A 57671-nucleotide genomic window follows, 5' to 3' on the forward strand; every position below is an offset into this window, starting at 1 on the left:
GTCGGACCGCTCGCGGGCCAGACGTAGTGCTTCGTCTTCGACGATCGCCGCCTCGGCGTAACTGCTCAGCACTGCAGGGTCGATGACAGGCGGCGAGGATGCGGGATTCACGTGCTGGCTCTCATCGGACACAGAACTGAGGTTAGCGCCGCACGCGGAATCGGCCGTCTAGGCGCGCTGAGCAGCGGATCCGAGTCCGCCACCACCCGTCCGGACTCTCAGGTAACACTCAGGCCGCTCATAGTGAGTCCACACCCCCGTCGGACAAGGTCAGAAGGGAACAAACCGGGCACGCTCCGGCGTTGGTTTCTAAGACCAACCCCAAACGATGTAGTGCTGTGCCAAACGACCGGAGCGATGCGCCGGTCCTGGGGAGGAGAGTTGAGCAGATCGTGACAGAGGCCAACCGCGACGACGACGGTAACCGGGCTCTTGCTGTGTTCGACACCGACGATTCCACCGATTCCTCTGCAGAAGTGCAGGTCGGGACGGCTCGTTTCGACGCCACCGGCGACGCGGCCCTGATGCCCGCCTGGGATGAACTGGTCCGCGAACACGCTGATCGGGTCTACCGACTCGCCTATCGGCTCTCGGGCAACCAGCACGACGCCGAAGACCTGACACAGGAGACCTTCATCCGTGTCTTCCGGTCGCTCTCGAGCTACAAGGCCGGCACCTTCGAAGGCTGGCTGCACCGCATCACCACCAACCTGTTCCTCGACATGGTCCGCCGCCGGAACAAGATCCGGATGGAAGCGCTCCCGGAGGACTACGACCGGGTGCCGGGCAGCGATCCGAATCCCGAAGAGATCTACAACGACGCCAACCTCGACCCCGATCTGCAGCGGGCGCTGGATGCGTTGGCGCCGGAGTTTCGTGCCGCGGTCGTCCTGTGTGACATCGAAGGCTTGTCGTACGAGGAGATCGCCGCCACGCTGGGCGTCAAACTCGGAACCGTGCGCAGCCGTATTCATCGTGGGCGACAGGCGATCCGCGGTCATCTGGCGGCCAGCGGTCACCATTCCGGACGATCGGTGATGACGCCCGAGTTCTGACTCTCGGTTGTCACCACTGTCTGACTCCGGACGCGATGACGGCCGCCGGGAACCTGACGGGCCGTGCCCACGTTGGTGTTGTTGGACGTGGACGCGGCGAACCTGCGGCGAAGTCCGTAGAGTCGAGGCGAGTCGAGTTGTCGATAAGCCCCTAAGCCCGTCGGGCACGTGAGAGAAGGAGCGGACGAGGTGACTGAACGCACCCCCGAAGACTCCGGCCCCGCTGAATTGAACGGCGCCGAACAACCAGGCAACGATGATCGGCCGGCCGGTATGCGAAACCGGCGGCGGACACCGGGCTGGTTCCCGGCGTCGTCGATGGTCTCGGCAAACAAGGACTATCGTGCGCCGGGCAGTGCCGGCGGGCGTCGATTCCTGTCGACCGAACACCTCGCCACAGAAGCGGTGGCCGCGTACGTCGACGGCGAACTGCGAATGAATGCCTACATGCGCGCCTCGCAGCATCTGGAGATGTGTGCGCAATGCCGCGCGGAGGTCGACGCGCAGAGCTCGGCGCGCGCGGCTCTGCGACGTTCCGGTGCAATCGCGATGCCCGCAGGGCTGCTCGGTGCGCTCAACCAGATTCCCACCAGAGAGATCGACCTCCGTGCCACCGCGGGTAATCCGGCAGAGGTCTCACCCGAAGAGCCGCTACTCGGTGCACCCGGGTTTCCGGTCCACCGCCGGCGTAACCGCTGACGACCGCCAGCCTCGGGTCGTGCACGGGCAGGCAGGTAGCCTCGGTGAGGATTGATCGGCCGAGCCGGTGGATCTGCGACCGACTAGCCGCGAACGAGGGGTTCGAGTTTTTCATGAGACCGGATGACCGGGCGGGCCAGTGACCGACACTGACAAGTACGGCCCCGGCGCACCACCTCCCACCGCACCGAGCCGGCTCGATGAGGCCCCACGACTGGGGCCGCGGCCCAATGCACGCCCGCCTGTACCGCCGCAGACCGCGGCAGTATTCGGGCGCCCCGACGGTGTCGATGGTGCATTTGCGCCGTCCGACGCCGCGGCGTCGCGGACACAGCAGCCGGTGGTGTCGAATCCCGATCCGGTGTTGCGGGAAGCATTTTCCCGCCCCGAAGGCTCGGCGGACACCCTGCAACGAGACCCCGATGAACGTTCCGGTGACGTCGAGCAAACCCCCGCACCCGAGGACCCCTGGCGCGATCCCGATGCCGCGGCGAGTCTGAGTGCACCGGCCGTGGACACCGAGGTGCCCGCCGCGCCCACCACACCCGGCCCGAAGCTCGGCGTTCGCGAAGTGCTCTTCGACCGCAAGGTCAGCTGGCAGGCCCTGGCCGTACTGGCGGTGATCGCGGTGGTGATCGGGGTGCTCGGCGGACTGATCGGCCGGGTGACCGCGGAAGTCACCTCACCCCTGCACTCGGACACCGTGAGTCTGTCCGGCAGCGACGACGACAACGAGGCCGAACCGCGCAGTCAGGTTGCCCGTGTCGCAAAGGCCGTCGAGAAGTCGGTGGTCATGGTCGATGTGCGCCTGCCCAATGGTGGCGGCACCGGATCGGGTGTGGTCATCGACCAAGAGGGTTACATCGTCACCAACAACCACGTGATCTCGATGGCGGCCAACGACAGCAGCGCCAAACTCGAGGTGGTCTTCTCCGACGGCACCCGCGTGCCGGCGCGCATAGTGGGTCGCGACATCCGCACCGACCTGGCGGTCCTGAAGGTCGACGACGTCGACAATCTCACCGTCGCGCAACTGGGCGACTCGGACAAGCTCCAGATCGGCGAAGAAGTGGTTGCATTCGGAGCGCCACTGGGCCTTGATCGCACCGTCACGAGCGGGATCGTCAGCGCGATCGACCGTGCTGTGCCGCTGCGTCCGGACGAGACGTCCGATACGGACGCGGTCATCGACGCAATCCAGACCGACGCCGCGATCAACCCGGGCAACTCGGGTGGTCCGCTGGTCGACGACCAGGGTCGAGTCATCGGCATCAACACCGCCGGGCTGGCTCCGAACGGCGGTTCGATCGGCCTCGGGTTCGCGATCCCGGTCAACGAATTCCTGCCGATCGCGCAGTCCCTGATCAAGGATGGACGGGTGGTTCACGCCCAGATCGGCGTGAACGCCAGTTCTGTCCGCAACGACCAGGTGCTGGGAGCACAGATCCGCAACGTCGTCGAGGGTTCGCCGGCAGCGCAAGCAGGCATCCGCGAAGGTGACGTGATCACCAAGTTCAACGGCCGGGTCACCGATGACGCGGACGAATTGACGGTGGCTGTCCGCACGGCCGAGATCGGAAAGCCGGTGAAGTTCGAATACTGGCGGGATGGCCGGACATTCGAGGGCACCGTCACCCCTGCCTCCGACTGAGAGGTTCCTGCGAGATCGCTGTTCCCGATTCGACAGCAGCCGACTTACCAGTAATCTGGAGCGGTGTTCAGCAGCGTCGGATGGGGCGAGATCGTTATCTTGATGATCGCGGGTCTGGTGATCCTCGGTCCCGAGCGGCTCCCCGACGCGGTCAAATGGACGTTGAAGTCGGTACGGCAGGTTCGGGATTACGCCACCGGTGCCACGAGTCAGCTCAAGGACGACCTCGGCGCTGATTTCGAGGATCTGCGTAAACCACTCGCCGAACTCAACGAATTGCGGGGGATGAGCCCTCGCAAGGTCATCACCAAGCATCTGCTGGACGGTGACGACTCGTTCTTCTCGGGCAACTTCGATTCCGAGACCAAGATCAAGCCGGTATCCCAGCCGTTGCCGACCACCGACGAGAATTCCAAGGTGATCTCGGCTGCGGTGAACGACAAACCTGCGCCGCCGTCGCTGTCGAAGAGCACCCCGGTGCCACCGGCCCCTTCGTCGGCAACCGGCGTCACCGGTATCGATCGCTGGGACGCCACCTGAGGCGATGCCTCCCGGATCTTCCGATCACCGCCGCAAGGTGCGATAGACGCGTGCCGAAAGCACCATGAACACCAGACTGATGGCTGCCGGCCAGGCGATTGCCAGCAGCAGCGCCCAGTTGTCCAACGGTCCCTGGGTGACGCCGGTGGGGTTGCCGAACAGGTCCCGCACCGCGGACAGCGGATCGGAGTCGATGGTCCACCCGATCAGCAGGCCGCCGATGATCAGGACACCGAGTTCGACCACAGAATTGATCATGTCGGCGCCGACCCGGCCCAGCGACACCGCCGATGCGGGGATCGGCATCGACCGGAATCGGTCGGTGATCCCGCGTTTGGCATCGGTTGCCATGGCTGCCGTGGTCGCCTCGACGCCGAACATCATCGTGAGGCTCAGCATGCCGGGTACCAGATAGTCGATGTAGTCCGCGCGATCGGACTCGCCGACGCCGGGGATCTCGATCGCCCCGCCGAAGAGATAACCGAAGATCAGCAGCAACGTGACCGAGAACAGAAGGCCGAAGACGGGTGTCCAGGGATCTCGGGTCCAGTGCGCCAGGTCGCGCTGCGTGATGATAAATCCCGCTCGAATGCTGTTGTTACGCAATGGTTTCGATTTTCCTGCGGTGGTCAGATCAACGGTGTTCAGGGCATCGGTGTTCATGGTCGGGCTCCGGTATCTGTGAGTTGCAGGAACACCTCGTCCAGGGACGGCCGGCGCGGGATCAGGTCGTCGGGGACGATGTCGGCGGCGTCGAGGGCGCGCACGAGCGCCGTGAGGCCACCGGCGGTCCATGACGGAGATCCGGGATGCGAGTTGGTCGGCCTCGTCCAGATACTGGGTGGTGAGCAGGACGGTCGTCCCGGCGGCCGCGATGCCTCGGACGATGTCCCAGACATCGCCGCGGGCACGGGGGTCCAGACCCGTGGTGGGCTCGTCGAGAAACAGCACCGTGGGGGCGAGGATCAGCCCGACCGCAAGATCGAGCCGTCGTCGCATGCCGCCGGAATACGTCGACAGCGATCGATTCGCCGCCACAACCAGGTCGAATCCATCGAGTGCATCGGCGTCGCCGTACCGCTTGCGTAAGCCCTCTGCCGAGATGGCCGGAGCTGTCATCTCGATGCCCCTAACATCGTATGGTGTACGGAATTGTTGGGAGGCTTCGCCGTACACCACACGGGATAATGTGTGCACATGGATGATGCGCAGAGCCCGCCGCCGGTCGACCGGACATTGGAGTTGCTGTGGCGTCACCAGGTCGGGCATCCGCAGGGCTCCCGGGGCCCGAAACAAAGGGTCAGCGTGGACGAGGTGGTCGGTGCGGCGATCTCGCTGGCCGATTCCGAGGGGCTGGCCGCGCTGTCGATGCGCAAGGTCGCCCAGCGCTTGGGGCTCGGTGCGATGTCGATCTACACCTACGTGCCGGGCAGATCCGAACTCGTGGGACTGATGATCGACGAGGTCGCGGGTGAGGTCGACCATCCCGAGCACGCCGGCGGATTGCGGGACCGGATGACGGCGGTGGCCCGGCAATTGTGGGACGAATACCACCGGCACTCATGGCTTTTGCACGTCCAGAAGGCCAGGCCGTGGATCGGGCCCAACGTGTCGAAGCGCTACGAATGGCAACTCGAGGCGATCGACGGCGTGGGCCTCGACGACCTGGAGATGGATCACACGATCGCCGTGCTCACGGGATTCGCGGAGAGTTCGGCCCGGTCATCCATCGAAGCGGCCGGAGCCCGTGTCGACTCGGGCATGACTGATCTGCAGTGGTGGGAGATCAACGCGCCCGTGTTGGGACGCCTGATGGCCGGCGGCGACTACCCGATTTCCAACCGGGTCGGGCAGGCCGCGGGCCAGGCCTACGAATCGATGGGTGATTCCGCCCGGTCGTTTGAGTTCGGCTTGGCCCGGATCATCGACGGAACCGAGGCGTTGCTTCGCCGGTGATTGCCGGAAACGCCGATCAGAGCAGCGGCTTGCCGACGTTGCGGGTGGTGTCGATACCCAGGTTCATGCCGGCCAGGCCGCGTTTGCGGACCGCGAGCTTATCGGCCACCCGGCGCAGCGCGGCACCGGCCGCGGAATCGGGCGCGGAGAGCACCAGCGGCATACCTTCGTCGCCACCTTCGCGCAGCGCCGGGTCGAGTGGAATCTGACCCAGCAGCGGGACCTCGGCGCCGACGGCGATGGTGAGCCGCTCGGAGACCTTGGCGCCGCCACCGGAACCGAACGGTTCCATGCGGGTTCCGTCGGGAAGTTCCATCCACGACATGTTCTCGACCACGCCCATGATCTTCTGGCGGGTCTGCAGAGCGATCGCCCCGGCGCGCTCGGCCACTTCGGCGGCGGCCTGCTGCGGTGTGGTGACCACCAGGATCTCGGCGCCCGGGATGAGCTGCGCCACGGAGATCGCCACGTCGCCGGTGCCAGGGGGCAGATCGAGCAGGAGGATGTCCAGGTCGCCCCAGAACACATCGGCCAGGAACTGCTGCAACGCGCGGTGCAGCATCGGCCCACGCCAGACGACCGGGGTGTTGCCGCTGGTGAACTGAGCGATCGAGATGAACTTCACGTTGTGGCTGATCGGCGGCAGGATCATCTTCTCGACCTGCGTGGGCTTGGCGTCATTGCCCAGCATGCGGGGTACCGAGTGACCGTAGATGTCGGCGTCGAGCACCCCGACCTTCAACCCGCGTTCGGCCAGAGCCGCCGCCAGGTTGACGGTGATGCTGGATTTGCCGACACCGCCCTTACCGGATGCGACTGCGTAGACGCGCGTCAGCGATCCGGGCTGCGCGAACGGGATGACCGGCTCGGCGCGGTCGCCACGCAGGCTCTTGCGCAGTTCGGTGCGTTGCTCGTCGTTCATCACGTCGAGTTCGACGGAGATCGCGCCCACTCCGGCGACGTCGGCAGCAGCCGTGCTCACGCGCTGCGTGATCTCGGTGCGCAGCGGACAGGCAGCCGTCGTCAGGTAGATCTCGATCGCCACGCTCGCGTCGTCGGCGATGGAGATCGACTTGACCATGCCGAGGTCGGTGATGGGTTTACCGATCTCGGGGTCGTTCACTTTGGCCAGAGCTGCGCGAATGGCTGACTCGGTCGGCAATGTTGCTTGTGTCATCAGGTGATCAGTTTACGCGCGCACCGAAAGTCGCCCACTTCGGCAGGGGGTCGAGCGCGCCATGGGCTGTCGCCGGTGCCGGATCAAGGGGGCGGCGGCAGGGTCGGCAGCAGCGACTGCACTTCCGGTGGCAGACAGACGATCACGCAGGGTTGGGGATCCGGTGACGACGAGCTGGATGAGGAACTGCTGCTCGAACTGCCCGATGGACTGGTACTGCTGCTCGACGACGAGGAGCTCGAACTCGAACTCGACGACGTCGGGTTCGGGAGCGGCCCGGTGTCGGTGGGTGCGGCGTTGGTGGCGTAGCCGGTGGCCCACGACAGCACGTTGGCCGCGTACTCCGCCGAGTGGTTGTATCGCATCACCGCGCCGACCCTGGTCTCCTCCGACATGATGTCGACGACTCCCGAACAGAGATACCTGCCGGCGGAGTAGGTGGCGTCGAAGATGTTGTTCGGGTTGGCGTTTCCGTCGCCGTTGGCATCCGAACCCCACGCGGCCCAGGTGGACGGGATGAACTGCATCGGGCCCATCGCGCGGTCGTGTTTGGCGTCCCCGTCGACGCGGCCGCCGTCGGTATCTGTGATGACGGCGTTGCCGGCGAGCGTGCCGTCGAGCACCGGACCGGCAATCGTCGTCAGCGTGGTACCGGAACTGTCTACGTTGCCGCCGCCGGCGTGACCCGATTCGATCCGGCCGATACCGGCGAGCAGGTACCAGGGCAGCTTGCATTGCGGGGACTCGGCGCCGATGCGTTGTTCGGCGAGTTTGTAGGCGTGCAGAACGATGCCCGGGATTCCGAGCGGTCCGGCGGGGAGCAGGGCCGCGGGCAACCGCTGGGGCTCTGCGGCCGTGACCACCGGGTCGGTCGCGACCTCGCGGGGTGGCGGCGGTGTGAAGGTGAGGTCAGGACGCGCCGTTGCAGGCAACAGCAACGCGCCGGTCGTGAGATCGACCTCGGTGCTGGCGGTCAGTGCCGGCGCCGGGCCGATGTGTGCACTCGAGGTGACGGCGGCCAGCAACCCGACACCGATGACCGCACAACCGGTCAGCAATTGGACTCGACCCCACCGCACGCGATACCGCTCCTGTTTGATCTCCCCGACCCCGGGATCGACCCGGGGTGAATGTGACCCACGATACATATCTGTTGCCAGGGTGCGTGGAGAAATCGATTTGTCACAGAAATGCAATGATTGGTGATCCTGCAGCCGACTGCGTGGGCCCGGTTGTCAATCGACGTGCGGGGCACCCGGTTTCCCGGTCTCGCCGCTCTTGGCCTGATCGCCGAGGATCCGCTCGGACAGCTCGGTCAGCAGGTCGTCGAGTTCGCGCCGCAGATAGTCGCGGGTGACCGTGTCGCCGACGGCGAGCCGGACCGCGGCCAGCTCGCGGGCCAGGAACTCGGTGTCGGCCTTGGTCTGTTCGGCACGCATCCGGTCCTCTTCGAGCGAGACCTTGTCGCGGTTCTCCTGGCGGTTCTGAGCCAGCAGGATCAACGGCGCGGCATACGCGGCCTGGGTGGAAAACGCCAGGTTGAGCAAGATGAACGGGTACGGATCCCATTGCAGGGCGACGACCGCGAGGTTCAGGAAGATCCAGATGATGACAAAGATCGTCTGGATGGCCAGGTATCGGCCGGTGCCCAGGAACCGGGCGACCCGCTCGCTGTAGACACCGACCACGTCGGAATCGAGATTGAGGTTCCACCGACGACGTTGCCCGGGGGTGTCCAGACGGCGCGCGGACCGCGCGCTCTGCCGCTCGGCGCGGTCCTTCAGACGGGCGTCGGACGTATTCGGAGTCATCACCGCATCCCTTCGGTTGGGGCGTCGTCATCGTCACCGTCATCGTCACCGTCATCGTCGTCGTCATCGGCCTCGGTCTCGCGCCAGTCCTCGGGCAGGAGATGGTCGAGGAGGTCGTCCACGGTGACCGCGCCGATGAGATGCCCATCGTCGTCGAGAACCGGCCCGCAGACGAGGTTGTAAGTGGCGAAATACCGGGTCACGGTCTCCAGGGAATCTTCGGACCCCAGGCAGGGGAGCCGGTCGTCGAGGATCCCGCCGACCAGGTTGGCGGGCGGTTCCCGCAGCAGCGCCTGGATGTGGACGCACCCCAGGTATTTCCCGGTGGGTGTGGACGTCGGGGGGCGCACCACAAACGTCAGGGAGGCGGAAGCGGGGGTGAGGTCGGGATTGCGGGCTCGCGCAAGTGCCTCGGAGATGGTCGTGGACGCGGTGACCACCAGCGGTTCGGTGGTCATCATGCCGCCCGCGGTGTCGGGCGAGTGCAGCATCAGCCGGCGGACCGGTTCGGACTCCTGCGGGTCCATCAACTGCAGCAGGGCCTCGGCCTCGGTGTCGGGGAGGTCGCCGAGAAGATCGGCCGCGTCGTCGGGGTCCATGGCCTCGAGGACGTCGGCGGCCCGCTCGACTTTCATGTGGGTGAGCAGGTCGGTCTGGTCGTCGGAGGGGAGTTCCTGGACCACGTCGGCCAGCCGTTCGTCGTCGAGAGCCGAGGCGATCTCGAGGCGCCGTTTGGCGGGCAGTTCACGTAGCGCGTTGGCGACGTCGGCGGCACGCATGCCCTCGAACTGCGACAGGATCTGCGCCACACCCTGTCCCGGCAATGCCAGGGCGCTCTGGGTCAGGCCCAGCACGTGGTTCCACTCGACCACGTGGGTCTCACCTCGTCGGCCCAGGCGGGTGCGGGCGCCCCGGACCGCGACGCGGGAGATCACCCAGTCCCGGGTCCGGCGTCGCTCGATCGCCATGTCGACAACAGTCAGATCCTCGCCCTGAAGGTGCGGGAGGTCCGGATCGTTAACGCGCACACGGGATTCGACGATCTGGCCGAGGACAAGTGCTTCGCCCGGCCGGATGCTCAGCCGGCGCAGGCTCACCGTTCCGGTGTTGAGGGTCACGGAGTTCGGTTCGATGGCGGTGACACGTGGCATCGGTACGAAGATGCGGCGGCGGGTGGTCAATTCGACGGCGAGACCCAGTACTCGGGGTTGACCGGTCCCGAATCTGACCGAGACCACCACGTCCCGGACCCGGCCGATGGATTCTCCGTCCGGGCCGATCACCGCCAGACCGGCCAGCCTGGCCACGAATGCCTTGCTCACCGCTGCCATGGCTGTAAGGGTAGTGGGGCACCTTCGGCCCGCTGGGCAGCGCCGTCCGTACGGCCACGTCTACGCCAGATCTGCGGTGCGGGCAGAATCAGACATGGAAGAAGTCGAACGCACACCATCGTCACGAGGAGTCACATGTACGCCGCCGCCCGCCGGTCCATTCTCGCCGTACCCGCCAGCAGCTCGCGGATGCTCGAGAAGGCTCGTGGACTGCCTGCCGACGAGATCTTCCTCGACCTCGAGGACGCCGTGGCGCCCGGTGCGAAGGAGGCCGGTCGGGCTGCGGTGGTGACGGCACTCGCGGCACCGGACTGGGCGGCACAGGCTCGGGTGGTCCGGGTCAACGACTGGACAACACCGTGGACGCTCGACGATGTGGTGACGGTGGTCCGGGGTGCCGGCGGGCACCTGGATTCGATCCTGCTTCCGAAGGTGACATCGGCGGCCCAGGTGACCGCATTGGATCTGTTGCTGCGGCAATTGGAGATCAACGTCGGACTGCCGGTGGGCCAGATCGGGGTGCAGGCCCAGATCGAGAACGCGCAGGGTCTGGCCGCCATCAATGAAATCGCTTCGGCGAGTGGGCGACTGCGGTCGCTGGTGCTCGGTCCTGCCGACATGATGGCCAGTCTGGGTATGCGCGGCCTTGCTGTTGGGGAGCAACCGCAGGGCTACGTGACCGGCGACGCGCATCACCACGTGTTGATGACCATCCTGGTGGCGGCTCGCACACACGGCTTGCGGGCCATCGACGGGCCATACCTGAAAATCGATGACTCGCAAGGCTTCCGGGCGGTGGCCGAGGCCTCGGCGGCCCTCGGTTACGACGGCAAGTGGGTGGTCCATCCGAGCCAGATCGAGATCGCCAACGAGGTCTTCAGTCCTCGGCAGTCGGACTACGACACCGCCGAGAACCTCCTCGATGCCTACGCGCACGCGACGTCGGCTGCCGGTGGCGAGCGTGGTGCGGTGCGCTTCGAAGGTGAGATGATCGACGAGGCGAGCCGGAAGATGGCCGAGGTGATCGCCGCGAAAGGGCGGGCCGCGGGCATGACGCGGACTCCGGCCGACGCATCCGTGACGTCCTGAACGGCACCCCCGGACCGACCGGCATCTCTCGACCCCGAACAGTTTCTCCACAAAGGACACGGTGACGATGACCAATCCGATGCGACCGAACCCGCGACCAGGACTGCCGACCCCACCCAAAGGATGGCCGATCGGCTCGTACACGACGTATGCGGAAGCCCAACGCGCTGTTGACTTCCTCGCCGACGAGCATTTCGAGGTGCAGGACGTCACGATCGTCGGCGTCGATCTCATGCAGGTCGAACGGGTGCTCGGGCGGCTGACCTGGGGCAAGGTCATCGGCGGGGGCATCGTCTCGGGTGCCTGGCTGGGATTGTTCTTCGGGCTGCTCGTGGGAATCGTTGTCGAAGATCCGTTGATGCCGTTGATAATTGGACTGGTCGGCGGTGTCATCTTCGGGGTCGTGACGACGTCGATCCCGTATGCGGCCACCAGGGGTCAGCGGGACTTCGCGTCGACGATGCAATTGGTGGCGGGCCGCTACGACGTGCTCTGCGACCCGAAGAGCGCCGAACGGGCGCGCGACATGCTCACCCGCCTTCAGCCCTAGCAATCCGCCCGGGTTCGATGCGACACGCCTGGATCGGCGTTGCCTGCGCCACTTGGTCACTTCTTGGTGCCACTATGTCAATTGTGCTGCGCGTCACTATTTGGCGCCTATAACGTAAGTGACGGGCATTCAGGTGCGTGCTTGTGAGACCGCGCGCACCTCCAACGCATCGAGGAGGCTGCGTGAAGCGCAAAGGCGATCGCCCAGCGGACGCGAAATCGTCCGCAGGCGTTGATGGAGCGGGTTCCCAGGATTCGGGACCCAAGAAATACGGCAGTCTCAAGAAATTCGGATTGTCCTGCGCTGCAATTGCTGTGGCGCTCCCGGTGGTGAGTGCGTGCAGTTCCGGCTATTCCGCCGGAACGATCAACATCTACGCCCCCGCCGATGGCGCCTCGTTCATCGAAGAAGCGGCGAACACGTGCACCGCTGAATCGAACGGCGAATACAAGATCAAGACGTTTGCCCTTCCGAAGGCCGCAGACGACCAGCGATTGCAGTTGGCGCGCAGGCTTGCCGGCAACGACAAGGGCCTCGATCTGATGGGCATGGACGTCGTGTGGACCGCGGAGTTCGCCGACGCCGGCTGGATGGAACCGGTGCCGGACGATCTCGCCGCCAAGATCGTGGACACCACGCTCGGTGGACCCACGGAAACCGCCTTGTGGAAGACCGACGACGACGCTGAAAAGCGGCTCTACGCAATTCCGACCTGGACCAACACGCAGCTGCTCTGGTACCGGAAGGACGTGCTCCAGCAGTATCTGAACCGGACCACACCACCGGCCACATGGGACCAGATGCTGGTCGAGAACGAGGAGATCCGCAAAGCCGGCGGACCGAGCTACATCATGGTGCAGGGCAAGCAGTACGAGGGCCTGATGGTGTGGTTCAACTCCGTGCTCGTCAGTGCCGGCGGCCAGGTGCTCGACCCGGAGAACCCCGACAAGCAGACGCTCAACGACACGCCGGAACACCGTGCGGCAACGCTGAAGGCCTTGCAGACGCTGAAGGCCGTTGCGACCGCGCCAGGTCACGATCCCTCGATCACCAACAGTGACGAATCGTCCGCCCGCCTCGGGATGGAAAGCGGTCAGGCCACCTTCGAGGTCAACTGGCCGTTTGTGTTCCCGTCGATGCGGTCGAACTCGGCCGCCGGTGACGTGGCATTCCTCTCGGAGGTCAACGAGCAGTTCGGTCCGATGTTCGCCGATGCCGACAATCCGCCCGCCGATGCGGATCTCGCGCCGGTCAACGAAGTGGTGCAGACCAAGTTCGACTTCAGCCGGTACCCGGGTGTGCAGGAAGGTCAGCCGTCGCGGGTGACCCTCGGCGGCGTCAACATCGCGGTCGCCGACACCTCGCAGCAGAAAGACCTGGCGTTCAAGGCCGCTGAGTGCCTGACCAACGAGCAGTCGCAGAAGCTGTACTCGATCAGCGGTGGTACGCCTCCCACGATCGCGAAGATCTACGAAGACCCGGACTTCAAGGCCGCCTACCCGATGGGTGATGCCATCAAGGCCCAGTTGGAGACCGGTTCGGCCGCGTTGCGACCGGCATCGCCCGATTACCAGGCGATCTCGACATTGATCACAGCAAAGCTCAGTCCGGTCGGTTCCTGGGATCCGGAACCGATGGTCGACATACTCGCCGAGCAGGTCGACAAGGCCATCCAAGGGGAGGGACTGATCCCATGACCGCAACGCTGGACAAGGAATCCGCTCCGAGCAAGAAGAAGCCCGCACTGAGCGAAGGCAAACGGGCCGAACGGCGCCTCGGTCTGTGGCTGATCACGCCCGCGGTGATCATGATGATCCTGGTCACCGGCTACCCGATCGTGTACGCGTTCTGGTTGAGCCTGCAGAAGGCCAGCCTGTCCGCTCCGGGCGACGACGAGTTCATCTGGTTCGCCAACTACGGCACGGTCCTGACCGACAGCTATTGGTGGACAGCCCTGGCAATCACACTGTTCATCACCGTCGTGTCGGTGGCCATCGAGTTGGTGCTCGGTATGGCGATCGCACTTGTCATGCACCGCACGCTCTTTGCCAAGGGCGTCATCCGCACTGTGGTCCTGATCCCGTACGGCATCGTGACCGTGGTCGCGGCGTTCTCCTGGTACTACGCATGGACACCGGGCACCGGCTACCTGGCGAACCTGCTGCCGGAGGGGAGCGCCCCACTCACCGAGCAGTGGCCGTCGCTGGCGATCATCATCCTCGCCGAGGTCTGGAAGACAACACCATTCATGGCGTTGCTGCTCCTGGCCGGCCTGGCGTTGGTGCCCGACGATCTCCTCAAAGCGGCGCAGATGGACGGAGCCGGTGCATGGACCCGGCTGTGGCGGATCATCCTGCCGCTCATGAAGCCCGCGATCCTGGTGGCGCTGTTGTTCCGCACGCTCGATGCCTTCCGCGTGTTCGACAACATCTACATCCTGACCCGAGGCGCCAACAACACGTACTCGGTCTCGATGTTGGGTTACGACAACCTGTTCAAGGCCTTCAATCTCGGCGTCGGGTCCGCCATCAGCGTGGTCATCTTCTTGTGCGTGGCACTAATCGCGTTCATCTTCATCAAGTTGTTCGGGGCCTCGGCCCCCGGCTCTGACAACGAGGGGCGGTAGGCACCGATGAATAATCTGATGGGACGTCGAATCGGGTGGTCTGTTGTCAACCTGATCGTGTTGCTCTACGCGTTGATCCCGGTGCTATGGATCATGAGCCTGTCGTTCAAACCCCCGGGTTCGGTGAAGGACGGAAACTTCATCCCGTCCGAATGGACGTGGGACAACTACACCAGCATCTTCGAGACCAGTGCCTTCACCTCGGCGCTGCGCAATTCGATCGGAATCGGGTTGATCACCACGGTGATCGCCGTCTTGCTGGGCACGATGGCGGCCTATGCTATTGCGCGTCTGGACTTCCCGGGCAAGAAGGCTTTGGTGGGTGCAGCGCTCCTGATCGCGATGTTTCCCCAGATCTCGCTGGTGACACCGTTGTTCAACATCGAACGACGCCTCGGTCTCTTCGACACCTGGGCCGGGCTGATCCTGCCGTACATCACTTTCGCGTTGCCGCTGGCGATCTACACGTTGTCGGCGTTCTTCCGGGAGATCCCTTGGGAGCTCGAGAAGGCCGCGAAGATGGACGGCGCCACTCCGGCGCAGGCGTTCCGTAAGGTCATCGCGCCGCTGGCCGCGCCCGGCATCGTCACCGCGGCCATCCTCGTGTTCATCTTCGCCTGGAACGACCTGCTCCTGGCGATCTCGCTGACGTCGACGGAACGGTCGATCACCGCTCCGGTGGCGATCGCCAACTTCACCGGCAGCAGCCAATTCGAGGAACCCACGGGATCGATTGCGGCTGCGGCCGTGGTCATCACGATCCCGATCATCATCTTTGTCCTTTTGTTCCAACGTCGAATCGTTGCCGGTCTGACCTCCGGCGCTGTGAAGGGATAACCAATGGCCGAGATCGTTCTGGACCAGGTGAGCAAGAAGTACCCGGACGGTTCGCTGGCCGTCAGCGAGGTGAACATCAACATTGCCGACGGCGAGTTCATCATCCTGGTCGGCCCTTCCGGATGCGGAAAGTCGACAACCCTCAACATGATTGCGGGTCTGGAGGACATCTCCTCGGGGGAGCTCCGGATCGCCGGCGAACGGGTCAATGAGAAGGCGCCCAAGGACCGCGACATCGCCATGGTGTTCCAGTCCTATGCGCTGTACCCGCACATGACCGTTCGGGACAACATCGCGTTCCCGCTCACGCTGGCGAAGTTGTCGAAGCAGGAGATCGCGGACAAGGTCGACGAGGCCGCCCGAATCCTCGACCTCGGACAGTATCTGGACCGCAAACCGTCCAACCTGTCCGGGGGTCAACGCCAGCGGGTCGCGATGGGTCGCGCGATCGTCCGGTCTCCCAAGGCATTCCTGATGGACGAGCCGCTGTCGAACCTCGATGCCAAACTGCGTGTGCAGATGCGTACCGAGATCGCAGTGCTGCAGCAGCGTCTGGGCACCACGACGGTGTACGTGACCCACGACCAGACCGAGGCGATGACCCTCGGCGACCGGGTGGTGGTGCTGCGTGCGGGACTTGTTCAGCAGGTCGGTACGCCGGCGGAGCTCTACAACACCCCGGCCAACCTGTTCGTCGCCGGGTTCATCGGATCACCGGCGATGAACTTCCTTCCGGGCCGGTTGACGCAGAACGGTATCGAGACCGCCATCGGTGAGGTGGTGCCCGTCGACATGGGCAAGGTCATCGAGAATGCCAAACAGGCGAAGAGCAACGGTGAGGTGCTGATCGGTATCCGGCCCGAACATTTCGAGGACGTGAATCTGGTTGACACGACCACACGTTCGCGGGGTGCAACCTTCAACGCGAAGATCACGGTCCTCGAATCGATGGGTTCGGACAACTTCGCGTACTTCAACGTGGAGGGTGGTCAGGCCTCGGCTGCAGCCCTCGCCGAGATTGCAGCCGACGCCGGTCAGGAGATGGGCAGCGGTCAGCTGATCGCGAGACTTTCCCCCGAGTCGCCGATCGCCAAGGGCCAGCAGGCCGAACTGTTCTACGACACGTCGAAAGTGCTTGTCTTCGACCAGGACAGCGGCGCCAACCTGAGCCTGTAACCCCTCACCCCGCCCCCCGTCGACCGGGCCCTACCACGCGTCGACCGGGCTCTTGGCGAGTGCGAACGTGCTCTTATCAGGGTTCATCGGCGGATAGTTGAGTTCTCCAGCGCAACAACCGGATATTCTGCGAGCAGTGACGGCCCGGTCGGCAGCTCAAGAGGCCGCTCGACGGTAACAGAGGCCCGGTCGACGGTCGTAAAGGCACGCTCAGCGGATGGGGTGGGAAGTCAGGGGAGCTTTCGCCGGCGCCGGGAGCGGACGAGGAGTTCATCGATGATCTCCTCATCCCAGATGTGCCTGCGCACCAGCCGATAACGTTCGCAGGCCAGCCACAGGTAGAGTTCGGCGTCGCTCTCGATATCGGGGAGGATCTCTGCCCGCCGGGCCATCCGGACCACGGGCAGGAACTCCTCGCCGAACCATCGGCGAGCGACCTCGACCCGGCTCAGGAACGTCCCGGTTTCCTGGCTCAGCCGAAATCCCCAGGCTTCGACGTTCTCGGCGAGCTCGGCGTAGTCGAAAGGGTCCTCGAACCGGATCGCCTCGCGTTGTTTGCCTTCCAGCGGGACGCGGGACGCGAACAGCCGGCGGTGATCCTTCATGACCAGATCAGATCGGGCATTGATGCCCTCGGGGGAGATCCGCGTGTGGATCTCGGTGACGTAGGCGTCGATCTTGGTGAATCGCCGGGCGATGGCAATCGACACCCGATGGTGGCCGTCATTCACAAAGTGCATGTCCCCGATCCGGAACAGCTGTACCGGTGGCACCGATTCGCCGCGTCGCTGAGCGGTCGCGAGCCGTTGCCATCGTTCCCGGATACGCGCGGATGTCGGGCGGAAATAGCGGTCGAAGTCGCGGGTGCGGTCGACACTGCCGACGATCGACGACACGTCGACCACCACGAGTCCGAGGAAACTCTCCCCGGTCTTGCCCAGTGCGGCAACCACTTCGTCGAACGGCAGCACAGTGTTTACGTCGGCGGGCTGTCGGGTCAGCCAGGCCGACAGGCGGGCGAGTTCGGCGCGCCGGCGCGCTCTGCTGAAGTCGTTCTCGGCGTCGGCGCTGGGAAATCCGGTGTCACGAGCCATGTCGCCTCCGTAGGACCTCGACCGGCCCACTGCCGGGTTCGATGTCGAACACGCTGTAGCCGACCGTGTTCATCGAAATGGTGCTCGACCGTAGTGACGCGCCGGGCCTGCGTTTGCGGTGCAGGATCGTATGGTCCATCGGGGGCTGCCCGTGGGGGTGAATGTGTCCGTGCACCATCAGTTGTGGGCGCAGGCGATAGATCAGCGGCAGGAAGCATCGGAACCCGCGATGGGGACCGTCCTCGGCGTCGCCGATGCCGCGGGCCGGGCTGTGGGTGAGGAGGATGTCCACCCCGCCGGCGCCGGGTGTCAGCCGATAACGAAAGCGTTGCAGCGCAAGCCGGTTGGCGCGCTGACGCTGGGTGGCCTCCCGGTACTGGTTGGGCCCGCTGTTGTAGCGGATGCACCCGCCGAGCCCGGCGACCCGGACTCCGGCGACAGTCACGATGCGGCCGTCGGCGTTCACCGCCCCCTGCGGTCCGGGATCGGTTGTGGGGAGTCCGGCCTGCATCCACCCGCGGCGGGTGCGCTTGAAGCCGGACAGGTCGCGGTCGTGGTTGCCCGGTACGAACACGCAGGGCGCCTCGAAGCGGATCATCAGCTTCTCGAGGTACTCGAAAGGCAGGTCACCGGCACCGATGATGAGGTCAGGGGCCAGTTCGTCGACCACCCCATGCTGGAGGCTGTCGACAACTTCGTCCGAGACCGCGAGGACACGTACCACCACACCGACCCTAGCCCCGTGGGGTCGTCGGGGTACGGGAGATGGTGGTGTTTTACTGGGTGGTGCAATGAGTGATTCAGAATCGTCGGTGATCGAACGGGTGGCGGCGCACCTCCAGCGGGTATTCGAGGGTTCGCAGCCCCAACGCGCATCGGTGACCTTCCTGGGTCTGGAATCGATTGACGTGCTGCGGTTCATCGGGGGCAACGGGGGCAACGGGGGCAACGGGGGCAACGGTGATCACGGTGGCGACGACGTCACCTATGTCTCACTCGGTTGCAGCCGGCATCCGATGGGTGAGCCCGATCAGATGCTGGTCGACCCCACGGTCGGTCCGCGCGGCGAGATCGTGATCCGGATGTACGCCTCGGCACCGCTGCAGGGTCTGCACCGCAGCGTCGCGATGCTCGCGGCGGCACCCGCGGTCGAGGGTCTGGTGCTAACCGCGGACGGTTTGATCGACCTGGGTGAACCGCTCTGGCAGGGCTCGAACTGCACCGCGGTGGTACTGGAGGCCGACACCGTCGAGCAATGCCCCTTGTCCGGCGACATGGAGGACGTGGTGTTCTTCCGGGCCATCCCGATCACCGCCAACGAGGCCGCCTGGGTGCGATTGAAGGGCATCGAGGCCTTGCGCGCTGCCTGGGCCGAAGCGGGCATAGACGTCCGCGACCCCACCCGCGCGGGCGCCACCATCGGCTGACCCCACACCGGCTGGTACACCGAGGAGATGACGGCCCGCCGGTGACTAGGGCAGAAGCGGTCAGACTCTCGGCGGCCCCTGCGTGATCCGTTTCCGGGTGGCCTCCAGATCGCCGCCCGCGGTGAAGCTCGATTCGATCCACCAGGTTGTGCCGGCGGCGCGGCAGGCGTCGACCACCGCGGTGTCCGATGGTCCCTCGGTCGTGCCGAATCTGATGACATCGAAGGGTTCATCGGTGGTGCGCACCGTGGTCACATAATCGACCGCGCTGCGAACATCGTCGGGGGCCACATCGAGTCCATAGGTCCCGGCGGTCACCAGGCCGTCCCACCGTGCGGCCCTTCGCAACGGGTTGCGTGCGGGCCAGGACGCGGCCACCCAGATCGGGACCCGGGGTTGCTGGACAGTGGGTGTGAACGCGGCACATTCGATGTCGTAGTGCTCGCCGTGGTGGTTCACCGGTTGTCCGTGCAGGAGTGTGGCGAGGACACCCAGCGCCTCGTCGAGCGCAGTCGCTCGTTGCCTGGGGTCGTCGCCGTCACCGAAAGCGGCGTAGTCGGGGAGGTATGGATACCCCGCGCCGACACCCACGGTCAGGCGACCGTCGGAGACGTGGTCGAGGGTGATGATCTCGCGCGCGAGTTTGCCCAGATGGCGCCGGGGGACCGGCGTGACGAGTGTGCCCAACCGGATGCGTTCGGTCTGTAATGCCATCGCGGCCAGCGCAATCCAGGGATCGACCACCGGCTCGGTGAACTGCAGGTGGTCCCAGACGAAGAATCCGTCCCATCCGGCTGCTTCGGCGTCGGCGGCCAGGCCGGCAAGAACCCGGACGTCGCCGCAGAAGTCGAAGTTGGGGGTGTAGTAACCGAACTTCATCGGTGTGTGTGGTCCGGATATGGGTGACATGGCCCAGAATGTTACAGAATTCGACCAAGTTGTAAAGTGTGTGTTCGTGGCGATAGAACGAGGGGATGCCCCGACCCGGACGCGGATACTCCGGGCGACGGCGACGGTGCTGGCGAGAATGGGTCCGACCCGGTTGAACCTGTCCGAGGTGGCCACTGCGGCCGGCGTCTCCCGGCCCACGCTGTACCGATACTTCCCGTCCAAGGAAGTACTTCTCGACGCGCTCGGGCATTCCGAGGAGCAGCGCGTGCGCGATGCGGTCGCGGCGGCCGTCGAGGGGCTCAGTGGTCGGCAGCGGTTGGAAGCTCTGCTCCGGTACATGGTCGAGTCCCACAACTCCTATCCGCTGCGTGATCTCATCCTCATCGAACCCGAGCACGAACTGGGTGAGATCGAACGCGTGTTACCCGTTGTGCAGCAATGGATCGAACCGGAGTTCGGTGGCGAAGCCGGTCGCACGATCGCCGGAGCGATCGCCCGTATTGCGGTCTGCCACTACCTTTTTCCCGAGGACGACAACGGGGAATCGTTTCTGGCCCAGCTGCGCTGCGTTGCCGGACTCGATGACGGATCCGTGAGCCTGACGTCTCCCTGATCGGGCTGAAAAGCGTTCAGAGCCAATGATTTCGGCGGAACGTTCGCCACAGGGCCGTGCAGACCCCGACCAGGCAGACGAGTATCACGTAGTAGCTGTACTTCCACGTCAACTCCGGCATGTGCTCGAAGTTCATCCCGTAGATGCCGGCGACCATGGTCGGCACCGATGCGATGGCAACCCACGCGGAGATCTTTCGCATGTCGGTGTTCTGCTGGATGCCGACCTTGGCGAGGGCGGCATCGATCAGGGAGGTCAGGACCTCGTCGTAGGTGGTGATCCGTTCATTGACGCTGCTGTGATGGTCCTGGACGTCGCGGAAGTACCGACGCACTTCCTTCGGAACGAGCTTGTCTTCGGACCCGGTGAGGCGACGCAGGGCCAGATCGAGCGGTGCGACGGCCCGTCGGAGCTCCATCACCTCGCGTTTGAGGAGGTACACCGGTTCGATGTCCACCCGCCGGCCCGGAGAGAAGACGTTCAGCTCCACCGCGTCCACATCCAGTTCGACTCGCGCCGTGACATCGATGTAGGTGTCGACAACGTGGTCGGCGACCGCATGCATCACGGCGCTCGGGCCGAGCGCGAGTTGTTCGGGCCGCGACTCGAGGTGTTTGCGGACCCCGGCGAGCCCGGTGTGATCGCCGTGGCGGACCGTGATGACGAAGTCGAGACCCGAGATCACCATGATCTCGCCGGTCTCCACAACCTCGTTGGCGACCTGAAGTGTTTCGTGTTCAACATATTTCACGGTCTTGAGGACCAGGAACAAGATGTTGTCGTACTGCTCGAGTTTGGGTCGCTGATGGGCCAGCACCGCGTCCTCGACGACAAGCTCGTGGAGGCCGAAAGCTTCTGCGACGCCTTCCATCTGACGGTTTTCGGGAGCGTGCAGGCCGACCCACACGTAGCCCTGGCCCGTGGTCCGGACCTCCTTGAGGGCTCCGGAGAACGTGCGCATGCCCGGTAGGCGGTGTCCGTCGACGTACACGGCGCAGTCGACAACCGCTCTTGAGGGGGGAATAGGAACCGGCGCCGTGGCTTTCGGCTCGACCGGCCCTGGGCGAAGGTGTGGCCGCGGCGGCATTGCAGCCTCCTGTCCTGTGGGCGTCGATGACCGTTCAGGTCCATCGGAGACTGTACGCCGCGCGGGTCGATCAGGCATGGGGCCTCGGCTCCGGCCAGCGTGATGCCTCGGGACGCCACCTCTTGTCGCTGCTGATCAGCGCCCCGGTATCGGAGGGATCACACTGAAGGTGAGGATTGCGGGTCTGGTAGTCGCCGTGACCGCGGCACACTTCACCAAGGCTTCCGTGTGTTGTCGTCGTTGCGGGCTGGTGATGTGAGCCGCCGTGAATTGTTGCCTGTTGCTCACGATCTGTAGGTCTTGGGATGTGAGTTCGACCATCTGAAGTAGCGTTGTCGCCGTGACCGAGCATGGGGGCGTCGAAGCGCCCGTAAACGACGTAAATGCAGCATTGGAGATCACGAGTGAGGAGATCTTTGCGGGCCACGAAGGGGGGAAGCTGTCGGTGAGCATCACTGCTCCACTCGACTCCAAGAAGGCACTGTCCATTGCTTACACCCCTGGCGTCGCCGAGGTGTCCCGTGCGATCGCCGCCGAACCCGACCTGGCACGGCGGTATACCTGGACCAGCCGGTTGGTGGCCGTCGTCAGTGACGGCAGCGCGGTGCTCGGCCTCGGCGACATCGGCCCGAGCGCCTCGCTCCCGGTCATGGAGGGCAAGTCGGCACTGTTCAAGAACTTCGCCGGACTCGACTCGATCCCGCTGGTGCTGAGCACCCAGGATCCCGACGAGATCGTCGAGACCCTGGTTCGACTGCGCCATTCGTTCGGCGCGGTGAATCTCGAGGACATCTCCGCTCCGCGGTGCTTCGAGATCGAGAAGCGGGTGATCGAGGCCCTTGACTGTCCGGTGATGCACGACGATCAGCACGGCACCGCCATCGTGGTGCTGGCCGCGCTGAAAGCCGCGACCAAGCTGCTGGACAAGCCCCGCGGCGGGCTGAAGGTCGTGATCTCCGGCGCCGGTGCCGCCGGCGTCGCGTGTACGAACATCCTGCTGGCCGACGGCATCGCCGATGTCACGGTGATCGACAGCAAGGGCATCGTGCACGCCGGGCGCACCGACCTCAACGACGTGAAGGCCGAACTGGCCGCTCGCACCAACCCGGACAACCGCACCGGATCGTTGTCGGATGCATTGGTGGGCGCCGATGTCTTCGTGGGCGTGAGCGCGGGTACCGTGCCCGAAGCGGGTCTGGCGAGCATGAACCCCGACGCGATCATCTTCGCGCTCTCGAACCCGGACCCGGAGGTCCATCCCGAGGTCGCGGCGAAGTATGCGGCCGTGGTGGCCACGGGCCGGAGCGATTACCCCAACCAGATCAACAACGTCCTGGCTTTCCCCGGTGTGTTCCGGGGTGCGCTCGATGCCGGTGCCCGACGCATCACCGAGGCGATGAAGCTCGCTGCCGCAGACGCGATCGTCGAGGTCCTCGGCGACGATCTCTCGGCACAGATGATCGTGCCCAGCCCGCTCGATCCCCGGGTTGCCCCGGCGGTCGCGGCGGCCGTCGCTCGGGTCGCCGCTGAGTGAGTAGGTCCGTACCCCGCGGGTACCGGTGGATCATGCCGGCGTTGGTGCTGGCCGGTTCACTGGTGCTGGCGGGTTGCTCTGAACCCGGTCCGGCGGCACAGCCCCTGGTGACCGCATCGACGGCGGACACCCCGAGTCGTGTCGTCACGGCGATCTACGCCGGTGCGCTGCGTGACGCCGGTGCCGATGTGTCCGATGATCATCCGGTCGGCGACTACGGTCAGCTGCTGGCCGGGATGGACGATCGTTCGGTCGACCTGATGCCGGCCTGGTCGGGGGAGTTGCTAGGGCAACTCAACCCCGATGCCTCCGGACGAAGTTCCGATGAAGTCTACGGCGAATTGAATCAAGCTCTGCCGCAGGGTGTCTCGGTGGGTGATGCGACATCGGTACAGAACAGACAATTGGTGTATGTCTCGGCGGGCGTGGCGACGGCGGCCGACGCCGACGAGCTCGCCGACTGTGCCCGGCTCCCGGCCGGGCTGCCGCTGGTGACCGTCGCGGAACCGGACCCCGTGACAGTGTCCGAGTTGAGCGGTGCCGGTTGCGCTTTCGCGCCACCGGTGGTGCTCTCGGCCGACGAGGCCATCGCGGAGGTGGCCGCCGGCCGGGCTGCCGGACTCTTCTCGGCACTCGGTGTGGTCGGCGACGATTCCGGACTGCAGGCCCTGACCGATTCGGACGATGCCCTCAGGGCTCAGGACCTGGTGCCCGTCTACCGCACCGCGGCGTTGGACCGCAACCTGTTCCGGGCGATGAACAAGGTCGCCGGAGACTTGACCACCGCCGACCTCACCACGATGGCGGCAGAGGTCGACGGCGGCGCTGAGGTCTCGGCGGTGGCCGGTCGCTGGTTGGCCGAACACTCCGGCTGAACCTGGCTGTGCGAATCTGGCCGGGCGAACCCGGCCGGGAGCCCGATGGCTAGGCGGTCGAGGCGGTGCTGGTCCGGATCAGGTGCCTGGCCAGGTGGTCGCCGAGTTCCTCGACCGCTGCGGCGGCAGCGGGCATCAACGGTGCCGCCACGTGTCCGACATGCCAGAGCCGTCCGAGGTCGCCGAGCGTGACGTCGACTCCGGCGGCCTCGAGTTTGGTCGCGAACTCCGTGGCCTGCTGCCACAACATCTCCGGCCGGCCGACCTGGACCAGGGTTGGCGGCAGCCCGGTGAGGTCGCCGCGCCCGGGTGCGTACCGCGCATCGTCGGGATCTCCGTCACCGAGGTACATATCGGCGCTCTGGGCGGCCCAGGCGGCGTTCACCACGATGTCGGTGCCGTTGTCGACCTGCCGTACCGCGGGATCAACCCACGGAGAGATGAGTCCGAGGGCGGCGGGGCGCAGGCCGTGGTCGTCGATCAGCACTCGGGTGGTCGCGACGGTCAGGCCGCCACCGGCCGAGTCGCCGGCGATAGCAATCGATTCGGGATCATATCCCCGCGTCACCAGCTCCAGGAAGGCCGCGACCGCGTCGTCGACCGCGGCCGGGCACGGATGTTCCGGTGCCAAACGGTATTCGAGTACGTAGAGTTCGGCCCCGGCGGCAGCCGCCAGACTTGTTGTCAGACCGCGATGTGACCTCGGAGAACCGGTGACGTAGCCGCCACCGTGGAGGTACAGGATCGTCTGGCCCTGCTGGGTCGGGCCGACGCTGACGCGTTCGGCCGGGCGGCCTCCCAGACTCACCTGGCGGATCACCCGGTCGGCCACCGGAGGAATCAGCAGAGCACTCGCGTCGAGCAGCCGACGCTGCATCGCCGGTGGCAGCCGGGAGTTCAGGCCCAGACGGAACGCCGGCTTGAACAAACGCTCGCTGAGCGGGATCGACAGTGTCAGAGTGGAAGTCATCGCACGGATCACAGAACCGCCGACGGGTTGTGGGGCGTCTTCTCCGGTGCCGGCGCGAAACGGCCGCCGAACTTGCCGATCACCACCTCGTACAGAGATCCGCCCGCACGAACCAGCACGTCGAGAACCTTGGCGTCGGCGCCGACCAGCACCCGCGGGCGATTCTTCTCGATGGCCTCGATGATGATCTCTGCAGCACGAGGCGAGGTGGTCCTGGCCAGTTTCCTGTCGAAGAACTCGGCGGTCGACTGCTGGTTGTGGCCATCGGAGACAGTGGAATTGCGGGCGATGGCGGTCTTGATGCCACCGGGATGGACGCAGGTGACCGCCACCGGATGCCCGGCGAGTTTCATCTCCTGGTACAGCGACTCGGTGAAGCCACGCACCGCGAACTTCGCGGCGTTGTAGGCACTTTGACCTGGCATCGCCAGGATCCCGAACAGCGACGAGGTGTTCACGATGTGACCGTCGCCGGAGGCGATCAGATGGGGGAGAAAAGCCTTGGTGCCGTTGACAACACCCCAGAAATCGACGTCCATCACGCGTTCGTACTGCTTGAACTCGGTGATCTCCACTTCGCCGTGATGGGCGATACCGGCGTTGTTGATCACCAGATTGACCTTGCCGAAGTGTGTTGCCACCGCGTCGGCGTACTCGAGGACGGCCTCGCGTTCGGCGACATTGAGAAGCTGCGAATGAACCTGCGCTCCTTGTGCCTTCAGGAGACGCTCGGTCTCGTCGAGGCCGGCTGGGTTGACGTCACTGATCGCGACCAGCGCGCCCTTGGCGGCGAGCTGCAGGGCCAGATCGCGGCCCATGCCCGAACCGGCACCGGTCACGACGGCAACTTTGCCTTTGAAATCCTTCACGATGTCACCGTTTCTGTTGCGGGTTGAGAGGTTACGGTCTGGGTGCTGTTCCTCGCGCCGATGGCTGCGGCACTGGAGGTGTCGTACGCGGCGAGGTCGAACTTACGGGTGATCCGGCGGTAGTTGAAGGTGAAACCGGGCCACAGGGTGGTGATGTTGCCGAATGCGTCTTTGTACCAGCTGGCGCAACCGCCGGTCTCCCACACGCTCGACTCGAGGTTCTTCTGGATGCCCACGTTGTAGTCGTGCTGCACGTCGGAGCGGACCTCTACCCGGGCGATGTCGTACTTGCGTTGCAATGTGAGGTAGTCGACGAGGTAGTTCAATTGCGATTCGATCATGTAGACCATCGATGTGTGGCCGAGACCGGTCGATGGTCCCACCATCAGGAACAGGTTGGGGAAGCCGTGCACCGTTGTGCCCTTGTAGGCGTTCATCCCGGTCGCCTCCCAGACCTGTGCCATGCTCCGGCCGTCCTTGCCGATGATGTGCTCAAACGTGGGGGAATCGGTGACATGGAATCCGGTCGCGACGACAATCGCGTCGACGTCACGGGCAACACCGTCGGCGGTGATGATCCCGGTGGACGTGACCTCTCTGATCGGGTCGGTGATCAGATCGACGTTCGCCTGTCCGAGGGCCGGGTAGTACGTGTTCGACAGCAGGATGCGCTTGCAGCCGACCTTCCAGTTCGGGGTGACCTTCGCGCGCAACTTGGGATCGGAGATGCCGCGGGCGATGTTCTGCCGGCCGATGACCTTGGCGGGGGCGAGCACGTTGGGGGCATGCGTCAGTCCGAAGGAGACCAGCTCGTGGGAGGCGTAGATTCCGGCCCGGGCCGCCTTCTGAAAGCCGGGAATGTTCTTGAACGCCCAGTTCTCGGTGGATGAGTACGGCCGATCGGCGCGCGGCAGGACCCACGGGGCGGTGCGCTGGTACACGTCGAGGCGGCCGACCTTCTTCGCCAGTTCCGGGATGATCTGGATGGCCGAGGCTCCGGTGCCGATGACCGCGACACGCTTGCCCTCGAGCGCATAGTCGCTGTTCCACTGTGCCGAGTGGAAGATCTCGCCGGCGAAGTCCCCGATGCCCTTGATGTCGGGGAGCTTGGGTTCGCAGAGCGGTCCGACACCGGCGATGACCGTGGCCGCCCGGTACTCGCCGGCGGAGGTGGTGATGATCCACCGGCCGTCGGCTTCGTCCCAGACGATGCCGGTGACCTCGGTGTTCCACCGTGTCTTCGACCCGACGCCGTGTTGGTCGGCGACCTTGTTGATGTAGCGGTGGATCTCGGGCTGCTGGGAGAACGAGCGGCTCCACGTCGGGTTGGGTGCAAACGAATAGGAGTAGAGGTGCGAGGGCACATCGCACGCGGCGCCGGGGTAGGTGTTGTCGCGCCAGGTGCCGCCGAATGTGTCCCCGCGATCGAGGATCACGAAGTCATCGATACCTTGTTGCCGCAGCTTGATCGCTGCGCCGAGTCCGGAGAAGCCTGCTCCGATGATGGCGATCTTTACAACGTTCATGGGTACGAACATACCCACTACTGACGCCCTGTCAATAGTAAGGGGTCCAGCTCCGCTGCGCTTCGTGTCCGCTTATTGACAGAAAGTCAGTAGGATGGGTTCTCATGACGACCGCCCGCCGTACCCGAATGAGCCCGCAGGCCCGTCGCGATCAGCTGATCGAGCACGGATTGCAGATGCTCAAGGACCGCGCCCTCGACCAGGTGTCGGTCGAGGAAGTCGCAGAAGCCGCAGGGGTATCGCGCGCCCTGCTGTTCCACTATTTCGAGTCCAAACAGGACTTTCTGGTGGCACTGACAACCACCCAGAGTCAGCGGATGCTCGAATGCACCGAACCCGATCTGAGCCTGTCGGACCCCCTCGAGATCGCGCGGGCGTCCCTTTCCGCCTTCATCGACTACGTCTCGGCAAACCGCTCGGCATATCTCGCGATCCTGCAGGGCGTCGGCGCCTCTGATCCGGCGATGCGGAAAGTGGCCGACAACACCCGTGCGGTGATGGCCGAACGGGTTCTGAATCTGGCTGATCTATTGCATTTGCAGCGCACACCGCTCATCGAACTGGCAGTGCATGGATGGGTCACCTTCAGCGAGCAGGTCACCGTGCGCTGGCTACGCGATGAGAACGGCGTGACCCGCGAAGCCCTCATCGAACTGATCACGCAATCCCTGCCACTACTCGCGACCATGGCCTCGGGCGTGAAGCCCGTCGGCAACTGACTCCACAAACCGAAAATGTGCCCTTCCGGCGAACAAAAGCCCTGGTGGGCATCGCCGAAAGGGCACATTATCGGGGTGGGGATCAGCCGAACGCGGTATCCACGATCTCCTGCTGCTCGACGGCATGTACCTTCGACGAGCCCGACGACGGCGCCGACATCGCGCGACGCGACACCCGGCGCAAGCCGCTGAAGTACTCGGGCAGCATCTCGGGCAGAGTCAGACCGAAGTACGGCCACGCACCCTGGTTCTTCGGCTCTTCCTGGACCCAGAACACTTCTTTCATGTTCGGGTACTGCTCGAGCGCGTTCTTGAGGCGCTTGTGCGGAACCGGGTAGAGCTGCTCGATGCGGACGATCGCGATGTCGTCGCGGTTGTCCTTGGCCTTGCGTGCGGCCAGCTCGTAGTAGAGCTTGCCCGAGACCAGCAACACCCGCTCGACCTTGCTGCGATCGCCGCCGCCGTCGAACGCCGGATCGTCGATGACCGAGCGGAACTTGCCGTCGGTGAACTCGGAGACCGGTGACACCGCAGCCTTGTTGCGCAGCATCGACTTCGGTGTGAAGACGACCAGCGGCCGGCTGATGCCGTCGAGGACGTGACGCCGCAACAGGTGGAAGTAACTCGCCGGAGTCGACGGGAGCGCGACGGTCATCGAACCCTCGGCGCACAGCTGCAGGAACCGCTCGATGCGCCCCGAGGTGTGGTCGGGGCCCTGGCCCTCGTGACCGTGCGGGAGCAGCAGCACCACGTCGGAGGTCTGTCCCCACTTGGCCTCGCCCGACGAGATGAACTCGTCGATGATGGACTGCGCGCCGTTGACGAAGTCGCCGAACTGGGCTTCCCACAACACCAATGCATCGGGGTCGCCCACGGAGTAGCCGTACTCGAACCCGACAACCGCGTACTCGCTCAGTGCCGAGTCGTAGACGAGGAACTGTCCGGGATTGTCCGGGTTGGTGTCGGCGACCGAACGCAGCGGGGTGTATTCGTCGCCGGTCTCCCTGTCGATGAGCACCGAGTGGCGCTGGGTGAACGTGCCGCGACGCGAGTCCTGCCCCGACAATCGCACGGTACGGCCCTCTTCGACGAGCGAGCCGAAGGCGAGTAGTTCACCGAACGCCCAGTCGATGTTGCCGTTGCGCGACATGTCCTGCCGCTTCTTGAGCACCGGCTGAACCCGCTGGTGCACGGTGAAGCCCTCGGGCACGTTGGCGAACGCATCGCCGATCCGTTCGACGGTCTCCTTGCTGACCCTGGTCTCCAGTTTCACCGGGAGCGTCTGGTCGGACTCGACCGACGGGCTCGGTGCGGCCTGGTACTTCTCGAGTTCGCGGACCTCGTTGAAGACCCGTTCCAACTGACCCTGGTAGTCGCGCAGAGCGTCTTCGGCTTCCTTGAGCGAGATGTCACCGCGACCGATGAGGGCTTCGGTGTAGCTCTTGCGAACACTGCGCTTGGTGTCGATGACGTCGTACATGGCCGGCTGGGTCATCGAGGGATCGTCACCCTCGTTGTGGCCACGACGGCGGTAGCAGACGAGGTCGATGATGACGTCTTTGTTGAATGCCTGGCGGTAGTCGACGGCCAGTTTGGCAGCCCAGACGCAGGCCTCGGGGTCGTCGCCGTTGACGTGGAAGATCGGCGCCCCGATCATTTTTGCCACATCGGTGCAGTACTCCGTCGACCGCGAGGCCTCCGGTGCGGTGGTGAACCCGACCTGGTTGTTGACCACGATGTGGATGGTGCCGCCGGTGCGGTAACCGGGGAGCATCGCGAGGTTGAGGGTCTCGGCAACCACACCCTGGCCGGCGAAGGCGGCGTCGCCGTGCAGCATCAGCGGCAGCACGGTGAAGGCTTCTTCTCCGCCCTTGTTGTGCAGATCCTGCTTGGCGCGGACCAGGCCCTCGAGGACCGGGTCGACGGCTTCGAGGTGCGACGGGTTGGCGGTCAGCGAGACGTTGATCTCGTTGTCACCGAACATCTGGTAATACTTGCCCTCGGCGCCGAGGTGGTACTTCACATCGCCGGAACCATGCGCCTGCGACGGGTTCAGGTTGCCCTCGAACTCCGTGAAGATCTTCGAGTACGGCTTGCCGACGATGTTGGCCAGCACGTTCAGGCGACCGCGGTGCGGCATGCCGATGACGACCTCGTCGAGGCTGTACTCGGCGCTCTGGTCGATGACACCGTCCATCATCGGGATGACGGCTTCGGCACCTTCCAGCGAGAAGCGCTTCTGACCGACGTACTTGGTCTGCAGGAACGTTTCGAACGCCTCGGCCGCATTCAGCTTGGACAGGATGTACTTCTGCTCTGCCACAGGCGGTTTGACGTGCTTGATCTCCACCCGGTCCTGGAGCCACTGCTGCTGTTCGGGCTCGAGGATGTGTGTGTACTCCACACCCACGTGGCGGCAGTAGGCGTCACGCAACACCGACAGGATGTCGCGGAGCTTCATCTTGTTCTCGCCGTGGAACCCGCCGACCTTGAAACTGCGGTCCAGATCCCAGAGGGTCAGACCGTACGTCAGCACGTCGAGGTCGGGGTGTGCCGAGCGCGCATCCGAATCGATCATCAACGGATCGATGTCGGCCATCAGGTGACCCCGATTACGGTATGCCGCAATCAGTTCCAGCACGCGGGCGTTCTTGTCGACCTCACCCTCGGAGATGTCGCGGCGCCAGCGGATCGGCTCATAGGGGATGTGGAGCGTCGTGAAGATCTCGTCGAAGAAATCGTCGGACAGCAGCAACTGGTGGATCGTGCGCAAGAAGTCGCCTGACTCGGCGCCCTGGATGATGCGGTGATCGTAGGTGGATGTCAGCGTCATCAGTTTGCCGACGCCCATCTCCGCGATGCGCTCGTCGCTGGCGCCCTGGAACTCGGCGGGGTACTCCATGGCTCCGGCGCCGACGATCGCGCCTTGCCCCTTCATCAGGCGGGGAACCGAGTGCACGGTGCCGATGGTGCCGGGGTTGGTGAGCGAGATGGTGACTCCGGCGAAGTCGTCGCCGGTGAGCTTGCCCTCGCGGGCGCGGCGCACGATGTCCTCGTAGGCGGCATGGAACTCGGCGAAGTTCATGGTCTCGCAGCGCTTGATGGCAGCAACAACAAGCATGCGAGACCCTCCCTTACCGGGAAGATCGATGGCCAGGCCGAGGTTCGTGTTGGCGGGCTCGACGATGTTGGGCTTGCCGTCCACCTCGTCGAAGTGCCGGTTCATGTTCGGGAACGCCTTGATGGCCTGCACGATCGCGTAGCCCAGGATGTGGGTGAATGAGATCTTGCCGCCGCGGGTCCGGGCCAGGTGGTTGTTGATCACGACCCGGTTGTCGATCATCAGCTTCGCCGGGACCGCGCGCACGCTGGTGGCGGTCGGGATCTGCAACGACGCCGACATGTTCTTGGCGACCGTGGCCGCCGCGCCGCGCAGCACCTGTGTCGAAGTCTCGCCGGCAGCAGCCGGGGCAGGCTTCTTGGCAGCGGCAGGTTTCTTCGAGGTGGGGGCGTCCTTGGTGGGCGCGGGCGACTTCGCCTTGGCCGGAGCCTTGGGCGCGTCTGCCTTTGCCGCGGCGGGCTCAGCCTTCGCCGGGGGCGCGGTGGTGGCGTTGGATCCGTCGCGACTGGTGTCGGATTTGCCTGCCGCGGCCTTGCTGGCGGGTGTCGGATCCACGGCCGGCTTGCTCGAGTCGGGCGAGTTGGCGGGGGCGGCGGACGTTGTGGCCTTCGCTGCTCCGCCGGGGGATGTCTTTGCCCCGTTTGCCTCGGCGGCATAGTTCGTCAGGAACTCATGCCAACTCGGATCCACCGAGTTCGGGTCTTTTTGGAAGCGCTGGTACATTTCCTCGACCAGCCACTCGTTCTGTCCGAAGTCTGATATCGAACTGCTGCTCACGGCAGTATCTCGCCTCAATTCATTGGTTGGTCGGCGTGCGTTTCCGACCTACGTGCGTTTGCGAAGTCCCAGATAACAAGGTTAGACCCCACCGCAAGGCGCTGCTATGCCGGTTGGCTGCCTTCGTGTCGTGGGTCACTTTGTTCGAACTCGTCCGGTGTGATACCTGCGGCCCACAGGGCCCGATACCGACCATTCAACGTCAGCAAATCCCGATGTGTTCCGAGTTCGACGATCTGGCCATCGGCCACCACTGCGATGCGGTCGGCGCGGGCTGCCGTGGCGAGGCGGTGGGCGACGATCACCGAGGTCCGCGACCCCGTGAGGTGCCGTCCGGCGGCCAGGACCCGGCGTTCTGTCGATTGGTCGAGGGTGGCGGTGGCCTCGTCGAGCAGCAGCAGATCGGGGTCGACGAGTTCGGCGCGGGCCAGAGCGATGAGCTGGCGCTGACCTGACGAGAGCCCCTTCCCGCGCTCGCCGATCGGGTGATTCATCGCCCCGTCGAGGCCGATGATCATGGGCAGTGCTCCGACCGCGGCCGCCGCGGCCGCGATCTCCTCGTGGGTGGCGTCCGGCCGGCCATAGGCGATGTTGTCGGCGACGGTGCCGGTGAACAGGTGCGGTTCCTGCGGCACCACGCCGAGCCTGGACCGGTAGTAGCCCAGCCGGTAGCCGCGGATGTCTGTTCCGTCCATCCGCACCGAACCCGTGGTGGGGTCGTAGAACCGGGCCAGTAGTTTCACGATCGTCGATTTACCGGCGCCGGTCTCGCCGACCAGGGCCAGTGATGTCCCGGCCGGCAGATCGAGATCGACGCCCGACAGTGCGTCGCGCGCGGCACCGGAATACCGGAATGTCACGCCGACCAGCTGTGCGTGTCCCTCGAACCCGTCGGCCGGAGGTGGTGTGGTGGCCGGTGACGAACCGACAGGGTTGTCGATGCTGTCGGGACACTGGACGCTGCTGCGGGTGCCGAGCAGATCGGAGATCCGGCGGAGTCCGACCAGGGCCTGCTGGTAGCCGTCGAACACCTGCGAGAGCTGTTGGACGGGACCGAACAGCATGCCCAGGTAGAGGACAAACGCAACGAGGGTGCCCGAGCTGATCTGACCCCGGGCGACCTGATGCGCGCCGAACGCGATGATGCCGGCAGTGGCCAGATCGGCCATCAGGGTGATGAACGGGAAGTAGATCGAGATCGCCTGCTGGGAGACCATGCGGGCGCGAACATACGCCGCGGCGCGCGTGGTGAAACGCGCCATCGCGAAGCCGTCGTGCCGGTAGGCCTGGGTGGTCCGGACCCCGCCCACGTTCTCCTGGAAATCGGCGTTGACCTCGCTGATCAGCTCGCGCGAGCGCGTATAGGCCCGCGACGAAATCCGCCGGAACACGATCGTCGCGATGATGATCGGCGGGAAGACCACCAGCATCAGCAGCCCGAGAGAAGGATCGGTGAGCACCACCGCAACCCCGACCCCGACGATCGTCAGCGAGCTCACGATCGCCGACGACAGCCCCGTCTGCAGGAACGTGGAGAGGGCATCGACGTCGGTGGTCATCCGTGTCATGATCCGGCCGGACAGTTCCCGCTCGTAGTAGTCGAGACCGAGTCGCTGCAGGTGGGCGTAGCTACGGACGCGCAGTGCGTAGAGCACGCGTTCGCCACTGCGGGCGGTGACCACAGTCATCACCGCGGCGGCGGCGAATCCGACGGCGACCGCAGCCAGGCCCAGGCCGGTCGCCGTCCACAGGTGTCCCGACTGGTCGTCGGTGGCACCGTCGATACCGAATCGGGCGATGGTGGGGAACGCCAGACCGACCAGCGTGTCGATCGAGATGCAGACGACCACCGCGGCCAGGAGCCATCGCACCGGCCGCAACAACTGACGGAGCGAGAAGTCCGGACGGTCCTTGCGGATGTCGGTGTCGTCCACGGGTGGCGACTCGTCCGCAGGTGGCAGTGCTGCCACGGATTCGAGGAGTTGAGGGGTCGCCGGCATGGCACCGAGCGCGCCCGCGATCCCGCCACCACCACCGCGGCCCCGGCCGCCGATCGCGTTGGTCACCGCACGGGTCGGTTCGACGGCGTCGGGTGCGTCGGACGGCCACAGTGCGGTCGGGTCCGCCGCGATGCCGGAGGCGATGTCGTCGGGCAATTTGTCGTCGGCGAACTCGTCGTCTGGGTCGTCGAGTTCAGTGGTCATCAGTGCCCGGAACTGAGGGCTCCGCATGGTCAGCTCGGCGTCGGTTCCGATGTCGATGATGCGGCCGCCGTCGAGCACCGCCACCCGGTCGGCCAGTGACAGTGTCGATCGGCGATGTGCCAGCAACAGCATGGTGCGGGTGGACGTGCGCAGGTGGGCAAAGATCTTCGCCTCGGTCTGGGCGTCCACCGCGGAGGTGGCGTCGTCCAGGATCAGTACCCGGGGGTCGGCGTACAGCGCCCGTGCCAAGGCGATCCGCTGGCGTTGTCCTCCGGAGAGTGTCAGCCCGCGTTCGCCGACGATGCTCCGGAAGCCGTCGTCCAGCGCATCCACGAAACCGGATGCCTGCGCCTGCGATGCGGCGTCGACGATGCCGGCCGGGATCGCACCCTCCTCGTCGAACTTGCCGACGTGAGCGTTCGGTGCGATGTTCGCGGCGATGGTGTCCGAGTACAGGAAGGGTTCGTCGAACACCACACCGACCGCGCCCCGCAAGTCCTCGGCCGCGATCGTGTCGACGTCGTAGGCAGTGGTGAATTGTCTTGGGACAGAACCGGTGTGGTTGGTCAGTTCCACGGAACCGGAGTCTGGCCGGTAGAACCGGTCGGCCAGCATCGCAAGCGTCGATTTGCCGGAGCCCGGTGCCCCGACCACCGCGACGACCTCACCGGGGGCGATGCTCAGATCCAGATCGCGCAGCACCGGTTCGGCGGCGCCGGGGTAGGTGAACGTGACGTCGCGCAGCTCGAGTCCGAGTGCGCCGTCGGGGAGCCGGCCGGTGGCGGACAGTCCTGGATCGGCCGGTTCGTCGATCACGCCGTACACGCGCTCGACGGCGGCCCGCGCGAGCTGCGCGGAGACGATCAGGGAGGTCAGGATCCGAGCCAGGCCGGTCATGGTCGTGACGTAGGTGGCAAACGCCAGAAAGGTTCCGACGGTGATCGATCCGGTCATCGTCAGATAGCCGCCGAGCGCGATGATCGCGACCAGGCCGAGCTGTGGCACCGCAGCCAGCGACGGCGCGAACCGGGCGTTGATCTTCCCGGCGCGCAGGCGCAGCGAGTACAGGCGCCGCCCGTATCCGACCAGTTCGTCGACCGCACGATCTTCCTGGCCGAAGCCCTTGACCACGCGGACACCGGTGACGGTCTCCTCGACATGCTGTGCCAGATCAGCGGCGGACTGCTGGGCGGACCAGGTGGCGGCGAACATCCGCTTGCGGCTGTTGAAGGCGATCACCGCGACGCCGGGGATCACCAGCAACGCAACTGCGGTCAGCGGCGGCGACAGATAGAACATCACACCGATGGCGAGGACCACCTGGAGTGCAGCTCCCAGCGACAGCGGCGCCATCGCGAGCAGTCCCTGTACGAGTTGCAGATCGGTGATCGACCGGGACACGACCTGGCCGGTACGGATCTGGTCCTGTGCGGCGCCGTCGGTCCGGAGCACGGTGTTCAGGATCGACAGTCGCAGCGAGTTCTGCACCGTCAACGACAGCCGGCCGGCAGTCAGGCGCCGCCCGTACTGGCATCCGTAACGCATGACCGCCAAAACCACCATGACGAGCGCGATCGCGCCGATCGAGTAGCCGTGATGGGCCACGCCGGTGGCCTCGTCGATCGCCGCCTTGGTCAGCAACGGCACGCAGAGGTCGATCAATACGGCCAGGGCGGTGACGCTCAGGGTGATCGCCACCAGCCGGGGGTGGCGGCGACACTCGAGGAGTAGGCGTCGGATCCAGCCGGGGCTGGGTGTGTCGGGGTGTGATCGGGTCAACTAGCGCTCGGCCCCATCGCCGGAGGCGGTGATCGCAGATGTGCCGACGGCGCTGTGGGGGTCACCCACGGCGTAGAAGGGGACCCCGGGATCGCGAACCGGCCACAGCGGTGGCGGCGGCCCGAAGACCTGGCGGGAGTTGTTGATGATGATCTTGCCCAGCGCGCGGTTGCCGACGCCGCCGATGACCGCGCCGAATCCGGCGGGCAGCAGTTTGCCGGCCGCGAGCGGCAACTTCTGCAGCGCATACTTCTTGAAGTAGGTGCGGACGAGTTTCTGATTCAGTGTGCGCAGGACCGGTGCGGGGATGAAGCCGCCGAACGCGCGGGCGAGTGTGCCCGACTTGGCACCGAGTGAATCCCGGACCATGGCCAGGCCGGTTTCACCCAGTGCCACGGTCAGAACCAATGCCTTGCGGCGTTCCCGGTCGGTGATCGGAATTCCGTGCACCTCAGCGATGGCCAGGGAGAGCAGGGCCGACGCCTCGATGAAGAATGCGGTCTCGGCGCCCAGCGAGGCCAGCGACACCATCGTCCCGATACCGGGGAACGCGGCCGCGGCACCCACAGCGCCGCCCGAACCGGTGACCGCGAGCAGGAAGCGGTGCTCGAGACGTTCGATGAGTTGTGCGGGTGAATCCTGCGGGTGTTCGCGGCGGAGGTGATGGATGTATTTCGTGACCGCGGGCGCCTGCAGATGCTGGACGTGATCCACCACTGAGTCGATCATGCCTTCGGTTTTGCGGGTCGCGCCGACCACGTTGCCGGCTCCTATCGACGAAAGTTGTTTCTTTGCCACGTCTGTCAGGCTCCTTGTCCGGCCGGAACGAGTTCGGTGTCGAGTGGGGGCGCGGGTGGGGTGCCGTCGCCGAAGGGGCGTCCACCGAGTTGCTCTCGGTGATGCGCACTGCGCCATCCGGACAGGTCGGGCCCCCGGGGCACGATCCGGCTGGGGTTGATGTCGCTGTGGACAATGTAATAGTGCTGCTTGATCTGGGTGAAGTCGATGGTGTCGCCGAATCCGGGGGTCTGGAACAGATCACGCGCGTAGGCCCACAGCACCGGCATCTCGGTGAGCTTCGTCCGATTGCATTTGAAGTGCCCGTGATAGACCGCGTCGAAACGCACGAGCGTGGTGAACAACCGGACATCGGCTTCGGTGATCGTGTCGCCGACCAGGAATCGCTGCTCGCGCAACCGGTCCGACAGCGCGTCGAGCCGGGCGAACAGCTGGTCGTAGGCGGAGTCGTAACTCTTCTGGTCGCCCGCGAAGCCACAGCGGTACACGCCGTTGTTCACATCGGTGAAGATGACGTCGATGATCCCGTCGATCTCCGTGCGCAGGTTCTCGGGATAGAGGTCGGGGGCGCCGTCGCGATGGAAGTCGACCCATTCGGTGGAGAAGTCGAGGGTCATCTGCCGGTACTCGTTGGTGACGACGGCGCCGGTGGGGATGTCGACGATCGCCGGCACCGTGATCCCGCGCGGGTAGTCGGGATAGCGGGTGAGGTAGGCGTCCTTCAGCCGGGGGATCTTCAGTACCGGGTCGATGCCGCCGGGATCGAGATCGAAGGTCCAGCTGTCGCTGTCGTGGGTGGGTCCGCACATACCCATCGACAACGCGCCCTCGAGGCCGAGGAGCCGGCGCACGATGATCGCGCGATTGGCCCAGGGGCAGGCGCGGGCGACGACGAGCCGATAGCGGCCGGCCTCCACCGGGAATGTCTCACCTGAGGGGCCGGCCCCGTCACGGGTGATCCGGTTGTCGATGTAGTTCGTGTCCCGCACGAATTCCTGACCGGTGGTCACGGGGCCGTCGGCCCGGTCGCCATCGGTCGTATCACCATCGGTATTGCTGGCCTGAGTACGCATCGTGATCCAGCGTAGCCGTTGAAAGGGACTGGGCAGGGCTGCTTCCACGCGGTATATTCCACACCGAGTATTCGGCACCGAATAGAGATCGGGGATGCGATGTCAGCGCGTGCAGGGGGAGCGGCGACTGCTTTGACGCCGCTCGGCGTCCTTGTCCTCGGGCTCGTCGGCGAACGCCCGATGCACCCCTACGAGATGTTCCAGACACTGCTCGCCCGCAAAGAAGACCGGTTCGCAAAACTCCGTCCCGGATCGCTCTACCACACCGTCGACCGCCTCTGCAGTCGAAAACTATTGCGTATCAACGATATTCATCGCGACGGGAATCGGCCGGAGCGGACGGTCTACGCCATCACCGACTCCGGGCGCGACGCACTGGGACATGCGCTGGCATCGATGTTGCGGACGCCGGCGGCCGAGTACCCCACGCTCTACCTCGCGTTGGCCGAAGCCCACACTCTCGGCCGTGACGAGGTCGTGGCGCTGCTCGATGAACGCCTCGTGGTCATGCGTGCCGAGGTGGCGGAGGTCCGGACGGCGATGTCCGACGCAATAGAGCAGGGATGTCCGGAGATGTTCTTGCTGGACGCCGGCTGCCGGCGAGCGGTCCTCGATGCCCAGATCACCTGGCTGGAGCAGTTGCGCACCAGACTCGCGTCCGGCGAGCTGATGTGGCTCGACGAGTACATGGAACTCAGACACATCGACCCACAGACAGGTCGCACGGTCACACCGGGCAGATTGCCCGCTGAAGAGAACGAGGTAGTGAAGTGAGTAGTCCGACCGCCGCGCCCAGTGCGCCGATCACCACCAGGCCGTGGTTGGCGCTGGGCGCGTTGTGCATCGGGTTCTTCATGATCCTGGTCGACATGACCATCGTCGCCGTTGCCCAGCCGGCCATCCAACAGGCGTTGGACACCGACGTCAACGGCGTCATCTGGGTGTCGAGTGCCTATCTGCTCACCTATGCGGTGCCGATGCTCCTCGCCGGCCGGCTCGGTGATCGATTCGGGCCCAAGAACATCTATCAACTCGGTCTGATCGTCTTCACCGTCGCCAGTGTGATGTGTGGTCTGGCGCAGTCGATCGAGATCCTGATCATCGCCCGCGGACTCCAGGGTGTCGGGGCAGCCATGATCACTCCGCAGACCATGGCACTGATCACCAGGATGTTCCCGGCCGACAAACGCGGCGCGGCAATGGGTGTGTGGGGCACGGTCGCCGGTGTAGCGACACTCGTCGGCCCCCTCGCCGGCGGCATCCTGGTGGACGGACTGGGCTGGGAGTGGATCTTCTTCGTCAACGTGCCGGTCGGTGTGATCGGGTTGGCATTGGCCTGGAAGCTGGTGCCCACGGTTTCGACCAGCAAGCGCAACTTCGATCTCATCGGTGTGGGTTTGAGTGGTGTCGGCCTGACCTGTCTCGTTTTCGCGATCCAGGACGGCGAGAAGTACAACTGGGCCGGCTGGGTCTGGACCCTGATCGCTGTCGGGCTCGTGTTGATGGCGCTCTTCGTCTACTGGCAGCACAAGCTGGTTCAGATCCGGCCCGGTGCCCAGCCGCTGGTCCCGCTGAATCTCTTCCGGGACCGCAACTTCTCGTTGGCCAGCCTGGGTATCGCCACCATGGGATTCGCGACCGCCGGCATGATAGTCCCGCTGATGTACTACTTGCAGCTTGGCGCCGGCCTGAGCCCGACCCAGTCGGCGGTGGTGACAATTCCGATGGCCGTCCTGGCCGGTGTCCTGTCCCCGATCGTGGGGCAGCAGGTTGACCGGATACATCCTCGATACATCATCGCCACGGCGTTCCTTCTGGAAACGATCGCCATTGCCTGGCTGGCAGTCATCACAACTCCGACCACACCTATCTGGCAGCTACTGCTTCCCGTGGGACTGATCGGTATCGCGAGCTCCGGAATCTGGGCTCCGTTGGCGGCTACGGCGACCCGGAACCTTCCGATGAGCAGTGCCGGAGCGGGCTCGGGTGTCTACAACACCACGCGTCTCATCGGTTCGGTGCTCGGCAGTGCGGCCGTGGGAGCCTTGATCCAGACCCGCCTGGACGCCGAACTGCCGCAATTCGACGGAATCTCGATGGATCAGGTGGGCGGACAACTACCCGAACAGATCCTTGACGGTTTTGCCACCGCGATGGGGCAGACCTTGTTACTCCCGTGCGCGGCGTCGGTTGTGGGTGTGGTTGCCGCGCTGTTCTTTGCCCGACCCGGACATATGAGGGCACCCCTCGCGCCGGTTTCGGTCCCAGCAGTACCGGTGGAAGCCGCCGAGGCCGGCCCGCGCGAACGTGGAGTTGTTTGACGGCACTGCGCGGATCGGGATGTACTGGGCGACATGCGCAGTGACGTTCGGGGTACGCGCCGGCTCTCCGTCGAGGATCGGCGCAAGCAGTTGGTCGAGTGCGCGCTGGCCCTGGCCGATCGCGGCGGGATGGGCGCGGTGACCGTGCGTGGGGTTGCCGAGGAGGCGAAAGTCTCACTGGGTGTTGTGCATTACTGCTTCGACGACAAAGAGCAACTTGTTGCGGCGATGATCGAGAAGGTGATCACCGAACAGCTCGAAGCTCTGATCGGCTCGATCCCGACGGGCACCCTCGGAACCGGTCGAGACGCCTTGCGCACCGGGGTGGTCGAAGCGCTCACCGCGGTCTGGCGCCGGGCCGCCGAATTTCCCGATCGATGGCTGCTGATGATCGAGTCGATGCTGTTCTCGTTGCGCCAGCCGGTCGAATCTGCTTCCGCGGGCCAGGCGATGGTGCAGCACCAGACCGCCGAGAAGTACGGCCGCGCTTATCTATCGGAGATCGGCGAGCGCTGCCAGATGCGGTGGGACATCGAAGAACGGGCGCTGGTGCGGGCGGCGTTGCAGATGCTGTTCGGCACCGTTCAGTGGTGGCTGGTCGATCGAGATGACGCCGCGGCACGTGATTCGCTCTCGGCGGTGGCCGGCTGGATAGCCGATTCGGCATCACCGAAATAGCCCCAGCCCAAGATCCGCGGTCAGCTCCGCACGGACACTCCGATGGTGTGCAGTCCGGTGGCGCCGTCCGGAACCGGGGGTGCTTCGGTTTCGATCTGCGGTTGTCCGTCGCCATCGACGGCCCGAACGGTCAGCTGATGTTTGCCGGGTTCGGCATCCCAGTCCCATTTCCACAGTCGCCAGGCGTCGATCAGGTCCGGTGGCAAGACCTCGGCATCGCTCCACGGGCCGTCGTCGACCCGGACCTGCACGCCGCTGATCCCTCGGTGCTGCGCCCAGGCCACGCCACCCACGGTCACCGGACCGGTCGGAACCGTCGAGTTCGGCCGGGGAACGTCGATGCGTGAGCCGGTTTTGATCGGTCCCTTCTCTGCCCATCCGAGCGTGGTCCAGTAGGCCTTGGCCCGATCGAAACGCGTCACCTCCAGCGACACCACCCACTTGGTCGCCGAGACGTAGCCGTACAGACCCGGGACGACCATCCGCACCGGATAGCCGTGTTCCACCGGAAGCGGTTCGTTGTTCATGCCGACGGCGAGCATCGCGTCGCGGTTGTCGGTCAGCGCCGTCAGAGGTGTTCCGGCGGTCCAGCCGTCGGCGCTCGTGGACAACACCATGTCCGCATCGGGGGCCGGTCCGGCGAGCGCGAGGAGTTCACTCATCCGGTAGCCGGTCCAGGTGGCATTGCCGATCAGATCCCCGCCAACGCTGTTCGACACACACGTCAATGTCACCACCGCATCGAACGGCGTGTGGTCGCGGCGCAGCTGGTCGAGATCGAGTCGGACCTCGCGGTCGACCATCCCGTGAATGCGCAGCGACCACGAATCGCTTGTGATCTGAGGCACGGTGAGCGCGGTGTCGATCCGATAGAAGTCGTTGTTGGGGGTGATGTACGGGGTGACGTCCACGAGGTCAGGTGCGGTGGTGGTCACGGTGTTGGCTGCGGCCGGGACCTCGAATGCGGCGCGATCGGCCCCCACCGACCCGGTGGTGCGCCATAACGCCAATCCGCCGAGGCCGGTCGCCGCAACGGCTCCACCCACCACGGAAGCGCCGACGAGAAACCGGCGGCGTTCGACATCTCCCGGATCGCCTTCGGCTGACTCGAGACCCGAACCGGTGTCGGTCGACTGATCGAACTGCGAGTCCGGCGCTGGTGAAGTACCGACGGCACCGGGTTGAATGCGGCGAGTGAGGACATGGAGTGCGCCCATCGCGACGGTGACACCGAGCACGGTGGGCAGCGCCCAGGTCCACACCGCGGTCGGGCGGTCGAGCGCGGCGAAGACACCGACGGCGCCGATGACGGCGAACATCACCAGGCCGGTGGGCGGGCGCTTGAACTCGGCGATCCCGGCGATCGCCGCGAGGACGGCCATGATGATCGCGATCGAGGTGAGGAGTACCGGCTTGTCGGCGGTACCGAATGTCTCGATTGCCCATTCCCGCATCGACGCCGGTGCGTTGTCGATGACAGTGGAACCGACGGCGTGTAGTGGCGCGGAGCCGCGGTCGACGGCGAGGGCCCACAGGTATCCGATGCCGACACCGAGGGCGGCACACAGGACTCCGCTGACGCCCGCTGCGAGCGTGCGTTCACGCGGTGAGAAGGACATACGGCCAGTATCCACGCCCGGCACCGGGGGCTTGGGCAACGTCAACTCAAGACTTGCAATTGTTAACAACTGTCGTACGATATGACCCTTGCTTCAGGGCTTCCAGGGGAGGAACGCACATGTTGCCAGGGGTGATTCCCGCGCGAGCCGACCGGGCACGCGACATCATCGCCGCGCTGGCCCTGCTGGTGTCACTGGGACTCGACTGGAACGCCGATTCGATTGCACTGCTGCGTGTCGATGTTGTTGTCATCACCGCGGTCTCACTGGTGTCATTGTTGTTGCCGGCCGCGAGTAGGCGCGGATTGTTCGGGCCGACCTGGTCGCCGGCACGCCTGCGGACGGCAAAGCTGATCGCAGGTGTTCCGTACCTGTTCCTGGTGGCCGTGTACCTGTTCTGGGACATCCTCAGCAGATGGATCGAAGTATCTTATGGCAGTACGGGTTTGGGTCCGGCGGTGTGGATCGGACTGGCGGGCGCGGTGCTCGCGGCCCAGCCCCGGGAGTCCGATCTCTTCGACCTGACCCCCGGTACGCCCAACACTGCGAGCGTGGCTGCCCGGCTGGTCCTGATCGGCCTCGGGGTCCTGTTCGCCGCCGCGTCGGTGGCCGGCGCGGCGACCTCGGTCTTCCGCTTTGTCGACGGTATGGACGCGGTCGCCGGACTGCGTGTCAGCGTTCTCAACCCTGTGATCGATGCGGTCGCCGCTCTGGCATGGCTGGTCATCATCGGTCGGTTGATCTGGGCCGCGGCGGCCGGTAAACCGGCTGCCGGACTGGCACTCTCGCTGCCGGCCTGGGCTGTCGCGGGATGGGCGATCATGGTCTCGTTGCCCGGTATGCCGTACCTGTCGGTGGACACCGTCCAGTTGAACTTCCTGGGTGTGGGCCTGCTCGGCGGAATCGGTGCGGCGGCACTCTCGCCCGCCCTGCCCACCCGCCGTGCGATGACACAGGCGCAGTACTACCTGCCCCTGCTGGGCCTGGTCGCCGCGACGTCCGCGTTGTGGATCGCACTGTCCGTGATCCGGCTGACGCTCTATGCAGCGTCATCGTCGACGTTGGGTGCACTGGTGTTCTTCACGATTGCACTGGCGGGGGCCACGCTCGCCCGGGATCGTCTGGCCAACAGCGAGGTTGATCAGCGCAAGACGCTGTTCGTGCTGGCGGCAACCCTGTTCGGCTCGGGCCTCGCGGTCCTGCTCCTGATGAGCCTGCGGGTCAACTGGAACCAGCCCGCACCGATGGCGCTGTGGCTGGTCGCGGTGGTGGTCCCGGCGTTCATCATCTGGCGTGAGGCGCTCGGCCCGGCGATGAAGATCCCGGCCGACGGATTCGGCGAGACGCGCGGGTATATCGAGGGGAGTCGTGACGGATTCGGCCCGTGGCCGGCGCCGCCCGAACCCGGTGGGGTAGGCCGGGCGCCGGCCGGTTCGGTACCGGACGTTCGGCGATGAACCCCGATCACCGCGGTGCTCGTGATCCTGAAGGAATGGACGGGGCACAGCATCTCGGCCCGCCACCGCATCTGGGCCCGCCAGAGTATTCCGGCCGGCCACCCCGAGAACGCTCCCGGACCGGACTCGTGAAATCGGTGGCGGTCATCGTGGTGGTCGCGGTGCTCGCGGCCGCCGGGTTCGCGATCAACCGGCTGTTCGTCGCGCAGTTCAACGGTTCCACGTCGGCATCCGAATCGGTCGAAGATTTCCTGAATGCCGCCGAAGACAAGGACTGGAGCCGGCTGGGCCTGCTGTTGCCGCCCGACGAGACATTCCAACTCGCCGGATTGTTCGGTGACACGGCAGATCTGCAGCGTCGGGCCGGACTCACCTCCGACACCTTCGATGATCAGCTGGACGGCGTCGAGGTGGACATCTCGGACCTTGCGGTCTCGTCCCGATCCCTGTCGACGGACCTTGCGAAGGTATCCATCGACCGCGCAACCGTCGTCGTGAAGATCGACGCCAAAACGGTCGAATCCCTGAGTGATCTGATCCCCGGTCTCGACGCGGACGATGTCGGTGCCATCGAATACACCGCCACGATCGACGGGCCGGCCATCCGCTACTCGTTGGTCGTCGGCACCGAACGGCAATCCGGCATGGACCCGGTGGTGATCGGCGGAAACGAGCAGGCCCCGTTCCTGATGTCCGTCCGGCGGGACGGCAGTTGGTTTGTCAGTCCCATGTTCACCGTCGCGCAGTACGTCGCGGAGGAACTCGGCTGGGAGGCAACTGATCCCGGTACGTCCGAGGTCACCTACGACTCACCCGCAGCCGCAGCCGACGGATTTGTCGAGGGTCTGGTCGAGACGATCGAGACCTCGGACATCAACCACGTCGCCGATGCGATGGGTGGTGTCGAGTCCCGTCTACTGAAGACCTACGCGGCGGGCATCAACCACGAACTCGCCGGCGACGACTTCGGGTTCGGGTACGGCGAGGGCGTCGACCTGGAGATCCGCGACACGGACTACAGCGTCAGCCCTGGTGAGAATGGTCAGGCGCGTATCACGGTCGAACAGATTCGTGTTGCCGCCCGCGATGGCGCCGAGGTCGTCGACGTCGAATTCGACGGTGACTGTCTGAGTGTCGATTCCGGTGGCGAGAGCGAAGGCGGGTGTATCTCCGACGGTGGCGAGTTCAGCACCCGCGTCCATGGTGCGCTGGGCCACGTGGTCGCGGTGCCGGTGGACGGCGGCTGGAAGATCAGCCCGGTCGGAACCTTTTTCGACTGGATCGGGCTCATCGGGCAGGAGATCGCCGGCCTGGACGGCGATCTGCTGAAGGCTCTCACCCGGTTGGACTTCTCCGGAATCGTCGGGCGGGAGCCGGCGGGCACGCTCGACCCCGACGACGAAGTGGTCGTCGATGTCGAACCGGTCAGTGACGCGATCCATGCAGGGATCGTTGTTCTCGAACCGACACCGACTGATGATCTGGTCGACTTCTCGTGTGCGGCCGACGCCGTGCCGGGGTTCTGTGAGGTCATCGTGGTCGATGCCGACGGTCGGTTACAGGATCGTGAGAGTCGGTACGACTACGACGACGGATCCCGGTTCGGGTACGAGGTGTCGGAGGGCACCCGCGTGGTGGTGCTGGCAGTCGCAGGGAAGGTGATGGTTCGGAGCGAGCGCTGGTGATCGGTGGGTGACCCACCGAGTCAGGTCCAACGCTCTGTCGTAGTGCCCTCGTAGGATCGTCGCAGTTGCCGACGACATACGAGAGGAGTCACCTGTGAGTGCCGCACTGCCGCTGTTCGAACCCGCCACCCAGGTGACGTTCATCCACACCGCAGATTGGCAATTGGGTATGACGAGGCATTTCCTCAAAAGGGATGCGCAGGCCCGATACACCGCCGCCCGGCAAGAGGGTATCGGACGCATCGGACGGCTGGCCGCCGATCACAACGCGGAGTTCATCTTGGTCTGCGGCGACGTCTTCGAAGATCGGCAGGTCTCGTCGCGGGTCATCCGTCAGAGTCTCGACGAACTGTCTCAGGTGCCCGTCCCGGTGTATCTCCTGCCGGGCAACCATGATCCGATGGATGCGTCGAGCATCTACAACTCCAGGGTCTTCACCGAACACCGGCCGGCCAACGTCCACGTCCTCGGCACCCCGGGTCCGGTGCAGGTTCGTCCCGGGGTCCGGATCATCGCGGCCCCGTGGACCACCAAGGTTCCACTCTGGGATCTGCTGGCCCGGCAGATCGAGGGTCTGGTGCCGAGCGAAGACATCCGGATCCTCGCCGGGCACGGTCGCGTCGACCACCTCGCCCCCGATTCCGACGATCCGACCCTGATCGAGGTCGGTGAGATGGAACGAGCGATCGACGACGGTCTGATCGACTATGTGGCACTGGGAGACCGGCACTCGGCCACCGATATCGGCCGCAGTGGCAGGATCTGGTACTCGGGCGCTCAGGAGGTCACAAACTACGACCACCGGGAATCCGGTTCCGGGCAGGCGCTGGTTGTCACATTGACGCGGGGGGCCGGTGTGCCGGGGCAGCACTCCGATGCCGGTCCGCAATCGGTGACCGTCACACCACACACCGTGGGGCAGTGGTCGTTTCGCACCATCGAGCATGATGTGAACGATGCCGCCGACATCGCCGACCTGCGTCGCCTGCTCGACGGGATCGAGAACAAGTCACGCACGGTGGTCCAACTCGCCCTGCGCGGCGCGGTCACGATCACCGAGCGCGCCGGCCTCGATGCGATGCTCGAACAATTCGGTGACCGATTTGCGGCACTGACCTTCTGGGCGTTGCGCCACGATCTGGTGATCCGGCCGGGGGCAGACGATTTCGATCAGCTGGCTCTGAGCGGTTTCATCGGCGACACTGTCGCGGAACTGTCGACGGCCGCCCATGGCACCGATCCGGACGCCGCGACTGCGCAAGAAGCCTTGGCACTCCTGTTCCGGCTGGCAGGGGAGAGTCGGTGAAGTTGCATCGGCTGCGGCTCAGCAATTTTCGCGGAATCGTCGAGCGCGAGATCGAGTTCGCAGCGGTGGGGGTCACCGTTGTCGAGGGCGCCAACGAGGCGGGCAAATCGTCGATGATCGAGGCGCTTGACCTGCTGTTGGAGGTCCGTTCCGACAGTAAGAGCAGCCGCGTACGGGCCGTCGCCCCGGCCGGTGTTGATGCCGGAAGCCTCGTGGAGGCCGACATCAGTTGTGGCCGGTATCGATTCACCTACACCAAGCAGTACAACCGCGGGGCCCGCACCGAACTGGTGATCCACGAACCGGCGCCGGAACAACTCAGCGGACGCACCGCCCACGACAAGGTGTCCGAAATCCTTGATAGCACAGTCGATATGGGCCTTTTCAAGGCCTTGCGGTTGATGCAGTCAGCCGACCCGAGCGTCGGTGATCTCAGCGGTAGCTCGGCATTGTCTCGCGCGCTGGACGCGGCCGGTGGTTCCGCGCGGTCCGAGGCCGACGACAGCGCGGGCAATTCGGCACTCCTCGCCAGGGTCCGCTCCGAATACGATCGGTATTTCACCGCGACCACTGGGCGGCCATCCCGCGAATTGTCGCTGGCAGCTGCAGATCTGGCGGCGGCGGAGCTTCGCCACGAGGAGATGGCCGCGGTCATGGCCGAGATCGCCAAGGACTCTGCCCGCCTCGACTCGCTGACCGTCTCCCGGCGCGAGGTCGCGAATTCCGTGGAATTGGCCAGTGTCGAGTTGGCTGAGTTGAGTCACGAACGGGAACAGGCCGCGGGTTTGCAGGCCCGCCGGCATGATGCGGAGCGGAGCGCGCGGCTCGTCGACCAGGAACTGTCGTTGCTCGACCGCGATCACTCGGCGCGAGCGGACATCGACCGGCAGATCGCCGACCGCGGCCGCGGCATCGACGATTCCGAGCAGGCCTGTGCAGATCTGCGTACACACCTCGAAGGCTGTGTCCGTGAGGCCGAGGAGGTGGACGGGCGCCTCGCTGATGCCCGTCTGTTCGACGTGGACGCCACCGAGCGGGTCGTGATCGCACGGATGAGTGCTCGGCTCGACGGTGCGCGGGCGCGTCACCGTGAACTGGTCGGCATCCTGGATCGGGTAGACCAGGTACAGGCCGAATTGGCGGGCGCCCGGCGGGATGTGGCCGCGACGCCGTACGGCAGCAACGACATCACCGTCGCTGACGGGCTCTCGAACGATGTGGACATCGCTCGGGCGCACTCCGAGGCCGCCGCCGCGACGATCACAGTGACCAGGCTCGGCGATCAGGATGTCGAGCTCGTCGGTCCGGTGGGTGACAGCGTCCGGGCCGCCGACAACACTGAGGTCGCGGTGACCGGTGAGACCGTCGTCGAAGTCGCCGGAGTGGTCCGGGTGGTGGTCTCACCCGGCGCCGAGTCAGCGACGCTGGCTCATCGCCTCACCCAGGCGCAGCGGGCTCTGGCCGACTTCTTGTCCGAGCGTGACGTGACTGACGTAGCAGAGCTTCGGGCGCTGGTCCGGCGTCGTGAACGGGCAGAACGTACCGCCCTGGCCCTGCAATCGCAGCTTGCCGGCATTCTCGGTGACCGCGACGAGGAGGCGCTGCGTGCCGAATGTTCCGAACTCGCTGCGCGCGTGGGTGTATCGGACGACCGCTCCGAGGATGTACCCGACTTGGCGCAGGCCGAGCGGGCGTCGAACCTCGCGGCCGCAGCCGTGGCTCGACTGGCCGAAGAGGCCGCCGAGCTGCGTAGTCGCCGTCGTGGTCTCGAAACCGAAATACGGCGGCTTGATGATTCGGTAGACGAACTCCGGCGACAGCGTGACGAATTGCAGGCGCAGCGCGCTGAACTGGCCGCTGCAACCGACGAGGTGGACCTGGACTCCCGCCGTCGCGAACTCGCCGATCTGGTGGTCGCCGCGCGGCAGACACTGGCAGACGTCGACACCCAGATCGCTGACGCCGACCTCGAGAGCCTCGAGATGCAGTACTCGAACAAGGCGGCGGTGGTCGAGCAGGGCCAACCCAAACTCGCCGCGCTCACCGACGAGATCAACGAACTCCGCACCCGGATCGACATCCGCCGCGACGACGGCAAGCTCGATCAGTTCCACCGCGCTGCAACAGAATTGGACGGTGCGCGGGCCGAATACAGTCGCGTCCAGACGCGGGCGAACGCTGTCGCCCTGCTGATGCAGACGCTGGAACGCCACCGGGACAACACCCGGCGCCGGTATGTGGCACCGTTCTCCGGTCAGATCCTGCGGCTCGGCAAAGTGGTGTTCGGTTCGAGCCTGCAGGTCGGCGTCGACGAGGATCTGCGGATCACCACGCGCACACTCGACGGGGTGACCGTCGACCATGAGGCGTTGTCCGGGGGAGCGAAGGAACAACTCGGCATCATCAGCCGTCTCGCCTGCGCGATGCTCGTCGATCCGGTTGACGGTGTGCCCGTGATCATCGACGACGCGCTTGGCTACACCGACCCGGGCCGTCTGGCCGGCATGGCCGCCGTGCTCGGTCATGCCGGACGGCAGACTCAGGTGATTGTCCTGACCTGCACTCCGGCGCGCTATTCCGGCGTCGGCGGAGCGCAGCTGGTGGCGGTCTGAGACTCGCTCACCCAGGCGTTTTGGGCTGGCCGAGTCTGATGCGCTAGGCTGATCCTCGCCCGTAGAGCCCCCGTAGCTCAGGGGATAGAGCGTCCGCCTCCGGAGCGGAAGGCCGCAGGTTCGAATCCTGCCGGGGGCACCACCATTTTCACTCACGTGGTTTCGGCGCCAGATGGCTTTCTCGGATTCTTCTCCTCACCTTGCGCACCCGCCTTCGCTTTTCTTGTGTACGTGGGTATTTCGTGCTCTCCCGGTTGTTCATGAATTGTTGATTGCAACAACTCCTTCGTGGGCATATAGTTAGTGGCCTAACTATGTTGGCACGATCAAAGGGGCGCCATGTCCGACGAACTGTTGATAGAGGGTGATCCGTTGGCCCTCGAGCGTCAGGTCTGTTTTGCGCTCGCCGTTGCCAACCGGACCGTCCTGGGGGTGTACCGGCCGTTGTTGGAGCCGCTGGGACTGACTCATCCGCAGTATCTGGTGATGCTGGCGCTGTGGGAGCGGGCACCGATGTCGGTCCGTGAGATCGCCGAGGCCCTGCGGCTCGATTCGCCCACGCTCTCGCCGCTCCTCAAACGGCTCGAGGGTGCCGGATTGATCACCCGCACACGCAGTGTCACCGACGAGCGGCAACTGGTTGTCGAACTCACCGGGGCCGGAATCGAACTCCGCAACGAGGCGGAGAAGATCCCGCCGGCGGTCGTTCGCACACTCGGCGTCGCCCTCCCGGTCCTCGAGGAGTTGCACCGCGTCCTCGGCACCGTCAATCAGGCAGCGGAAGCAGCCATCGCGTCCGGCTCGATCACCCTGGAACCCTGACGGTTCCAATGCATGTCAGGAGTAGCACGATGACGAAGCGCGCCCGGCCCACCGCGTGGCAGTGGATCACCTACAGTTGGGGCCGCAAGCTGCCCGACGAGCTCCAGGACTGGGTCCGGAACGACCTGACCGGCCGGTGGAGGGTACCGCGACACCTGTTGCGCGGCATGATCCCGTTCGTTCCGGTGTTCGCGGCCTTCCTGCTGTTCCCGGGGCCGATCTACCTGCGCCTCGCGATGATTCTCCTGGGCCTCATCTTGGCGCTGTTCTACTGCGGTGCGTACATGAAGATGAATCGCGAGCACCGGCTCGAACGTCATGGCCTCCCGCCTGACCTCGAACGCCCCGAACGGGTTCGGAAACACGATGCCGACCGGGTGGCCTACGAGAAGATCCACGGCCGAAGCGTCCCGGTGGCGCCGCGACGGCAGGTCCCCTGATCCCCTCGGACACCAAAGCTCTGAGACGGCAAATGCTCTGAGACGAGAAGTGCGCTGAGACGCGAGAAGAGCCCTGAGACCACAAAAGCCCTGTCCGACATCGGACAGGGCTTTTGTGTGCGTCTCAATCAGTTCATGGGAAGCGGTGCGGCGCCGCGGCTTTCGAGCATCTTTGTCATGGTCTCCGATTCGGATTCCTGGACATTGATCATCTGCTGGGCCAGGTTGCGGACATAGTCCTCGCTGACGTGATCGGGCTCGACCGCGTATTCCATCATCCCGACGCCGCCCTGGTGGTGGCGCAACATCAGTTGCAGGAAGTACGTGTCGAGCTCACTGCCCTGCAGGGTGCGCAGCTTGTTCATCTCCTCGGTGCTCGCCATTCCCGGCATCGGGACACCCGAGGTCGACATGTCCATGTCCATGTCCATGTCGGGTTCGGTCGATTCCTCATTCGAACCGCCGTGGGAGTGTCCGGAGCCGCCGTGGTCGCTCATCCACGCCATCGGTTCGCCGGGATTGTCGATCGGGTAGTCCCACCGGGTCAGCCACGACTGCATCTGCCCGATCTGATTGACCTGCGATGTCAGGATGTCGTAGGCGAGGCTGCGGACCTGCGGATCACTTCCGCCGTACAACTCCAGCGTGGCCATCTCGACGGCCTGCTGATGGTGCCGGATCATGTCCTGGGAGAACCCGACCGCAGCCGAGTCGGCCGCAGGTCGGTTGCTGTCGTCGTCTCCGTCGAACGTCGTCCGGAGCAGCAAACCGACCACGACGCCGATCAGGAGCACGGCGATCGCGCCCAGGACGAGTACGGCGGTCTGCTGGCTTCGGCGGCCCCGCGGCGCACTCCGATCGGGGGCGACCTGATCGGAATCGTTCCGATCGGCCCTGCCCTCGGGAGAATTGTCCGGTTCCGTCATCAGCCCGCCGGGGCCGGTTCGGTCGGCATCGCGCCGGCCTCGTCGGTGGCCGCGGTGGCGCCGGTTCCGTCCATCTGGATGGCATCCGGCCCTGGCTCACCCACGTCGGCGGGCGGTGGATTGCTCGGATCGAACGATCCGGGGATCGCCGCACACTGCGCGCCGACCTCGGGATAGGCGGACTGTTCGGGGTTCTCCGGGTACACGCCGGTGTTGCCGTTTTGGCGCAGCGCCTCGATGAACTGATCAACGCGGTCGTCGCCGGCGGAGTCGAGCTTGAGCTGGTGGCCCCACGACTGCAGAGAAATCGGGCGGTCCAGCGACGGGTACGGCGAGAGCAGCATGAACTGCTCGCCCTCCACCTTCGACTTGAGGATGTCCAGGTCTCCCGGCGCGATGGTCTCGGGGTTGTACGTGATCCAGACCGCGCCGTGCTCGAGTGCGTGCACCGCGTTCTCCGACCGCAATTCGTTCGGATAGACAATGCCGGTACACGTCGCCCACACCGCGTCATGGGGTCCGCCGAACGGCGGCGACTGGTCGTAGGCGACCCGCTGGGTCGGTTGGACGTGCTGGCCTGCCGGGTAATAGAGCTTGGTGACGCCCTCGATCTTGTCCGAAGGATCCGGATTCGAAGACGACGGCGTGTATTTCGCCACCTCTTGCTTGTCCTCGTATTTCGGAACCAGATAGATGGCCAGGCCGGCGATGATCAACAGGATCACCGCTATCCCGCCGACGGTGCCCCATGGGATCTGCCGTCCACCGCCGGCTTTGACAACGGGTACCTGACCAGCTTTTTTCTTCTTCCCGGAGCCCGCGGGCCGCTTCGGGATGTTGCCTTTGTTCTTGGCGTCAGCCATGGATCTCTTTCGGTGCAATTCTACGGAGAGCGAACGTCGCACTGCCGACTTGTCCGTCGGCGATATCAGAGTCTACGTGGGCACCTCGGAGCGGCCGAGCGTTGACAAAACCTGCGGTGTGCCGCAGCGGCGAGGTCTGCCAAGCCAATGCGATTGTCTTTGACGGTCGGTCGGCCAATAGGATGGTGCATCGTGACCCCCGCCGACCTCGCGGTACTCCTGCATGCCGCCACCTCCACAGTGCTCACCGACCACGGACTCGATGTGTCCGTGCTGCCGGAGTCTGTTGTCGTGGAGCGCCCCCGAAATCCTGAACACGGCGACTACGCCACGAACATCGCACTGCAACTCGCCAAAAAGGTCGGGGCCAATCCTCGTGAGCTGGCCGGATGGCTGGTCACAGAGCTGATCTCCCGTGACGGTATCGCCACCGCGGAGCTCGCCGGACCCGGATTCGTGAACATCCGGCTCGCCGCCGACGCGCAGAACGTGGTTGTCGGGGACGTTCTGACAGGCGGCGAGGCCTACGGCACCGGAACGATCTACGAGGGCCTCAAGGTGAACCTCGAGTTCGTCTCGGCCAACCCCACCGGCCCCATCCATCTCGGTGGTACCCGCTGGGCCGCGGTCGGTGACGCTCTCGGTCGGGTTCTGTCTGCCGCCGGCGCCGCGGTGACCCGCGAGTACTACTTCAACGACCACGGCGCCCAGATCGATCGGTTCGCGCGGTCGTTGCAGGCCGCGGCCCTGGGGGAGCCGACACCCGAAGACGGCTACGCCGGCGTGTACATCAACGACATCGCTGCGCAGATCGTCGCCGAGGTGCCCGACGTACTGGCGCGCCCCGAGGCAGAACGCCTCGAAACCTTCCGCGCCCATGGCGTCGATCTCATGTTCACGCAGATCAAGCACAACCTCCACGAGTTCGGTACCGACTTCGACGTCTACACGCACGAGAACAAGATGTTCGAGTCGGGCCAGGTCGACAAAGCGATCGTCGAACTCAAGGCCAACGGCAATCTGTACGAGAACGACGGCGCCTGGTGGCTGCGGTCCACCGCGTTCGGGGACGACAAAGACCGGGTTGTCATCAAGAGTGACGGTGAAGCGGCCTACATCGCCGGCGACATCGCCTACTTCAAGGACAAACGCGATCGTGGCTTCGACCTCTGCATCTACATGCTCGGTGCCGATCACCACGGCTACGTGGTTCGCCTGAAGGCGGCCGCCGCGGCCCTCGGTGACGACCCGGATCGTCTCGAGGTCCTGATCGGACAGATGGTGAATCTGGTCAAGGACGGGCAACCGGTCCGGATGAGCAAGCGCGCCGGCACGGTGATCACGCTCGACGATCTGGTCGAAGCCGTGGGTGTCGACGCCGCCCGTTACTCGCTGATTCGTTCGTCGGTGGACGTCAACATCGACATCGACCTGGATCTGCTGGTCAGCCAGTCGAACGAAAACCCGGTCTACTACGTGCAATACGCACACGCCCGGCTCTGCGCGATCGGTCGCAACGCCGAAGCCCTGGGCCTGGTGGCGGCGACCGATCATCTCGAGTTGCTGGTGGATCCGGCCGAAGGCGACTTGATCCGCACGCTCGGCGATTTTCCGGCCGTGGTGTCCACGGCCGCGCAATTGCGTGAGCCACACCGCATCTGCCGCTACCTCGAATCGTTGGCGAGTACTTACCACAAGTTCTACGATCGGTGCCGCGTGCTGCCTCAGGGCGACGAGGAACCGGCCGATATCCATGCCGCACGGCTGGCACTGTGTGGCGCCACCAAGCAGGTCATCGCCAATGGTTTGGCGATGGTCGGCGTCAACGCACCGGAGCGAATGTGAACGCACACCCCGCCGGCCCGCGCCACGCGGAGGTCCCGGCCGCGCCGCGGCTCGCCGAACGGCCCAACAGCCCTGCCGATCTGGCCGAGTTGCCGGCCCATGTCTATCCGCAGGGCACCGACCGCGACAGCAACGATGTCGCCCGGATCGGCGGCATTCCGGTGACCGAGCTGGCGGAGAAGTACAGCACGCCGCTGTTCGTCATCAACGAGGACGACTTCCGTGCCCGCTGCGCAGAGATGGCAAAGGCTTTCGGTTCCGCGGAACACGTGCACTACGCGTCCAAGGCATTCCTGTCGTCGGAGATCGCCCGCTGGGTGCAGTCCGAGGGGCTCTCACTCGACGTGTGTTCGTCGGGGGAGCTGACCGTGGCTCTGCGCGCTGGGTTCCCGGCTGACCGGATTGCGTTGCACGGCAACAACAAATCGATTCCGGAACTTGAATTGGCCGCCTCGTCGGGCGTGGAGCACGTGGTTCTGGACTCGATGATCGAGATCGAGCGACTCGACGAGATCGCCGGTCGTCTAGGGGTGGTCCAAGACGTTCTCGTCCGGATCACCGTCGGGGTCGAGGCCCATACCCACGAGTTCATCTCGACCGCCCACGAGGACCAGAAGTTCGGTTTCTCCCTCGCGGGTGGGGTGGCGATGGACGCGGTCCGCCGGGTGTTCGCCACCGACAACCTTCGTCTGGTCGGGCTGCACAGCCACATCGGCTCGCAGATCTTCGAAGTCGACGGGTTCGAACTGGCGGCCCACCGGGTCCTCGGCCTCCTCAAGGACATCGTCGGCGAGTTCGGAGTCGAGAAGACCGCTCAGCTGTCGATTCTGGATCTTGGTGGCGGACTGGGTATTTCCTACCTGCCGTCGGATGACCCGCCACCCGTTCAGGAAGTCGCCGACAAACTCGCCGTCATCGTCGAGCGGGAGTCTGCGGCATTGGGCCTGCCCACGCCGACGATCGCGGTCGAGCCGGGCCGTGCGATCGCCGGTCCGGCCGGCGTCACGCTCTACACGGTTGGCACCGTGAAGGACGTCCAGCTGGCACCGGGCGGGGCGCAGCGGCGCTACGTGTCGGTCGACGGCGGGATGAGCGACAACATCCGGACCTCGCTGTACCAGGCGGAATACGATGTGCGCCTGGCATCGCGGGTCTCGTCCGCCGACGCGGTCGTCAGCCGGGTTGTCGGAAAGCACTGCGAGAGTGGCGACATCGTCGTCAAGGACTGCTGGTTGCCGGGCGACGTCGCACCCGGAGACATTCTGATGGTCGGCGCCACCGGCGCGTACTGCTACACGATGTCGAGTCGGTACAACATGGTGACGCGACCCGCTGTGGTCGCGGTTAAGGGCGGTACCTCGCGGGTGATGCTGCGACGCGAGACCGTCGAGGATTTGTTGAGCTTGGAGGTGAACGAATGACGGAGAACAGCACGCGCGCCATTGGTGTCGCGATACTCGGAATGGGCAACGTCGGTACCGAGGTGGTGCGCATCCTCACCGATAATGCGGCAGATCTGACAGCCCGGGTCGGTGCGCCGATGGAGATTCGCGGCGTTGCGGTTCGTGACCTCGGTAAACCGCGCGGTATCGATCCGGCCCTGCTCACCGACAAGCCCGAAGAACTCGTCGCCCGAGACGACGTCGACATCGTTGTCGAGTTGATGGGCGGAATCGACCCGCCGCGCATGCTCATTCGAGAGTCGTTGCAGAGCGGTAAGTCGGTGGTGACCGCCAACAAGGCCCTCCTGGCCGACTACACCGGCGAGCTCGCGACCGCCGCCGCTGCGGCCAAGGTGGACCTCTACTTCGAGGCGGCCGTGGCCGGCGCGATCCCCGTGATCCGGCCTCTGATGCAGTCCCTGGCCGGTGACACCGTGACCAAGGTGGCCGGAATCGTCAACGGCACCACCAACTTCATCCTCTCGTCGATGGATGCCGACGGCAGCGACTACGACGAGACACTGGCCGAGGCCGGTCGGCTCGGGTACGCCGAAGCCGATCCGACGGCTGACGTGGAGGGCTACGACGCCGCCGCGAAGGCCGCGATTCTCGCGTCGATCGCATTCCATTCGCGCGTGACCGCGCTGAACGTCTACCGCGAGGGCATCTCGAACATCACCTCGCACGACCTCGCATCGGCGAAGGCTCTCGACTGCACGGTGAAATTGCTGTCGATCTGTGAGCGTGTTGTCGACGAGGATGGTACGCAACGGATTTCGGCCCGCGTGTATCCAGCACTGGTGCCGCTGTCGCATCCGCTCGCCGCGGTGAGTGGCGCGTTCAATGCGGTGGTTGTCGAGGCGGAAAACGCCGGTCGGCTCATGTTCTACGGCCAGGGGGCCGGTGGTGCGCCGACCGCATCGGCAGTACTGGGAGATCTGGTGATGGCAGCTCGCAACAAGGTTCACGGTGGCCGTGGGCCACTGGAGTCGACCTACGCGTCGTTGCCGATCGCCCCGATGGGTGATGTCCGTACCCGCTACTACGTGTCGATGCGGGTCGCCGACAAACCCGGCGTGCTGTCGACGGTCGCCGGTGAGTTCTCTTCGCGCAACATCAGCATCTCCACGGTCCGGCAGGAAGGCGCCGGCGAAGATGCCCGGCTGGTGGTTGTCACGCATCGCGCACCGGATTCGGCGTTGTCGGAAACCGTTGCGGCGCTGGAGAAATTGGATTCGGTGTTGAGTGTTTCGAGTGTTTTGCGACTGGAGGGAACCAATGATTGATTCAGCAGCCGTGCATCGGGCATGGCCCGGCCTGATCGAGGCCTACCGGGATCGGCTCCCGGTGGGCGACGACTGGAAGGTCGTCACCCTCCTCGAAGGTGGCACCCCGCTGATCAGTGCGCCGCATCTGTCCGAGATCGCCGGATGCGAGGTCTATCTCAAGGTCGAGGGTCTCAACCCGACCGGCTCGTTCAAGGACCGTGGGATGACCATGGCGGTCAGCAATGCCGTCAACAACGGCAAGACCGCCGTCCTGTGTGCGTCGACCGGTAACACCTCGGCCTCCGCGGCCGCCTATGCGACGCGTGCCGGCATCACGTGCGCGGTGCTGATCCCCGAGGGCAAGATCGCCATGGGCAAGCTCGCCCAGGCAGTCATGCACGGCGCGAAGATCATTCAGGTGCAGGGCAATTTCGACGACTGCCTCGAGCTCGCCCGTAAGGCGACCGCCGAGTTCAGCCAGATCGAGCTGGTGAACTCGGTCAACCCGGCACGGATCGAGGGCCAGAAGACC

The 57671-nt window shown here is 65.2% G+C and carries 49 protein-coding genes, 1 tRNA gene and 1 pseudogene (1 of these 51 running past the window's edge); 31 read left to right on the forward strand and 20 right to left on the reverse strand.

Annotated features, from left to right (window positions below; genetic code table 11):
* Positions 1-437 precede the first annotated feature (437 nt).
* From sigE to tatB, 4 genes are all read left to right on the forward strand, one after another.
* Positions 438-1055: an RNA polymerase sigma factor SigE gene (gene sigE / locus VIQ49_RS18220; RefSeq protein WP_331887262.1), complete on the forward strand. Its 618-nt coding sequence runs from the start codon at positions 438-440 to the stop codon at positions 1053-1055.
* A gap of 189 nt (positions 1056-1244) precedes the next feature.
* Positions 1245-1754, forward strand: coding sequence for a zf-HC2 domain-containing protein (locus VIQ49_RS18225; protein WP_414731661.1), 510 nt, complete (start codon positions 1245-1247; stop codon positions 1752-1754).
* Between the two features lie 139 nt (positions 1755-1893).
* A complete protein-coding gene (locus VIQ49_RS18230) occupies positions 1894-3405 on the forward strand; it encodes a trypsin-like peptidase domain-containing protein (RefSeq protein ID WP_414731662.1) in 1512 nt (503 codons plus the stop codon).
* A gap of 63 nt (positions 3406-3468) precedes the next feature.
* A complete protein-coding gene (tatB, locus tag VIQ49_RS18235; RefSeq protein WP_331887131.1) occupies positions 3469-3945 on the forward strand; it encodes a Sec-independent protein translocase protein TatB in 477 nt (158 codons plus the stop codon).
* Positions 3946-3969: 24 nt separating this feature from the next.
* On the opposite strand, the gene VIQ49_RS18240 is transcribed toward tatB, so the two are convergent.
* Both VIQ49_RS18240 and VIQ49_RS18245 read right to left on the reverse strand, forming a co-directional pair.
* Positions 3970-4608, reverse strand: coding sequence for an ABC transporter permease (locus VIQ49_RS18240; RefSeq protein WP_414731663.1), 639 nt, complete (start codon positions 4606-4608; stop codon positions 3970-3972).
* A pseudogene (locus VIQ49_RS18245) lies at positions 4605-5013 on the reverse strand (ATP-binding cassette domain-containing protein); the annotation flags it as partial. The pseudogene VIQ49_RS18245 and the gene VIQ49_RS18240, both read right to left, overlap by 4 nt.
* A 129-nt stretch (positions 5014-5142) precedes the next feature.
* Between VIQ49_RS18245 and VIQ49_RS18250 the strand changes: the two are divergent.
* A complete protein-coding gene (locus VIQ49_RS18250; RefSeq protein ID WP_331887133.1) occupies positions 5143-5901 on the forward strand; it encodes a TetR/AcrR family transcriptional regulator in 759 nt (252 codons plus the stop codon).
* 16 nt (positions 5902-5917) lie between these two features.
* Here VIQ49_RS18250 and VIQ49_RS18255 read toward each other — a convergent pair whose 3' ends face one another.
* The 4 genes from VIQ49_RS18255 to VIQ49_RS18270 form a co-directional block, all read right to left on the reverse strand.
* Positions 5918-7078: an Mrp/NBP35 family ATP-binding protein gene (locus VIQ49_RS18255; RefSeq protein ID WP_331887135.1), complete on the reverse strand. Its 1161-nt coding sequence runs from the start codon at positions 7076-7078 to the stop codon at positions 5918-5920.
* A gap of 83 nt (positions 7079-7161) precedes the next feature.
* The gene (locus tag VIQ49_RS18260; RefSeq protein ID WP_331887137.1) at positions 7162-8226 is read right to left on the reverse strand and encodes a lytic transglycosylase domain-containing protein; all 1065 of its coding nucleotides are present in this window, start codon (positions 8224-8226) and stop codon (positions 7162-7164) included.
* A gap of 87 nt (positions 8227-8313) precedes the next feature.
* Entirely contained in the window at positions 8314-8889 is a 576-nt protein-coding gene (locus VIQ49_RS18265; RefSeq protein ID WP_331887139.1) for a DUF1003 domain-containing protein, read from the reverse strand.
* Positions 8889-10220 (reverse strand): magnesium transporter MgtE N-terminal domain-containing protein, encoded by a 1332-nt coding sequence (locus tag VIQ49_RS18270; RefSeq protein ID WP_331887141.1) that lies wholly within the window; start codon positions 10218-10220, stop codon positions 8889-8891. Before VIQ49_RS18270 ends, VIQ49_RS18265 begins: the two co-directional genes overlap by 1 nt.
* 135 nt (positions 10221-10355) lie before the next feature.
* Between VIQ49_RS18270 and VIQ49_RS18275 the strand changes: the two genes are divergently transcribed.
* From VIQ49_RS18275 to VIQ49_RS18300, 6 genes are all read left to right on the forward strand, one after another.
* Entirely contained in the window at positions 10356-11309 is a 954-nt protein-coding gene (locus tag VIQ49_RS18275) for a CoA ester lyase (protein WP_331887143.1), read from the forward strand.
* A 67-nt stretch (positions 11310-11376) separates the two neighbouring features.
* Entirely contained in the window at positions 11377-11859 is a 483-nt protein-coding gene (locus tag VIQ49_RS18280; protein WP_331887145.1) for a general stress protein, read from the forward strand.
* 182 nt (positions 11860-12041) lie between these two features.
* Entirely contained in the window at positions 12042-13556 is a 1515-nt protein-coding gene (locus tag VIQ49_RS18285) for an extracellular solute-binding protein (protein ID WP_331887147.1), read from the forward strand.
* Positions 13553-14485, forward strand: a complete 933-nt coding sequence (locus tag VIQ49_RS18290) for a sugar ABC transporter permease (protein ID WP_331887149.1) — start codon at positions 13553-13555, stop codon at positions 14483-14485. Before VIQ49_RS18285 ends, VIQ49_RS18290 begins: the two co-directional genes overlap by 4 nt.
* A gap of 6 nt (positions 14486-14491) precedes the next feature.
* A complete protein-coding gene (locus VIQ49_RS18295; protein WP_331887151.1) occupies positions 14492-15322 on the forward strand; it encodes a carbohydrate ABC transporter permease in 831 nt (276 codons plus the stop codon).
* 3 nt (positions 15323-15325) lie between these two features.
* Positions 15326-16498 carry a sn-glycerol-3-phosphate ABC transporter ATP-binding protein UgpC gene (locus VIQ49_RS18300; RefSeq protein WP_331887153.1) on the forward strand — a complete coding sequence of 391 codons (1173 nt, stop codon included), beginning with the start codon at positions 15326-15328 and terminating at the stop codon, positions 16496-16498.
* Positions 16499-16728: 230 nt separating this feature from the next.
* On the opposite strand, the gene VIQ49_RS18305 is transcribed toward VIQ49_RS18300, so the two are convergent.
* Positions 16729-17592: a chromosome partitioning protein ParB gene (locus VIQ49_RS18305; RefSeq protein WP_331887155.1), complete on the reverse strand. Its 864-nt coding sequence runs from the start codon at positions 17590-17592 to the stop codon at positions 16729-16731.
* Entirely contained in the window at positions 17582-18316 is a 735-nt protein-coding gene (locus VIQ49_RS18310; protein WP_331887157.1) for a metallophosphoesterase family protein, read from the reverse strand. Before VIQ49_RS18310 ends, VIQ49_RS18305 begins: the two co-directional genes overlap by 11 nt.
* Positions 18317-18383: 67 nt before the next feature.
* Here VIQ49_RS18310 and VIQ49_RS18315 point away from each other — a divergent pair, with 67 nt between their 5' ends.
* A complete protein-coding gene (locus tag VIQ49_RS18315; RefSeq protein ID WP_331887159.1) occupies positions 18384-19019 on the forward strand; it encodes a suppressor of fused domain protein in 636 nt (211 codons plus the stop codon).
* A gap of 60 nt (positions 19020-19079) precedes the next feature.
* On the opposite strand, the gene VIQ49_RS18320 is transcribed toward VIQ49_RS18315, so the two are convergent.
* A complete protein-coding gene (locus tag VIQ49_RS18320; protein WP_331887161.1) occupies positions 19080-19928 on the reverse strand; it encodes an LLM class flavin-dependent oxidoreductase in 849 nt (282 codons plus the stop codon).
* A gap of 46 nt (positions 19929-19974) precedes the next feature.
* Between VIQ49_RS18320 and VIQ49_RS18325 the strand changes: the two genes are divergently transcribed.
* A complete protein-coding gene (locus VIQ49_RS18325; RefSeq protein WP_331887163.1) occupies positions 19975-20523 on the forward strand; it encodes a TetR/AcrR family transcriptional regulator in 549 nt (182 codons plus the stop codon).
* Between the two features lie 16 nt (positions 20524-20539).
* Here the strand turns inward: VIQ49_RS18325 and VIQ49_RS18330 are convergent, their stop codons facing one another.
* Complete coding sequence (locus tag VIQ49_RS18330) at positions 20540-21610, reverse strand: magnesium and cobalt transport protein CorA (RefSeq protein WP_331887165.1); 1071 nt, start codon at positions 21608-21610, stop codon at positions 20540-20542.
* Positions 21611-21636: 26 nt separating this feature from the next.
* On the opposite strand from VIQ49_RS18330, the gene VIQ49_RS18335 reads away from it, so the two are divergent.
* From VIQ49_RS18335 to VIQ49_RS18345, 3 genes are all read left to right on the forward strand, one after another.
* Complete coding sequence (locus tag VIQ49_RS18335) at positions 21637-21777, forward strand: hypothetical protein (protein WP_331887167.1); 141 nt, start codon at positions 21637-21639, stop codon at positions 21775-21777.
* A gap of 173 nt (positions 21778-21950) precedes the next feature.
* Positions 21951-23144, forward strand: a complete 1194-nt coding sequence (locus VIQ49_RS18340) for an NADP-dependent malic enzyme (RefSeq protein ID WP_331887169.1) — start codon at positions 21951-21953, stop codon at positions 23142-23144.
* A 32-nt stretch (positions 23145-23176) separates the two neighbouring features.
* Positions 23177-24019 (forward strand): glycine betaine ABC transporter substrate-binding protein, encoded by an 843-nt coding sequence (locus tag VIQ49_RS18345; protein ID WP_331887171.1) that lies wholly within the window; start codon positions 23177-23179, stop codon positions 24017-24019.
* A 49-nt stretch (positions 24020-24068) separates the two neighbouring features.
* On the opposite strand, the gene VIQ49_RS18350 is transcribed toward VIQ49_RS18345, so the two are convergent.
* Genes VIQ49_RS18350 through VIQ49_RS18360 form a run of 3 tightly spaced genes read right to left on the reverse strand, consistent with a single transcriptional unit; the run spans position 24069 to position 27384 of the window.
* Positions 24069-24989: an alpha/beta hydrolase gene (locus VIQ49_RS18350; RefSeq protein WP_331887173.1), complete on the reverse strand. Its 921-nt coding sequence runs from the start codon at positions 24987-24989 to the stop codon at positions 24069-24071.
* 8 nt (positions 24990-24997) lie between these two features.
* A complete protein-coding gene (locus VIQ49_RS18355; protein WP_331887175.1) occupies positions 24998-25858 on the reverse strand; it encodes an SDR family oxidoreductase in 861 nt (286 codons plus the stop codon).
* The gene (locus VIQ49_RS18360; protein WP_331887177.1) at positions 25855-27384 is read right to left on the reverse strand and encodes an NAD(P)/FAD-dependent oxidoreductase; all 1530 of its coding nucleotides are present in this window, start codon (positions 27382-27384) and stop codon (positions 25855-25857) included. The genes VIQ49_RS18355 and VIQ49_RS18360 overlap by 4 nt, the downstream gene beginning before the upstream one ends.
* Positions 27385-27488: 104 nt before the next feature.
* On the opposite strand from VIQ49_RS18360, the gene VIQ49_RS18365 reads away from it, so the two are divergent.
* Positions 27489-28103: a TetR/AcrR family transcriptional regulator gene (locus VIQ49_RS18365; RefSeq protein WP_331887179.1), complete on the forward strand. Its 615-nt coding sequence runs from the start codon at positions 27489-27491 to the stop codon at positions 28101-28103.
* Positions 28104-28185: 82 nt separating this feature from the next.
* On the opposite strand, the gene VIQ49_RS18370 is transcribed toward VIQ49_RS18365, so the two are convergent.
* The 4 genes from VIQ49_RS18370 to VIQ49_RS18385 all read right to left on the reverse strand — a co-directional run bounded on the left by VIQ49_RS18370 (position 28186) and on the right by VIQ49_RS18385 (position 37855).
* Positions 28186-32001 (reverse strand): multifunctional oxoglutarate decarboxylase/oxoglutarate dehydrogenase thiamine pyrophosphate-binding subunit/dihydrolipoyllysine-residue succinyltransferase subunit, encoded by a 3816-nt coding sequence (locus VIQ49_RS18370; RefSeq protein ID WP_331887181.1) that lies wholly within the window; start codon positions 31999-32001, stop codon positions 28186-28188.
* 104 nt (positions 32002-32105) lie between these two features.
* Positions 32106-35984, reverse strand: coding sequence for an ABC transporter ATP-binding protein (locus VIQ49_RS18375; protein ID WP_331887183.1), 3879 nt, complete (start codon positions 35982-35984; stop codon positions 32106-32108).
* Positions 35985-36713 carry a hypothetical protein gene (locus VIQ49_RS18380; protein ID WP_414731664.1) on the reverse strand — a complete coding sequence of 243 codons (729 nt, stop codon included), beginning with the start codon at positions 36711-36713 and terminating at the stop codon, positions 35985-35987.
* A gap of 74 nt (positions 36714-36787) precedes the next feature.
* On the reverse strand, positions 36788-37855 hold the full coding sequence (locus VIQ49_RS18385; RefSeq protein ID WP_331887187.1) for a glutathione S-transferase family protein: 1068 nt from the start codon (positions 37853-37855) through the stop codon (positions 36788-36790).
* Between the two features lie 99 nt (positions 37856-37954).
* Between VIQ49_RS18385 and VIQ49_RS18390 the strand changes: the two genes are divergently transcribed.
* The 3 genes from VIQ49_RS18390 to VIQ49_RS18400 are packed head-to-tail and all read left to right on the forward strand — an operon-like array spanning position 37955 to position 40854.
* The gene (locus VIQ49_RS18390; protein ID WP_331887189.1) at positions 37955-38629 is read left to right on the forward strand and encodes a PadR family transcriptional regulator; all 675 of its coding nucleotides are present in this window, start codon (positions 37955-37957) and stop codon (positions 38627-38629) included.
* Positions 38626-40176, forward strand: coding sequence for an MFS transporter (locus VIQ49_RS18395; RefSeq protein WP_331887191.1), 1551 nt, complete (start codon positions 38626-38628; stop codon positions 40174-40176). The genes VIQ49_RS18390 and VIQ49_RS18395 overlap by 4 nt, the downstream gene beginning before the upstream one ends.
* A gap of 33 nt (positions 40177-40209) precedes the next feature.
* Positions 40210-40854 (forward strand): TetR/AcrR family transcriptional regulator, encoded by a 645-nt coding sequence (locus tag VIQ49_RS18400; protein ID WP_331887193.1) that lies wholly within the window; start codon positions 40210-40212, stop codon positions 40852-40854.
* A 20-nt stretch (positions 40855-40874) separates the two neighbouring features.
* On the opposite strand, the gene VIQ49_RS18405 is transcribed toward VIQ49_RS18400, so the two are convergent.
* Positions 40875-42473 carry a molybdopterin-dependent oxidoreductase gene (locus tag VIQ49_RS18405; protein WP_331887195.1) on the reverse strand — a complete coding sequence of 533 codons (1599 nt, stop codon included), beginning with the start codon at positions 42471-42473 and terminating at the stop codon, positions 40875-40877.
* A gap of 119 nt (positions 42474-42592) precedes the next feature.
* On the opposite strand from VIQ49_RS18405, the gene VIQ49_RS18410 reads away from it, so the two are divergent.
* The 7 genes from VIQ49_RS18410 (at position 42593) to VIQ49_RS18440 (ending at position 50795) form a co-directional block, all read left to right on the forward strand.
* Positions 42593-43930 (forward strand): hypothetical protein, encoded by a 1338-nt coding sequence (locus tag VIQ49_RS18410; RefSeq protein ID WP_331887197.1) that lies wholly within the window; start codon positions 42593-42595, stop codon positions 43928-43930.
* 35 nt (positions 43931-43965) lie between these two features.
* Positions 43966-45615, forward strand: coding sequence for a hypothetical protein (locus VIQ49_RS18415; protein ID WP_331887199.1), 1650 nt, complete (start codon positions 43966-43968; stop codon positions 45613-45615).
* 94 nt (positions 45616-45709) lie between these two features.
* A complete protein-coding gene (locus tag VIQ49_RS18420; protein WP_331887201.1) occupies positions 45710-46921 on the forward strand; it encodes an exonuclease SbcCD subunit D in 1212 nt (403 codons plus the stop codon).
* Positions 46918-49533, forward strand: a complete 2616-nt coding sequence (locus VIQ49_RS18425) for an AAA family ATPase (RefSeq protein ID WP_331887203.1) — start codon at positions 46918-46920, stop codon at positions 49531-49533. The genes VIQ49_RS18420 and VIQ49_RS18425 overlap by 4 nt, the downstream gene beginning before the upstream one ends.
* 66 nt (positions 49534-49599) lie before the next feature.
* Positions 49600-49675: transfer RNA gene (locus VIQ49_RS18430), tRNA-Arg, on the forward strand.
* A 197-nt stretch (positions 49676-49872) separates the two neighbouring features.
* Complete coding sequence (locus VIQ49_RS18435) at positions 49873-50355, forward strand: MarR family transcriptional regulator (protein ID WP_331887205.1); 483 nt, start codon at positions 49873-49875, stop codon at positions 50353-50355.
* A gap of 29 nt (positions 50356-50384) precedes the next feature.
* The gene (locus VIQ49_RS18440) at positions 50385-50795 is read left to right on the forward strand and encodes a DUF5313 family protein (RefSeq protein WP_331887207.1); all 411 of its coding nucleotides are present in this window, start codon (positions 50385-50387) and stop codon (positions 50793-50795) included.
* 128 nt (positions 50796-50923) lie between these two features.
* Here the strand turns inward: VIQ49_RS18440 and VIQ49_RS18445 are convergent, their stop codons facing one another.
* Both VIQ49_RS18445 and VIQ49_RS18450 read right to left on the reverse strand, forming a co-directional pair.
* Positions 50924-51721 carry a DUF305 domain-containing protein gene (locus VIQ49_RS18445; RefSeq protein ID WP_331887209.1) on the reverse strand — a complete coding sequence of 266 codons (798 nt, stop codon included), beginning with the start codon at positions 51719-51721 and terminating at the stop codon, positions 50924-50926.
* Complete coding sequence (locus VIQ49_RS18450) at positions 51721-52584, reverse strand: DUF3105 domain-containing protein (protein WP_331887211.1); 864 nt, start codon at positions 52582-52584, stop codon at positions 51721-51723. Before VIQ49_RS18450 ends, VIQ49_RS18445 begins: the two co-directional genes overlap by 1 nt.
* A gap of 192 nt (positions 52585-52776) precedes the next feature.
* Here VIQ49_RS18450 and argS point away from each other — a divergent pair, with 192 nt between their 5' ends.
* The 4 genes in view from argS to thrC are tightly spaced (each overlapping or abutting the next) and all read left to right on the forward strand, a layout consistent with a single transcriptional unit that may run on beyond the window.
* Positions 52777-54429: an arginine--tRNA ligase gene (gene argS / locus VIQ49_RS18455; protein ID WP_331887213.1), complete on the forward strand. Its 1653-nt coding sequence runs from the start codon at positions 52777-52779 to the stop codon at positions 54427-54429.
* Complete coding sequence (gene lysA, locus VIQ49_RS18460; protein ID WP_331887215.1) at positions 54426-55850, forward strand: diaminopimelate decarboxylase; 1425 nt, start codon at positions 54426-54428, stop codon at positions 55848-55850. Before argS ends, lysA begins: the two co-directional genes overlap by 4 nt.
* Positions 55847-57157 carry a homoserine dehydrogenase gene (locus VIQ49_RS18465; RefSeq protein ID WP_331887217.1) on the forward strand — a complete coding sequence of 437 codons (1311 nt, stop codon included), beginning with the start codon at positions 55847-55849 and terminating at the stop codon, positions 57155-57157. The genes lysA and VIQ49_RS18465 overlap by 4 nt, the downstream gene beginning before the upstream one ends.
* Positions 57150-57671 carry the start of a threonine synthase gene (thrC, locus tag VIQ49_RS18470; protein WP_331887219.1) on the forward strand. Its footprint extends 558 nt past the window's final position, so the window shows 522 of its 1080 coding nt (coding positions 1-522); it begins with the start codon at positions 57150-57152; its stop codon lies beyond the right edge, outside the window. Before VIQ49_RS18465 ends, thrC begins: the two co-directional genes overlap by 8 nt.

This window comes from Williamsia sp. (genome assembly GCF_036566845.1).
GTDB lineage: Bacteria > Actinomycetota > Actinomycetes > Mycobacteriales > Mycobacteriaceae > Williamsia.

What these genes read in the sequence shown, in the direction of transcription:
- VIQ49_RS18240 (WP_414731663.1), bottom strand. Translation starts at nt 4,608, where the DNA reads ATGAACACCGATGCCCTGAACACCGTTGATCTGACCACCGCAGGAAAA.
- VIQ49_RS18250 (WP_331887133.1), top strand. Translation starts at nt 5,143, where the DNA reads ATGGATGATGCGCAGAGCCCGCCGCCGGTCGACCGGACATTGGAGTTG.
- VIQ49_RS18255 (WP_331887135.1), bottom strand. Translation starts at nt 7,078, where the DNA reads ATGACACAAGCAACATTGCCGACCGAGTCAGCCATTCGCGCAGCTCTG.
- VIQ49_RS18260 (WP_331887137.1), bottom strand. Translation starts at nt 8,226, where the DNA reads ATGTATCGTGGGTCACATTCACCCCGGGTCGATCCCGGGGTCGGGGAG.
- VIQ49_RS18265 (WP_331887139.1), bottom strand. Translation starts at nt 8,889, where the DNA reads ATGACTCCGAATACGTCCGACGCCCGTCTGAAGGACCGCGCCGAGCGG.
- VIQ49_RS18270 (WP_331887141.1), bottom strand. Translation starts at nt 10,220, where the DNA reads ATGGCAGCGGTGAGCAAGGCATTCGTGGCCAGGCTGGCCGGTCTGGCG.
- VIQ49_RS18275 (WP_331887143.1), top strand. Translation starts at nt 10,356, where the DNA reads ATGTACGCCGCCGCCCGCCGGTCCATTCTCGCCGTACCCGCCAGCAGC.
- VIQ49_RS18280 (WP_331887145.1), top strand. Translation starts at nt 11,377, where the DNA reads ATGACCAATCCGATGCGACCGAACCCGCGACCAGGACTGCCGACCCCA.
- VIQ49_RS18290 (WP_331887149.1), top strand. Translation starts at nt 13,553, where the DNA reads ATGACCGCAACGCTGGACAAGGAATCCGCTCCGAGCAAGAAGAAGCCC.
- VIQ49_RS18295 (WP_331887151.1), top strand. Translation starts at nt 14,492, where the DNA reads ATGAATAATCTGATGGGACGTCGAATCGGGTGGTCTGTTGTCAACCTG.
- VIQ49_RS18300 (WP_331887153.1), top strand. Translation starts at nt 15,326, where the DNA reads ATGGCCGAGATCGTTCTGGACCAGGTGAGCAAGAAGTACCCGGACGGT.
- VIQ49_RS18305 (WP_331887155.1), bottom strand. Translation starts at nt 17,592, where the DNA reads ATGGCTCGTGACACCGGATTTCCCAGCGCCGACGCCGAGAACGACTTC.
- VIQ49_RS18315 (WP_331887159.1), top strand. Translation starts at nt 18,384, where the DNA reads ATGAGTGATTCAGAATCGTCGGTGATCGAACGGGTGGCGGCGCACCTC.
- VIQ49_RS18320 (WP_331887161.1), bottom strand. Translation starts at nt 19,928, where the DNA reads ATGTCACCCATATCCGGACCACACACACCGATGAAGTTCGGTTACTAC.
- VIQ49_RS18330 (WP_331887165.1), bottom strand. Translation starts at nt 21,610, where the DNA reads ATGCCGCCGCGGCCACACCTTCGCCCAGGGCCGGTCGAGCCGAAAGCC.
- VIQ49_RS18335 (WP_331887167.1), top strand. Translation starts at nt 21,637, where the DNA reads ATGACCGTTCAGGTCCATCGGAGACTGTACGCCGCGCGGGTCGATCAG.
- VIQ49_RS18345 (WP_331887171.1), top strand. Translation starts at nt 23,177, where the DNA reads ATGCCGGCGTTGGTGCTGGCCGGTTCACTGGTGCTGGCGGGTTGCTCT.
- VIQ49_RS18350 (WP_331887173.1), bottom strand. Translation starts at nt 24,989, where the DNA reads ATGACTTCCACTCTGACACTGTCGATCCCGCTCAGCGAGCGTTTGTTC.
- VIQ49_RS18360 (WP_331887177.1), bottom strand. Translation starts at nt 27,384, where the DNA reads ATGAACGTTGTAAAGATCGCCATCATCGGAGCAGGCTTCTCCGGACTC.
- VIQ49_RS18365 (WP_331887179.1), top strand. Translation starts at nt 27,489, where the DNA reads ATGACGACCGCCCGCCGTACCCGAATGAGCCCGCAGGCCCGTCGCGAT.
- VIQ49_RS18380 (WP_414731664.1), bottom strand. Translation starts at nt 36,713, where the DNA reads ATGATCGACTCAGTGGTGGATCACGTCCAGCATCTGCAGGCGCCCGCG.
- VIQ49_RS18385 (WP_331887187.1), bottom strand. Translation starts at nt 37,855, where the DNA reads ATGCGTACTCAGGCCAGCAATACCGATGGTGATACGACCGATGGCGAC.
- VIQ49_RS18390 (WP_331887189.1), top strand. Translation starts at nt 37,955, where the DNA reads ATGTCAGCGCGTGCAGGGGGAGCGGCGACTGCTTTGACGCCGCTCGGC.
- VIQ49_RS18400 (WP_331887193.1), top strand. Translation starts at nt 40,210, where the DNA reads ATGCGCAGTGACGTTCGGGGTACGCGCCGGCTCTCCGTCGAGGATCGG.
- VIQ49_RS18405 (WP_331887195.1), bottom strand. Translation starts at nt 42,473, where the DNA reads ATGTCCTTCTCACCGCGTGAACGCACGCTCGCAGCGGGCGTCAGCGGA.
- VIQ49_RS18410 (WP_331887197.1), top strand. Translation starts at nt 42,593, where the DNA reads ATGTTGCCAGGGGTGATTCCCGCGCGAGCCGACCGGGCACGCGACATC.
- VIQ49_RS18415 (WP_331887199.1), top strand. Translation starts at nt 43,966, where the DNA reads ATGGACGGGGCACAGCATCTCGGCCCGCCACCGCATCTGGGCCCGCCA.
- VIQ49_RS18435 (WP_331887205.1), top strand. Translation starts at nt 49,873, where the DNA reads ATGTCCGACGAACTGTTGATAGAGGGTGATCCGTTGGCCCTCGAGCGT.
- VIQ49_RS18440 (WP_331887207.1), top strand. Translation starts at nt 50,385, where the DNA reads ATGACGAAGCGCGCCCGGCCCACCGCGTGGCAGTGGATCACCTACAGT.
- VIQ49_RS18445 (WP_331887209.1), bottom strand. Translation starts at nt 51,721, where the DNA reads ATGACGGAACCGGACAATTCTCCCGAGGGCAGGGCCGATCGGAACGAT.
- VIQ49_RS18450 (WP_331887211.1), bottom strand. Translation starts at nt 52,584, where the DNA reads ATGGCTGACGCCAAGAACAAAGGCAACATCCCGAAGCGGCCCGCGGGC.
- VIQ49_RS18465 (WP_331887217.1), top strand. Translation starts at nt 55,847, where the DNA reads ATGACGGAGAACAGCACGCGCGCCATTGGTGTCGCGATACTCGGAATG.